At 60.1% G+C, this 56122-nt stretch carries 52 protein-coding genes, 1 rRNA gene and 3 pseudogenes (1 of these 56 cut by a window edge); 24 read left to right on the top strand and 32 right to left on the bottom strand.

The genetic code is table 11. From position 1 onward, the window contains the following. The 6 genes from ACP7A2_RS09930 to ACP7A2_RS09905 all read left to right on the top strand — a co-directional run. Positions 1–386 carry the 3' portion of an SURF1 family protein gene (locus ACP7A2_RS09930; protein WP_426134058.1) on the top strand. Its footprint begins 379 nt before the window's first position, so the window shows 386 of its 765 coding nt (coding positions 380–765); its start codon lies off the left edge, out of view; the stop codon is at positions 384–386. Then, positions 352–936 (top strand): hypothetical protein, encoded by a 585-nt coding sequence (locus tag ACP7A2_RS09925; RefSeq protein ID WP_426134057.1) that lies wholly within the window; start codon positions 352–354, stop codon positions 934–936. Before ACP7A2_RS09930 ends, ACP7A2_RS09925 begins: the two co-directional genes overlap by 35 nt. A gap of 10 nt (positions 937–946) precedes the next feature. Next, on the top strand, positions 947–2026 hold the full coding sequence (locus tag ACP7A2_RS09920; protein ID WP_426134056.1) for a COX15/CtaA family protein: 1080 nt from the start codon (positions 947–949) through the stop codon (positions 2024–2026). After that, entirely contained in the window at positions 2014–2913 is a 900-nt protein-coding gene (gene cyoE / locus ACP7A2_RS09915) for a heme o synthase (protein WP_426134055.1), read from the top strand. Before ACP7A2_RS09920 ends, cyoE begins: the two co-directional genes overlap by 13 nt. Further along, positions 2910–3545, top strand: a complete 636-nt coding sequence (locus ACP7A2_RS09910) for an SCO family protein (RefSeq protein ID WP_348054691.1) — start codon at positions 2910–2912, stop codon at positions 3543–3545. The genes cyoE and ACP7A2_RS09910 overlap by 4 nt, the downstream gene beginning before the upstream one ends. A 452-nt stretch (positions 3546–3997) precedes the next feature. Next, entirely contained in the window at positions 3998–4354 is a 357-nt protein-coding gene (locus tag ACP7A2_RS09905) for a BRO-N domain-containing protein (protein ID WP_426134054.1), read from the top strand. Positions 4355–4502: 148 nt separating this feature from the next. Here ACP7A2_RS09905 and ACP7A2_RS09900 read toward each other — a convergent pair whose 3' ends face one another. The 3 genes from ACP7A2_RS09900 to ACP7A2_RS09890 are packed head-to-tail and all read right to left on the bottom strand — an operon-like array spanning position 4503 to position 7004. Beyond that, positions 4503–5273, bottom strand: a complete 771-nt coding sequence (locus ACP7A2_RS09900) for a MetQ/NlpA family ABC transporter substrate-binding protein (protein ID WP_426134053.1) — start codon at positions 5271–5273, stop codon at positions 4503–4505. Between the two features lie 49 nt (positions 5274–5322). Continuing rightward, entirely contained in the window at positions 5323–5997 is a 675-nt protein-coding gene (locus tag ACP7A2_RS09895) for a methionine ABC transporter permease (protein ID WP_375065944.1), read from the bottom strand. Next, on the bottom strand, positions 5997–7004 hold the full coding sequence (locus ACP7A2_RS09890) for a methionine ABC transporter ATP-binding protein (protein WP_426134052.1): 1008 nt from the start codon (positions 7002–7004) through the stop codon (positions 5997–5999). The genes ACP7A2_RS09895 and ACP7A2_RS09890 overlap by 1 nt, the downstream gene beginning before the upstream one ends. Before the next feature lie 262 nt (positions 7005–7266). On the opposite strand from ACP7A2_RS09890, the gene katE reads away from it, so the two are divergent. Beyond that, positions 7267–9411 (top strand): catalase HPII, encoded by a 2145-nt coding sequence (gene katE / locus ACP7A2_RS09885; protein ID WP_426134106.1) that lies wholly within the window; start codon positions 7267–7269, stop codon positions 9409–9411. Positions 9412–9523: 112 nt separating this feature from the next. Here the strand turns inward: katE and ACP7A2_RS09880 are convergent, their stop codons facing one another. The 4 genes from ACP7A2_RS09880 to zur are packed head-to-tail and all read right to left on the bottom strand — an operon-like array spanning position 9524 to position 12329. Next, positions 9524–10243, bottom strand: coding sequence for a PA5502 family lipoprotein (locus tag ACP7A2_RS09880; protein WP_426134051.1), 720 nt, complete (start codon positions 10241–10243; stop codon positions 9524–9526). 37 nt (positions 10244–10280) lie between these two features. Then, positions 10281–11069 carry a zinc ABC transporter permease subunit ZnuB gene (gene znuB / locus ACP7A2_RS09875; RefSeq protein ID WP_017139100.1) on the bottom strand — a complete coding sequence of 263 codons (789 nt, stop codon included), beginning with the start codon at positions 11067–11069 and terminating at the stop codon, positions 10281–10283. Continuing rightward, positions 11062–11847, bottom strand: coding sequence for a zinc ABC transporter ATP-binding protein ZnuC (znuC, locus tag ACP7A2_RS09870; RefSeq protein ID WP_426134050.1), 786 nt, complete (start codon positions 11845–11847; stop codon positions 11062–11064). The genes znuB and znuC overlap by 8 nt, the downstream gene beginning before the upstream one ends. Continuing rightward, positions 11847–12329 carry a zinc uptake transcriptional repressor Zur gene (zur, locus tag ACP7A2_RS09865; protein WP_375065954.1) on the bottom strand — a complete coding sequence of 161 codons (483 nt, stop codon included), beginning with the start codon at positions 12327–12329 and terminating at the stop codon, positions 11847–11849. The genes znuC and zur overlap by 1 nt, the downstream gene beginning before the upstream one ends. A gap of 58 nt (positions 12330–12387) precedes the next feature. Between zur and ACP7A2_RS09860 the strand changes: the two genes are divergently transcribed. Further along, the gene (locus ACP7A2_RS09860) at positions 12388–13317 is read left to right on the top strand and encodes a zinc ABC transporter substrate-binding protein (protein ID WP_375065956.1); all 930 of its coding nucleotides are present in this window, start codon (positions 12388–12390) and stop codon (positions 13315–13317) included. A 97-nt stretch (positions 13318–13414) separates the two neighbouring features. Here ACP7A2_RS09860 and ACP7A2_RS09855 read toward each other — a convergent pair whose 3' ends face one another. Further along, the gene (locus ACP7A2_RS09855; RefSeq protein ID WP_426134049.1) at positions 13415–14368 is read right to left on the bottom strand and encodes a homoserine kinase; all 954 of its coding nucleotides are present in this window, start codon (positions 14366–14368) and stop codon (positions 13415–13417) included. A 56-nt stretch (positions 14369–14424) separates the two neighbouring features. Further along, entirely contained in the window at positions 14425–14715 is a 291-nt protein-coding gene (locus tag ACP7A2_RS09850; RefSeq protein ID WP_426134048.1) for a DUF2782 domain-containing protein, read from the bottom strand. Positions 14716–14789: 74 nt separating this feature from the next. Here ACP7A2_RS09850 and polA point away from each other — a divergent pair, with 74 nt between their 5' ends. Beyond that, a complete protein-coding gene (gene polA / locus ACP7A2_RS09845) occupies positions 14790–17573 on the top strand; it encodes a DNA polymerase I (RefSeq protein WP_426134047.1) in 2784 nt (927 codons plus the stop codon). Positions 17574–17840: 267 nt separating this feature from the next. Here polA and yihA read toward each other — a convergent pair whose 3' ends face one another. Then, positions 17841–18482 carry a ribosome biogenesis GTP-binding protein YihA/YsxC gene (gene yihA / locus ACP7A2_RS09840; RefSeq protein WP_348054680.1) on the bottom strand — a complete coding sequence of 214 codons (642 nt, stop codon included), beginning with the start codon at positions 18480–18482 and terminating at the stop codon, positions 17841–17843. Between the two features lie 204 nt (positions 18483–18686). Between yihA and ACP7A2_RS09835 the strand changes: the two are divergent. From ACP7A2_RS09835 to ACP7A2_RS09805, 7 genes and pseudogenes are all read left to right on the top strand, one after another. Beyond that, positions 18687–18767, top strand: a pseudogene (locus tag ACP7A2_RS09835) (cytochrome); the annotation flags it as partial. A 3-nt stretch (positions 18768–18770) separates the two neighbouring features. Then, a pseudogene (locus ACP7A2_RS09830) lies at positions 18771–18896 on the top strand (cytochrome); the annotation flags it as partial. Between the two features lie 34 nt (positions 18897–18930). Then, the gene (locus ACP7A2_RS09825) at positions 18931–19536 is read left to right on the top strand and encodes a c-type cytochrome (protein ID WP_348054678.1); all 606 of its coding nucleotides are present in this window, start codon (positions 18931–18933) and stop codon (positions 19534–19536) included. 168 nt (positions 19537–19704) lie between these two features. Continuing rightward, positions 19705–20340, top strand: coding sequence for a thiol:disulfide interchange protein DsbA (gene dsbA, locus ACP7A2_RS09820; RefSeq protein ID WP_426134046.1), 636 nt, complete (start codon positions 19705–19707; stop codon positions 20338–20340). 10 nt (positions 20341–20350) lie between these two features. After that, positions 20351–21229, top strand: coding sequence for an endonuclease/exonuclease/phosphatase family protein (locus tag ACP7A2_RS09815; RefSeq protein ID WP_426134045.1), 879 nt, complete (start codon positions 20351–20353; stop codon positions 21227–21229). Continuing rightward, positions 21226–23268, top strand: a complete 2043-nt coding sequence (locus tag ACP7A2_RS09810; protein ID WP_426134044.1) for a diguanylate cyclase — start codon at positions 21226–21228, stop codon at positions 23266–23268. The genes ACP7A2_RS09815 and ACP7A2_RS09810 overlap by 4 nt, the downstream gene beginning before the upstream one ends. Before the next feature lie 88 nt (positions 23269–23356). After that, entirely contained in the window at positions 23357–24133 is a 777-nt protein-coding gene (locus ACP7A2_RS09805) for an N-acetylmuramoyl-L-alanine amidase (RefSeq protein ID WP_426134043.1), read from the top strand. Positions 24134–24256: 123 nt separating this feature from the next. Here ACP7A2_RS09805 and ACP7A2_RS09800 read toward each other — a convergent pair whose 3' ends face one another. After that, positions 24257–26044: a KinB sensor domain-containing domain gene (locus ACP7A2_RS09800; protein ID WP_426134042.1), complete on the bottom strand. Its 1788-nt coding sequence runs from the start codon at positions 26042–26044 to the stop codon at positions 24257–24259. A gap of 10 nt (positions 26045–26054) precedes the next feature. Then, complete coding sequence (algB, locus tag ACP7A2_RS09795; RefSeq protein ID WP_094949662.1) at positions 26055–27401, bottom strand: sigma-54-dependent response regulator transcription factor AlgB; 1347 nt, start codon at positions 27399–27401, stop codon at positions 26055–26057. A gap of 384 nt (positions 27402–27785) precedes the next feature. Here algB and ACP7A2_RS09790 point away from each other — a divergent pair, with 384 nt between their 5' ends. From ACP7A2_RS09790 to ACP7A2_RS09770, 5 genes are all read left to right on the top strand, one after another. After that, entirely contained in the window at positions 27786–28070 is a 285-nt protein-coding gene (locus ACP7A2_RS09790) for a hypothetical protein (protein ID WP_426134041.1), read from the top strand. Positions 28071–28147: 77 nt separating this feature from the next. Further along, a complete protein-coding gene (locus tag ACP7A2_RS09785) occupies positions 28148–28312 on the top strand; it encodes a DUF1328 domain-containing protein (protein WP_003170804.1) in 165 nt (54 codons plus the stop codon). 2 nt (positions 28313–28314) lie between these two features. Next, the gene (locus ACP7A2_RS09780; protein ID WP_426134040.1) at positions 28315–28782 is read left to right on the top strand and encodes an inhibitor of vertebrate lysozyme family protein; all 468 of its coding nucleotides are present in this window, start codon (positions 28315–28317) and stop codon (positions 28780–28782) included. Between the two features lie 729 nt (positions 28783–29511). Continuing rightward, positions 29512–30843, top strand: a complete 1332-nt coding sequence (gene gltP, locus ACP7A2_RS09775; protein WP_426134039.1) for a glutamate/aspartate:proton symporter GltP — start codon at positions 29512–29514, stop codon at positions 30841–30843. A gap of 97 nt (positions 30844–30940) precedes the next feature. Continuing rightward, positions 30941–32170, top strand: a complete 1230-nt coding sequence (locus ACP7A2_RS09770) for a nucleoside recognition domain-containing protein (RefSeq protein ID WP_426134038.1) — start codon at positions 30941–30943, stop codon at positions 32168–32170. A gap of 91 nt (positions 32171–32261) precedes the next feature. On the opposite strand, the gene ACP7A2_RS09765 is transcribed toward ACP7A2_RS09770, so the two are convergent. The 20 genes and pseudogenes from ACP7A2_RS09765 to ACP7A2_RS09670 form a co-directional block, all read right to left on the bottom strand. Next, positions 32262–32873 (bottom strand): ABC-type transport auxiliary lipoprotein family protein, encoded by a 612-nt coding sequence (locus ACP7A2_RS09765; protein ID WP_426134037.1) that lies wholly within the window; start codon positions 32871–32873, stop codon positions 32262–32264. Then, on the bottom strand, positions 32870–33808 hold the full coding sequence (locus tag ACP7A2_RS09760) for an MlaD family protein (protein ID WP_426134036.1): 939 nt from the start codon (positions 33806–33808) through the stop codon (positions 32870–32872). Before ACP7A2_RS09760 ends, ACP7A2_RS09765 begins: the two co-directional genes overlap by 4 nt. Position 33809: 1 nt before the next feature. Continuing rightward, positions 33810–34613 (bottom strand): ABC transporter ATP-binding protein, encoded by an 804-nt coding sequence (locus tag ACP7A2_RS09755; RefSeq protein WP_426134035.1) that lies wholly within the window; start codon positions 34611–34613, stop codon positions 33810–33812. After that, positions 34610–35758: an MlaE family lipid ABC transporter permease subunit gene (locus ACP7A2_RS09750; protein ID WP_426134034.1), complete on the bottom strand. Its 1149-nt coding sequence runs from the start codon at positions 35756–35758 to the stop codon at positions 34610–34612. The genes ACP7A2_RS09755 and ACP7A2_RS09750 overlap by 4 nt, the downstream gene beginning before the upstream one ends. A gap of 54 nt (positions 35759–35812) precedes the next feature. Beyond that, positions 35813–36844, bottom strand: a complete 1032-nt coding sequence (locus ACP7A2_RS09745; RefSeq protein ID WP_426134033.1) for a DUF5924 family protein — start codon at positions 36842–36844, stop codon at positions 35813–35815. Positions 36845–36914: 70 nt separating this feature from the next. Then, complete coding sequence (locus ACP7A2_RS09740) at positions 36915–38297, bottom strand: M16 family metallopeptidase (protein WP_426134032.1); 1383 nt, start codon at positions 38295–38297, stop codon at positions 36915–36917. A gap of 58 nt (positions 38298–38355) precedes the next feature. After that, positions 38356–40014, bottom strand: a complete 1659-nt coding sequence (locus ACP7A2_RS09735) for a Na/Pi cotransporter family protein (protein ID WP_426134031.1) — start codon at positions 40012–40014, stop codon at positions 38356–38358. A gap of 212 nt (positions 40015–40226) precedes the next feature. Beyond that, positions 40227–40994, bottom strand: coding sequence for a TerC family protein (locus ACP7A2_RS09730; RefSeq protein WP_426134030.1), 768 nt, complete (start codon positions 40992–40994; stop codon positions 40227–40229). Positions 40995–41059: 65 nt separating this feature from the next. Continuing rightward, positions 41060–42367, bottom strand: a complete 1308-nt coding sequence (locus ACP7A2_RS09725) for a CitMHS family transporter (RefSeq protein WP_375070594.1) — start codon at positions 42365–42367, stop codon at positions 41060–41062. A 256-nt stretch (positions 42368–42623) separates the two neighbouring features. Continuing rightward, positions 42624–44585, bottom strand: a complete 1962-nt coding sequence (locus ACP7A2_RS09720) for a DUF4105 domain-containing protein (RefSeq protein ID WP_426134029.1) — start codon at positions 44583–44585, stop codon at positions 42624–42626. Next, positions 44582–44902, bottom strand: coding sequence for a DUF2388 domain-containing protein (locus ACP7A2_RS09715; RefSeq protein ID WP_375070598.1), 321 nt, complete (start codon positions 44900–44902; stop codon positions 44582–44584). The genes ACP7A2_RS09720 and ACP7A2_RS09715 overlap by 4 nt, the downstream gene beginning before the upstream one ends. A gap of 39 nt (positions 44903–44941) precedes the next feature. Next, complete coding sequence (locus tag ACP7A2_RS09710) at positions 44942–45250, bottom strand: DUF2388 domain-containing protein (RefSeq protein ID WP_375070600.1); 309 nt, start codon at positions 45248–45250, stop codon at positions 44942–44944. 105 nt (positions 45251–45355) lie between these two features. Further along, positions 45356–45676, bottom strand: coding sequence for a DUF2388 domain-containing protein (locus ACP7A2_RS09705; RefSeq protein ID WP_426134028.1), 321 nt, complete (start codon positions 45674–45676; stop codon positions 45356–45358). A gap of 159 nt (positions 45677–45835) precedes the next feature. Next, positions 45836–45931, bottom strand: a pseudogene (locus ACP7A2_RS09700) (DUF1127 domain-containing protein); the annotation flags it as partial. A gap of 273 nt (positions 45932–46204) precedes the next feature. Next, positions 46205–46417, bottom strand: coding sequence for a DUF1127 domain-containing protein (locus ACP7A2_RS09695; RefSeq protein WP_049710714.1), 213 nt, complete (start codon positions 46415–46417; stop codon positions 46205–46207). 318 nt (positions 46418–46735) lie between these two features. Continuing rightward, on the bottom strand, positions 46736–48229 hold the full coding sequence (locus tag ACP7A2_RS09690; RefSeq protein WP_426134027.1) for an acetyl-CoA hydrolase/transferase family protein: 1494 nt from the start codon (positions 48227–48229) through the stop codon (positions 46736–46738). A gap of 177 nt (positions 48230–48406) precedes the next feature. Beyond that, positions 48407–49843 (bottom strand): NAD(P)(+) transhydrogenase (Re/Si-specific) subunit beta, encoded by a 1437-nt coding sequence (locus ACP7A2_RS09685; protein ID WP_375070608.1) that lies wholly within the window; start codon positions 49841–49843, stop codon positions 48407–48409. Next, the gene (locus ACP7A2_RS09680) at positions 49840–50163 is read right to left on the bottom strand and encodes an NAD(P) transhydrogenase subunit alpha (protein ID WP_003170836.1); all 324 of its coding nucleotides are present in this window, start codon (positions 50161–50163) and stop codon (positions 49840–49842) included. Before ACP7A2_RS09680 ends, ACP7A2_RS09685 begins: the two co-directional genes overlap by 4 nt. Before the next feature lie 15 nt (positions 50164–50178). Beyond that, a complete protein-coding gene (locus ACP7A2_RS09675; RefSeq protein WP_426134026.1) occupies positions 50179–51300 on the bottom strand; it encodes a Re/Si-specific NAD(P)(+) transhydrogenase subunit alpha in 1122 nt (373 codons plus the stop codon). 452 nt (positions 51301–51752) lie between these two features. Further along, positions 51753–52652, bottom strand: a complete 900-nt coding sequence (locus tag ACP7A2_RS09670) for a LysR family transcriptional regulator (protein WP_426134025.1) — start codon at positions 52650–52652, stop codon at positions 51753–51755. Positions 52653–52808: 156 nt separating this feature from the next. Here ACP7A2_RS09670 and ACP7A2_RS09665 point away from each other — a divergent pair, with 156 nt between their 5' ends. From ACP7A2_RS09665 to ACP7A2_RS09655, 3 genes are all read left to right on the top strand, one after another. Beyond that, positions 52809–53990, top strand: coding sequence for an acyl-CoA dehydrogenase (locus ACP7A2_RS09665; protein ID WP_426134024.1), 1182 nt, complete (start codon positions 52809–52811; stop codon positions 53988–53990). 12 nt (positions 53991–54002) lie between these two features. After that, a complete protein-coding gene (locus tag ACP7A2_RS09660) occupies positions 54003–55223 on the top strand; it encodes a CaiB/BaiF CoA transferase family protein (protein ID WP_426134023.1) in 1221 nt (406 codons plus the stop codon). Positions 55224–55851: 628 nt separating this feature from the next. Then, positions 55852–56122 (top strand): 16S ribosomal RNA (locus ACP7A2_RS09655); the annotation flags it as partial.

The raw sequence follows: 56122 nt of genomic DNA, 5'->3' as shown, positions 1-56122 counted from the left end.
GGCGCACGCCACCCGCCTTCACTACCCCGGATCAACCGGTGAACCTCGACGCGTGGGTCTACGTTGCGCCCGGCGAAACTTTCCAGTTGCACGCCGACCCTGCCAGCGCGCCATGGCCGCGTCTGCTCACCGCCCTGCACCCCGCCGCGCTGTGGGCAGAATTAGGCCGCAGCGGGTTCGCCTACGAGCTGCGCGCCGAAGCCGGCCCCGGCACGTACGACACCACTTGGGCGGTGGTCGCCATGGGCCCGGAAAAGCACATGGGGTATGCCGTGCAGTGGTTCGCCATGTCGCTGGCGCTGCTTGCGCTGTACCTCTACCTCGGATGGCATAACAACAAGGAGACGCACCATGGGCGTGGCCACAAATCCACTCAACATGTCTGACGCGCCTGATCGGCGTAAGGGCCGCTGGCAGCTGATTCTGATCCTGATGATGGTGATCGGCCCGATGGCGCTGGCCACCTTTATGTACAAGCTGCAGTTCTGGGTTCCCGACAGCCGCAGCTACCACGGCGTGATGATCGGCAATGGCCAGACCCGCGCCGACATTGGCGTGCAGGCCGATGAACAGCGCTGGCAGTTGCTGGTGACCGCGCCCGCCGCCTGCGCCGCCGAGTGCCAGCAGTTGGTGTATCTGGCCCGTCAGCTGCAAATCAGCCTGGGCCGCGACGCTTCCCGCGCCAGCCACGCCTTGGCCAGCGCCACGCCTGTGAGCACGGCTTACGAGGCCAGGCTCAAGGCTGAATACCCGCAACTGCAACGCTACCCGCTGGACCTGTCGACCTTTACCAAAGGCGCCGCCGCGCCGGGCGCTGCTCAGCTGTGGATCGTCGACCCCCACGGCAACCTGGTGCTGCGCTACGACGCCAGGGTCAAGGGCAAGGACTTGCTCAACGACCTGCGCATGCTGCTGAAACTGTCGAACATCGGATAAGGGCATCGTCATGGCCAAACCTGGATTTCGCCTCGCGTTGTTTGCCACCTTGCTGGCGCTGATCGTCGTGTTGCTCGGCGCCTACACGCGCCTCACCCACGCCGGCCTCGGCTGCCCGGACTGGCCCGGCTGCTATGGCTTTATCAGCGTGCCGCAAAGCGAAGCCCAGTTGGCCCATGCCGAGCTGCATTTTCCAGACACGCCCGTGGAGGCCGGCAAAGGCTGGGCCGAGATGACGCATCGCTATTTCGCCGGCGCCTTGGGGTTGCTGATTTTGCTGCTGGCGGCGCGCTCCTGGAGCCATCGGCGCGACCCTGGTCAGCCGGTGAAGCTGCCGCTGTTCGTGTTGGCAGTAGTGTTTGCCCAGGCGGCGTTCGGCATGTGGACGGTAACGCTGAAGCTGTGGCCGCAGGTGGTCACGGGCCATCTGCTGGGGGGCTTTGCGACCTTGAGTTTGTTGTTTCTGCTGACCCTGAGGTTGTCTGGTGTGCTGCCCGCGCTGATCGTGCCCAAGCGCCTGCAATATTGGGCGACGGCGGGTTTGGTGTTGGTGATCGGCCAGATTGCGTTGGGCGGCTGGGTCAGTTCCAACTATGCGGCAGTGGCCTGTATCGATTTGCCAACCTGTCATGGGGAATGGTGGCCGGCGGCGGATTTTGCCAACGGCTTTCACCTCACTCAGCACATCGGCCCGAATTACCTCGGCGGGCAACTCGACAGCGATGCGCGCACGGCGATTCACCTCACCCACCGCGTTGGCGCGGTGATTGTCACGTTGGTGCTGTTGGGCCTGGCTTGGCAGCTCAAGCTGGTCGGCATGACGCGCCTGGCAGGCCTGCTGCTGATCGCCCTCGCCGCGCAGCTCTGCCTGGGCCTGAGCAATGTGTATTTCCATCTGCCACTGCCCGTCGCCGTGGCGCATAACGCAGGCGGCGCCGCGTTGCTGCTGAGCCTGGTGCTGGTCAACTACCACGCGCGCACCAGCCTGGTTCGGGTGCGCAATCAGTCGCGCTTCGGCTGGCGCTTTATCCCGCGCAAGCACGTATCGGGCCTCATCACCCTTAAAGGAGAGATGCCATGGCGACCTTGATCGGCGCGCATCACCGCCAGGCAATCTGGCGTGACTATGTGGAGCTGACCAAGCCGAAAGTGGTGGTGCTGATGCTCATCACCTCGCTGGTGGGCATGTTCCTCGCCACCCGCGCCGGGGTGCCGTGGCCGGTGTTGATTTTCGGCAATTTGGGGATTGCGCTGTGTGCCGGCGGCGCGGCGGCGGTCAACCATGTGGTGGACCGGCGCATCGATGCGGTAATGGCGCGCACGCACAAGCGGCCGATGGCGCAGGGGCGCGTGTCGCCGCTGGCTGCACTGGCCTTTGCTTTGTTTCTGGCTGTTTCAGGTTTGGCCCTGTTACTGGCGTTTACCAACCCGTTGGCGGCCTGGCTGACGCTGGCCTCGCTGCTCGGTTACGCCGTGATCTACACCGGCTTTCTCAAGCGCGCGACGCCGCAAAACATCGTTATCGGCGGCCTCGCCGGTGCCGCGCCGCCGTTGCTGGGCTGGGTCGCCGTCACCGGCCATGTCAGCGCCGAGCCGCTGCTGCTGGTGCTGATCATCTTCGCCTGGACCCCGCCGCACTTCTGGGCGCTGGCCATTCACCGCAAAGAGGAATACGCCAAGGCCGACATCCCGATGCTGCCGGTTACCCACGGCGAGCACTACACCAAGGTGCATATCCTGCTCTACACCTTCGCCCTGCTGGCGGTGAGCCTGATGCCTTACGTCATCCACATGAGCGGCCTGCTCTACCTGGCGTGCGCGCTGGTGTTGGGCGCACGCTTTCTGCAATGGGCCTGCGTGCTGTACCGTGGCACCCAGCCGCACGCGGCGATCAACACCTTCAAGTACTCTATCTGGTACCTGTTTTTGCTGTTTATCGCGCTGCTCGTAGACCACTACTTACTGTTGAACCTATGACCCGAACTCAAAAAACCGTGTTTATCCTGGTGGCCATCGTCGCGTTGATCATGGGCCTGACCGTCAACAAAGTGCTCTCGGGCAAAGGCCAGGGCGACCCCACCGCGCTGATCGACGCCGGCATTATCCTGCTGCCGCAAAGCCGCCAGCTGCCGCCGGTGACCATGACAAACCAGAACGGCCAGCCGGTGCTGGTCAACGAGTTGAAAGGCAAGTGGAGCCTGCTGTTCTTCGGCTACACCTTCTGCCCGGACATCTGCCCCACCACCCTCGCCCAATTGCGCCAGATCAAGAGCGAACTGCCGAAAGACGTGGTGGATAAACTGCAAGTGATCCTGGTCAGCGTCGACCCGAACCGCGACACGCCGGCGCAGCTCAAGCAATACCTGGGCTACTTCGACCCGCAATTCGAAGGCCTGACCGGCGCGAATGTGGCCGATGTGCAGAAGGTCTCGAATGCGGTGAGCATCCCGTTCATTCCGGCCGACACCAGCAAGCCGAACTACACCGTGGACCACAGCGGCAACCTGGCGTTGATCGGCCCGGACGGCACGCAGCGCGGGTTCATTCGGGCACCGCTAAACAACCAGAAGCTGGTGGTGCAGTTGCCGGTGCTGCTACAGCGTAAATAAAGACCAACACAAAACAAATGTGGGAGCTGGCTTGCCTGCGATGGCGGTGCATCAGTGGCTAACAGGCTGACTGACCCACCGCCATCGCAGGCAAGCCAGCTCCCACAGTAATTTGGGGCAAGGTTTGAGGAGGGTGTCGTCGGACATTTCCTGCACGTTGTGGCGCCGTGCGTGAACTTGTTGTGCGGCCTTGGGGTGGCTAGTCTTTGCCCTGTCACTGCAAATTCAGTGACAGGGCGTAGGAACCCTTATATGTACCCTCGGCGTCATAACGCCACCGTCTGATTGCGGCGTTTTTTTTGTGCCCGTACTATCAGTCGCGGCGGCTATGCGCGGGCACGTTTCGACGTGGCTGAGATCCCTGGGTACTCGGTTCCTACCCCGCGTATGGCTGCCACCCAAGCCCGTAGGAAGGCTGTTGGCAGCTCCATTTCATACCCGGAGTTGTCCCATTGAACACACTTACCCCAGACCCACCCATCACCCCCGAAGTCTTCACCCGCCACCATCACCAACTGCACGCCGTGCTGATCGACGCCCAACCCTGGTTCAGCGCCAGTGACATCGGCCGCCTGATGGGCTTGCACCTCAACCCCGCGTTACTGCGCAAGCTCGATCCTGACCAACAGCACATCCTGCCCCTGATCACCCACGGCCATGCCGCACTGACCTTGATGGTCAGCGAGTCTGGCGTTTATGCGCTGCTTATCTATCACTACTACCCGGAAAACCGCTGCTTGCGGCAGTGGCTCACCCACGAGGTAGTGCCGGCTTTGCGTGCTGAAAAACTGGCACGTGTGCTGGCCTGATTCCACCAGCACCACAAAACAAATGTGGGAGGGGGCGTGCTCCCGATAGCGGTAGATCAGTCAACTTAGGCATCGACTGACACTCTGCTATCGGGAGCAAGCCCCCTCCCACATTTTTGATCTCCGGTGTTTGGGAGGTCGAGTTACATCAGAACGCTGGCTTGATCGCGCCTTTGTACTTTTCTTCGATGAATGTCTTCACTTCAGGCGTGTGCAGGGCTGCAACCAGCTTTTTCACAGCGTCCGAATCCTTGTTGTCTTCGCGGGTGACGAGGATGTTCACGTAAGGCGAGTCGCTGCCTTCGATCACCAGGGCGTCTTTGGACGGGTCCAGTTTGGCTTCCAGCGCGTAGTTGGTGTTGATCAGCGCCAGGTCAACCTGGGTCAGCACGCGTGGCAGCGTGGCGGCTTCCAGTTCGCGGAACTTCAGGTTTTTCGGGTTGCCGGTGATGTCCTTGATGGTCGACAGGATGTCGGTCGGGTCCTTCAGGGTGATCAGGCCATTTTTGGCCAGCAGCAACAGCGCGCGGCCGCCGTTGGTGGCGTCGTTGGGGATCACCACGTTGGCGCCGTCAGGCAGATCATCCAGTTTTTTGTACTTGCTGGAGTAGGCGCCCAGGGGTTCCAGGTGCACGGCGCCGACGCTCACCAGGTGAGTGCCCTTGGCCTTGTTGAACTCATCCAGGTACGGCTGGTGCTGGAAGAAGTTAGCGTCCAGGCGCTTTTCAGCAACTTGTACGTTTGGCTGCACGTAGTCGGTGAAGACTTTGACTTGCAGGTCTACGCCTTCTTTGGCCAGCGCAGGTTTCACGAATTCGAGGATTTCTGCGTGGGGCACAGGCGACGCAGCGACGGTGATGGTCTCGGCGTGGGCGGAGAACGCGGCAACGGCGGCGAAAGCAACCAGTAGTTTTTTCATCCAACAAGCTCCTTGTTCGGGCAGGGCCGGCGGGGGCCGGCCATGGCCGTTATTTTCGAGAAAAGTGCACCACCAGCTTGTCGCCGACGGTTTGCAGAATTTGCACCAGGATCAACAGCATCACGACGGTGACCACCATCACATCGGTCTGGAAGCGCTGGTAACCGAAACGGATCGCCAGGTCTCCCAAGCCACCGGCGCCGACGACACCGGCCATGGCGGTGTAGGAAACCAGTGTAATCGCCGTCACCGTAATTGCTGCGAAGATGCCGGGGCGGGCTTCGGGCAGCAAGGCGTTGGTGATGATCTGGCGCGTCGTGGCGCCCATCGACTGGGTGGCTTCGATGATGCCGCGGTCCACTTCGCGCAAGGCGGTTTCCACCAGGCGCGCGAAGAATGGCGTAGCGCCCACGACCAGCGGCGGAATCGCGCCCGCCACACCCAGCGAAGTGCCGGTGATCAGTACGGTGAACGGGATCATCACGATCAACAAAATGATGAACGGCAGCGAGCGCAGGATGTTCACGATCAGCGACAGCAAGGCGTACAGGCCTTTTTGTTCGAACAGTTGGCGGGGGCTGCACAGGAACAACAACACGCCCAGCGGCAGGCCGAGTAGCACAGTGAACAGCAACGAGCCGAACAGCATGGTCATGGTGTCGCCGGTGGCGAGCCAGATTTCCGACCAGTCGATATTGGCGAAGAAACTCAAAAAAACGTCCATTAGCGCAGTACCTCCATGTGGACGTCTGCCGCGGTAAAGCGGGCGAAAGCGGCATCCATGTCCCCACCGGTCACGGCGAGGGTCAGTTGCCCATAAGGGGTGTCTTTGATGTGGTCGATGCGACCGGCGAGGATGCTGTAGTCCACCCCCGTTTCACGGGCGACGGTACCCAGCAGTGGCGCGTAGGTCGCTTCGCCCTGGAACGTCAGGCGCACGATACGGCCCGGCACATGGGCGAACACATCATGCTGTTCACCTTCATCGACCTGCTCGGCTTCTTGCACAAAGCGTTTAGTGGTCGGGTGCTTGGGGTGCAGGAACACATCAGCCACCGAGCCTTGCTCGACGATCACGCCAGCGTCCATCACCGCCACCTGGTCGCAGACGCGGCGGATCACGTCCATTTCATGGGTGATCAGCACGATGGTCAGCTTCAACTCGCGGTTGATCTCGGCCAGCAATTTGAGCACCGAGGCTGTGGTCTGCGGGTCGAGGGCGCTGGTGGCTTCGTCACACAGCAGAATCTTGGGCTTGGTTGCCAGGGCGCGGGCGATGCCGACGCGCTGTTTCTGGCCGCCGGACAACTGCGCCGGGTACTTTTTGGCGTGGTCCGACAGGCCGACGCGGGCGAGCAATTCAGCCACGCGTTGGTCGATTTCCTTGCGCGACAATTCGCCTGCGAGGGTCAGCGGCAGCGCCACGTTGTCGGCAACGGTTTTGGACGCCAGCAGGTTGAAGTGCTGGAAGATCATCCCGACTTGCTGGCGGAAACGGCGCAGGCCGTTGGCGTCGAGCGCGGTGACTTCCTCGCCGTCGACAGTGATCTGGCCGCCGCTCGGTTCTTCGAGGCGGTTGATCAGGCGCAGCAGGGTACTTTTACCCGCACCCGAGTGGCCGATCAGGCCAAACACCTGGCCGTTTTCAACGCGCAGGCTTGTAGGGTGCAGGGCGGGGATATCCTTACCGGCGACGCGGTAGGTTTTATGGACGTTATGAAACTCGATCACGTAGCGAACCTTGTGGGGCGCATGGAAAAGGGATCAGCGGTTAGCCGGGCGCGCATTTTAGCCTGTCCGTATAGCGTTATTTAGCATTTATTTCGCATTCCACCTGCGATTTGGCAATAACGCGATCAAAGGTCATAAAAAAGGAACGGCCCAAAACCTCATCAGTCACTACATATGCAACTCAATTTCCCGGGTGCCGTGCCTGGGTGTTTGCTCAAACGAGCCGGGCTCCGCTCTGGCCAATTTGAAAAAGGAGTTTTGTCTGATGAGTACCAAGAAGCCAGCTACCCCGCCGAAAAGTGAACTTGCGGGCACCGACACCCTGGACCGTGGCAATACCAACGCCAAGCTGCAGGCCCTGGAGGAGTTTCGTTCAGACGCGACCGGCCAGGCGCTGCGCACCAACCAGGGTGTGAAAATTTCTGACAATCAGAACACCTTGAAGGTCGGCGCCCGTGGCCCGTCGCTACTCGAAGATTTCATCATGCGTGAAAAAATCACGCACTTTGACCATGAGCGCATTCCAGAACGCATCGTGCATGCACGGGGCACCGGTGCCCATGGCTATTTCCAGACCTATGAAAACCATTCCGCGCTGACCAAAGCCGGCTTCCTGCGCGACCCGGGCCACAAAACCCCGGTGTTTACGCGTTTTTCTACCGTGCAGGGCCCACGTGGCTCCGGCGATACGGTGCGTGACGTGCGCGGCTTTGCCGTGAAGTTCTTCACCGAAGAAGGCAACTTCGACCTGGTCGGCAATAACATGCCGGTATTTTTCATTCAGGACGCGATCAAGTTTCCTGACTTCGTGCACGCAGTAAAACCTGAGCCGCACAACGAAATTCCTACGGGCGGTTCGGCTCACGACACGTTCTGGGATTTTGTCTCGCTGCAGCCGGAATCGGCGCATATGGTCATTTGGGCCATGTCTGACCGCGCGATTCCAAAAAGCTTGCGCAGCATGCAGGGCTTCGGTGTGCACACCTTCCGCCTGATCAATGCCGAAGGTCAGTCCAACTTCGTCAAATTCCACTGGCGCCCTACCGCTGGCACCTGCTCGCTGGTGTGGGACGAAGCGCAAAAGCTTGCCGGTAAAGATACCGACTACCACCGTCGTGATCTGTGGGAAGCCATCGAGATGGGCGACTACCCGGAGTGGGAGTTGGGTGTGCAGGTCATTCCTGAGGACAAGGAGCACGCATTCGACTTCGACATCCTCGACCCCACCAAGCTGATCCCCGAAGAACTGGTACCGATCACGCCGCTGGGCAAGATGGTGCTTAACCGCAACCCGGATAACTTCTTTGCCGAAGTGGAGCAGGTGGCGTTCTGCCCTGGCCATATCGTGCCGGGTATCGACTTCTCCAATGACCCGCTGCTGCAAGGTCGGCTGTTTTCCTACACCGATACGCAGATCAGCCGACTGGGCGGCCCGAACTTTCACCAGTTGCCGATCAACCAGCCGGTTGTGCCGTTCCATAACAACCAGCGCGATGCCATGCACCGCACCAGCATCGATAAGGGCCGCGCAGCTTACGAGCCGAACTCGATCGATGGTGGCTGGCCGAAAGAAACCCCGCCTGCGGCGCAGGACGGTGGTTTTGAGTCGTATCACGAGCGTATCGACGCTCAAAAGGTGCGTGAGCGCAGTGAGTCGTTCGGCGACCACTTCTCCCAGGCGCGTTTGTTCTTCCGCAGCATGAGCAAGCACGAGCAAGAGCACATCATTGCCGCGTACAGCTTTGAGCTGGGCAAGGTTGAGCGTGAGTATATTCGCGCGCGTCAGGTCAACGAGATTTTGGCCAACATCGACCTGGAGCTGGCCAAGCGCGTCGCGCAGAACCTCGGGCTGCCAGCGCCAACCAAGGGCACAGTGCCAGAACTCAAGACTCAACCTGAGCGTTCGCCTGCGCTGAGCCAGGCCAATTTGCTGCCGGGTGATATCAAGACTCGCAAGGTTGCGATCCTGGCGGCCAATGGCGTGGATGGCGCGGCAATTGATGCGTTGAAGAAGGCGCTTCAGGCCGAAGGTGCCCACGCCAAGCTGCTGGGCCCAACGTCGGCGCCAGTGACGACTGCCGATGGCAAGACCCTGCCCGTGGATGCGTCGATGGAAGGTATGCCGTCCATTGCGTTCGACGCGGTGTTTATCCCGGGCGGTGCCAAGTCGGTGCAGGCCTTGAGCGGTGATGGGGTGGCGCTGCATTACGTGCTGGAGGCTTACAAGCACCTGAAGGCGATTGCGGTTGCCCCGGATGTGAAGCCATTGCTGGACCTGCTGAAGCTTGAGGCGGATGCGGGGTTGATCGTGGGGGCGGATGCCAAGGCGTTCAAGGCATTCTTTGCTGCGATTGGCCAGCATCGGGTTTGGGATCGCGAGGCTAAGGCCAAGGCGATTCCGGCTTAAGTCAGTGGTTGTTTGTTAGATCGCTATCGCAGGCAAGCCAGCTCCCACATTTGATTGTATTCACAATTCAAAATGTGGGAGCTGGCTTGCCTGCGATGCTTTTGCTTTTGCTTCAGTCCGCCTTGCGCGGTATCAGCACGACTTGCGCCGGGATGTGTTTCAAAATCTGCCGGTGAATCTTCAGGTCATATCCCGAATCAATTCTTTTCACCCGTTTGGTCAGCAACGTGGCCAACCACGGGTAATCCTCGGTGCGCGGCGCCTGGATACTCACATCGCATTTGTAATTGACCACATCGGTGGCGATCGCATCCAGTTGATGGCGAAGTTTTTCAATATCGGTGAGGTTCAGCGCGACGGTAGTGCTTTCAGCCGCCGGGTCGATGACCCTGGCCGCAGGCCTGGCTTCGGCAGCCTTCAAGGCCGCTTCGGCTTGGTCCAGCTCGGCTTTACGGGCGTGGCTGATGGCGCTGTTTACGCCGCCGGTCAGCGCAGGCGCTTTGGGCATGAGTGCGCGGGCGCGGCTCAAGGCGGTGGCGGCGGCGTTGACGTCACCTTTTTGCAGCACGATCTGGCTGCGCTGCAGGTAGGCTTCGGCCAATTGGCGCTGGTAAGTCTCCAGCGCCGGGTCGTTTGGCGTCTGCGCTTGCAGGGTGGCCAATTCGTCTTCGGCGGTGGCCAGCTCACTGCTGGCCAGGTTTTGCTCCAGCTGCGCGATGGCCGCAGCACGAGCGTCCTGCACCACAGGAGTGGCGGGCGGTGTGCTTTGACAGGCGCCCAGCAGCAGGGAAAATGCGGCAAGGAGCAGATAACGGGAGGTGAACAGCTTCATTCCTGCGACTCTCTATTTGCGCAAAAAGCGAGCAAGTCTACACCCCTCGACGGGGCAGAACAAAACTCAGCAGAAACAGGGCGGCCGCCGTAACCACAATCGATGGCCCCGCTGGCGTGTCCTTGAACCAGGACAACGCCAGGCCCCCGCACACTGCAAGCATCCCCAACAGGCTGGCGCCGATGGCCATTTGCTCCGGTGAACGGGCGTGGCGCTGGGCGGCGGCGGCGGGAATGATCAGCAGCGACGTGATCAACAATACGCCGACAATCTTCATCGCGACAGCAATCACCACGGCGATCAACAGCATCAGGGTCATGCGCAGTGCCGGTACGGGCAAACCTTCCACGGTGGCCAGCTCTTCGTGCACGGTGATCGCCAGCAGCGGGCGCCACAGGGCCACGAGCAGCACCAGCACGGCGGCGCTGCCACCGAGGATCCACGCAAGGTCCGTCGGGCTGATCGCCAGCAGGTCGCCGAACAGATAGGCCATCAGGTCGATGCGCACTTCGTGCATGAAACTCAGCACCACCAGGCCCAACGATAAAGTGCTGGGCGCGAGAATGCCCAGCAAGGTGTCGGAGGCCAGCGGCTGGCGCTGTTGCAGGGTCACCAGTAGCACCGCCAGTAACAGGCAGCCCACGGTCACGGCGATGGTCGGGCTCACGTCGAGCAAAAAGCCCATGGCCACGCCCAATAGCGCGGCGTGCGACAACGTGTCGCCGAAGTAAGCCATGCGTCGCCACACCACAAACGAGCCCAACGGGCCCGCCACCAACGCCAAAGCCAAGCCTGCCAGCAGGGCGTAGAGCAGAAAATCAGCCATGCTTGCAGGTGTCTCCGTGGACGTGGGAATGGGGTGCTGCCGGATCGTCAACGACGGCGCCATGCAGGTCATGGGCGTGGTCGTGATGGTGGTGGTAAATCGCCAGGCTTTGGGCGTTCTTGCCGAACAGCTCGACGAACGCCGGGTCGCCACTGACCTGTTCCGGGTGGCCGGAGCAGCACACGTGACGGTTCAGGCACACCACCTGGTCGGTGGTGCTCATCACCAGGTGCAGGTCGTGGGAGACCATCAGCACGCCGCAGCCATGGCGGTCGCGCAGGCGCGTGATCAGGCTGTACAGCTCGGCCTGGCCGGCGACGTCGACGCCTTGCACGGGTTCATCGAGCACCAGCAGTTCCGGCTCGCGCAACAGGGCGCGGGCCAGCAGCACGCGCTGCATTTCGCCGCCGGAGATGCTTTGCACCGGGCTGTCGATCACCTGTTCGGCGCCGACTTCCTTGAGCGCCGACTGGGCGCGGGCGCGGTCTACGCCGGGCACCAGGCGCAAAAAGCGCAAAACTGACAGCGGCAGCGTCGGGTCCACGTGCAGTTTTTGCGGCATGTAACCGACACGCAGCCTGGGTTTGCGCCACACGCTGCCCGTGTCCGGTTTGAGCAAGCCGAGTACGGCACGCACCAGCGTCGTTTTGCCAGCGCCGTTCGGGCCGATCAGCGTGACAATCTGCCCCGGCTCCACGCTCAGCGCAATGTTGTCCAGCACGTTTTGCCCGGCGAACGTGACCCCAACCTGTTCCAGGCGGATTAACGCATCTTTCATCAAGCCCCCTGGCAACCCGAGCACAGGCCGACCACTTCGACCGTTTGCCCTTCGACCTTGAAGCCGACTTCGGTCGAGCTTTTGATGATGGCGTCGCTGATGCTTTTTTGTTCAAGCTCGATGGCGGCGTGGCATTCGCGGCATATCAGGAACTGGCCCTGGTGCGCGTGTTCCGGGTGGTTGCAGCCGACGAAGGCGTTGAGCGAGGCGATGCGATGTACAAAGCCGTTTTCCAGCAGGAAGTCCAGCGCGCGGTACACGGTCGGCGGCGCGGCGCGGCGGCCGTCTTGCTCGCTGAGTACGCCGAGAATGTCGTAGGCACCCAGCGGCTTGTGGCTCTGCCACACCAATTCCAGCACGCGCCGACGCAAGGCGGTCAGGCGCAGGCCTTGGCGCAGGCACAGCGCATCGGCCTCCGACAGCGCGGTGTGCACGCAGTGAGAGTGGTCGTGGGGACGGCTGGCAAGCGGTGTTTTAGGCATGAGCGGCGACAGATATTTGATAGAGACGTTATTATGTTACCCGTTCCTACGCCATTGAGTGGTCATCGTGTCCCGACTTTTTCCCGTTTTTGTCATATTTGTCACCAGTTTGTTCATCGCGGGCGCCGCTCAGGCCGAGGTCAAAGTGCTGACCAGCATCAAGCCATTGCAGCTCATCGCCGCCGCTGTGCAGGACGGCGTGGCGGTTCCGGAGGTGCTGTTGCCACCGGGCGCGTCGCCGCATAACTATGCCTTGCGGCCATCCGACGTACGGCGCGTGCAGTCGGTAGACCTGCTGTATTGGATCGGCCCGGACATGGAAACCTTTTTGCCGCGTGTACTGAAGGGCCGCAGCCTGCCGACGGTCGCCGTGCAGGACCTGCCGGGAATGAAACTGCGCCGTTTCGCTGAAGACAGCCACTCGCACGCCGATGAGGCCGACGAACATGACCACGATCACCGCCCGGGCAGCCTGGATGCGCATTTGTGGCTCTCGACCGTGAACGCGCGGGTGATCGCGGCGCGTATGGCGGCTGACCTGAGTGCGGCAGACCCCACCAACGCTGCGCGTTATCAGAGCAACGTCAAGGCGTTCGATGAGCGGCTGGATGCGTTGGATGCACGTTTAAAGGCGCGTCTGGCGGTGGTGGGCGACAAGCCTTACTTCGTGTTCCACGAAGCCTTTGATTATTTCGAAGACGCTTACGGGCTGAAACACACCGGCGTGTTCAGTGTTGCCGCCGAAGTGCAGCCCGGCGCCCAGCACGTGGCAGCGATGCGCACCCGACTGCAGGAAGTGGGCAAGACCTGTGTGTTCAGCGAGCCGCCGTTGCGTCCACGCTTGGCCGAGACCCTTGTGGCCGGTCTGCCGGTGAAACTGGCGGAGCTGGATGCGCTGGGCGGTTACACCCCGGCGACGGCGCAGGGTTATGAGCAAGTGCTGGAGAAGTTGGGGAATGACTTGGCCGGTTGCCTGGAATCACTGTAATCCCTGTGGGAGCTGGCTTGCCTGCGATAGCGGTGTGTCAGGCGACATCGCTATCGCAGGCAAGCCAGCTCCCACATTGACCGAGTAGGTCTGTGGATTAGAGGGCAAACGGCAGGTGAACCGTAACCTGCTGACGTTGCGCCAACCTATGCTCAAACTCCGCCGGGTCATGGATAAGCACGTCCTGCCCGGCAAACGACTCAGCCGCGATCAAACGTGACAGCCAGAACCGCACGCACGCCACGCGCAGCAGGGTTGGCCACAGCTCGGCTTCCTTCGCGGTAAACGGTCGCAGCCCTGCGTACGCACCCAGTAACGCACGAGCGCGCTGGCCGTCGATCACGCCATCCTCGTCCGAGCACCAGTCGTTCAACGCAATTGCCACGTCGTACAGCATCGGGCCGGAGCAGGCGTTGTAGAAGTCGATCAGGCCTGTGAGGTGCGTGCCTTCGAACATCGCATTGTCGCGAAACAGGTCAGCGTGCACGTTGGCGCGGGGCAGCGCGAGGATCTGGGCCTTGTGCGCCTGGATCTCGGTCAACGCATCTTGCAGCAGGCGTTGTTGCGCGTTGTTGAGGTGCGAAATCAGCTGCGCACCTTCACTGAGCATCCACTCCAGCCCGCGATCGGTCTTGCGCTCCAGTACCTTCTCGCCCTGTGTGGCCAGGTGCAGATGGCCAAGCAGGTCGCCGACCTGGGCGCAATGTTGCGCGTTGGCGTCCTTAATGTGCTTGCCGGCCAGGCGCGGTTGCAGCAGCGCCGGTTTGCCCTTCAATTCGCGCAACGCCACGCCGTCAGTGGTGCGCAGCGCATAAGGCACGGGCAGGTCGGCGTCGTGGAGCACGTCGAGCAATTCGATGAAGAATGGCATTTCCGCGACCGGGCCGCGTTCAACCAGGGTGAGGACGAACTCGCCTTTTTCCAGGCTGACAAAAAAATTGGTGTTTTCGCTGCCAGCGGCAATCCCCTGGAAATCAAGCAGGCGGCCGAGCCCGTAAGGGGCGAGAAAGGTTTCCAGCTCGGGCCGAGCCAGGGGGGTGAACACAGACATGGTTAAAACTGCCAGTACGGGCGCCGCATTCGGCGGCGCCGGTTTAAGTTAAGAAATCATTTCCATTCGAAGATCTTCCATGACGGTATCAGCATATCCGGCTGGTCAGAGCGGATGAAATTCGCGTCGGTTCCGTCCGCGCGCACCAGGAAATACGGCGGCGCGCCCTTGACCGTGACCTTGATTGCGTACAGGAAACCGTTTTGGCGGTATTCCTGGATGGTTCTGTCGCCTTCCGTGCGAATGGTCACTTCCGGATCGCCCGAAGGGGCGCTGTCTGCCGCCATGGCAGCCATCGGAGCGAGTGCAATCACGCCAGCGAAGAGCAGGCGATTGAATGTACGCATGATAACCTTGTCCCTTTGTCGTCAATGGTCCGGCTATTCTAGCGCCTGACCCGCCGAAAAGGTTGATCCCTCTCATGAGCCAAGCCCCCCTCGTCCTGGTGGACGGTTCTTCATATCTGTACCGCGCCTTCCACGCGTTGCCACCGCTGACCACCTCCAAAGGCCTGCCTACCGGCGCGGTCAAGGGCGTGTTGAACATGCTCAAGAGCCTGCGCAAGCAGTATCCCGACAGCCCGTTCGCCGTCGTATTCGACGCCAAGGGCGGGACCTTTCGCGATGACATGTACGCCGACTACAAGGCCAACCGCCCGAGCATGCCCGATGACATGCGCGTGCAAATCGAGCCGCTGCACCAGAGCGTGAAAGCCATGGGCTTCCCCGTGCTGTGCGTCGAAGGCGTTGAAGCCGATGACGTGATTGGCACCCTGGCTCGCAGCAGCGCCGCCGCCAACCGCCCGGTGGTCATTTCCACCGGCGATAAAGACATGGCGCAGTTGGTCGACGGGCACATTACCTTGGTCAACACCATGACCGGTAGCGCGATGGACATCGAGGGCGTGAAGGAGAAATTCGGCGTCGCTCCCGAGCAGATCATCGACTATTTGGCGTTGATGGGCGATTCGTCCGACAACATTCCGGGCGTTCCGGGCATTGGTCCGAAGACGGCTTCCGGTTTGCTGGTGGGCGTGAATGGCGGGATCAAAGAACTTTACGAGCAAATGGACATCGTGCCGTCCTTGCCAATTCGGGGCGCCAAGACGCTGCCGGCCAAGCTGGAAGAGCATAAGGCGTCGGCGTTCCTGTCTTACCAGTTGGCGACGATCAAGTGTGACGTGCCGCTGGACGTAGGCCTGGACGATTTGCACCTGGTTGAACCGGATCGTGAGAAGTTGCTGGAGCTATACACGCTGCTGGAGTTCAAGAGCTGGATTGATGAGGTTCAGCGCGATGCCAAGCGTGTGGAGCTCAAAGCGGCGCCTGTCGCAGACAATGTGATTGAGGCCGTTGCGGCCGACCCGGTAGAAGCGACATACACCACGATTCTCGACCAGGCGACGTTCGACACCTGGCTGAAGAAGCTCAATGACGCCAAACTGTTTGCGTTCGATACCGAAACCACCGGGATCGACGCCCAAAAAGCGCAGCTGGTGGGCGTTTCTTTCTCTGTGCAGCCTTTTGAAGCGGCTTACATTCCGCTGACCCATTCCTACATCGGCGCGCCCGAGCAACTGGACCGCGACACGGTGCTGCTGGCGTTGAAACCGCTGCTGGAAGACCCGACCAAGCTCAAGGTGGGCCAGCACGCCAAGTTCGACATGAACATCCTGGCCAACTGCGCCATTGGTGGCGACCCTGCGCAGGGCATCACCGTGCGCGGCATCGCGTTCGACACCATGCTTGAATCCTACGTGTTGAATTCCACCGCGACGCGCCACGACATGGACAGCCTGGCGAAGAAGTACCTGGATTACGACACCGTCAGCTTCCAGGACATCGCCGGCAAAGGCGCCAAGCAGCTGACCTTCGACCAGATCGCCCTTGAGCAGGCCGGGCCTTACGCGGCTGAAGATGCCGACGTGACGCTGCGCTTGCATCAGGCGCTGCACGCCCAACTCGCCGCCATACCCACGCTGGCCAGTGTGCTGACCGACATCGAGATCCCGCTGGTACCCGTGCTGGCGCGTATTGAACGCCAGGGCGCGCTGGTGGATTCCAAGCTGCTGGGTATCCAGAGCATCGAGTTGGGCGACAAGATGGTGGAGCTGGAGCGCCAGGCGTTCGAGATCGCCGGCGAGGAGTTCAACCTGGGCTCGCCCAAGCAGCTCGGCGCGATCCTCTACGAAAAACTGGGTTTGCCGGTGCTGAAGAAGACGGGCAAGGGCCAGGCCTCCACGGCCGAGGAAGTGCTGGCCAAGTTGGCCGAAGATGACTTCCTGCTGCCTAAAGTGCTGATGCAGTACCGCAGCATGAGCAAGTTGAAAAGTACCTACACCGATCGTCTGCCGGAGCAGATCAACCCGCGCACCGGGCGCATTCACACGTCTTATCATCAGGCGGTGGCGGCGACCGGGCGCTTGTCTTCCAGCGACCCGAACCTGCAGAACATCCCGGTGCGCACGGCCGAAGGTCGGCGGATTCGCCAGGCGTTTGTTGCGCCCAAGGGTTACAAACTGCTGGCTGCGGACTATTCGCAGATTGAGCTGCGGATCATGGCGCACTTGTCCAAGGACGAGGGTTTGATGAACGCCTTCCGTAATGACCTGGACGTGCACACGGCCACGGCGGCAGAAGTGTTCAAGGTGGAGCTCACCGAGGTCACCTCGAATCAGCGTCGCAGTGCCAAGGCGATCAACTTCGGCCTGATCTACGGCATGGGCGCGCAAAAGCTGGGTAAGGACATTGGCGTCGATACCAAGACCGCCAAGGCGTATATCGATGTGTATTTCGCCCGCTACCCGGGGGTTCGTGAATACATGGAGCGCACCCGTGCGCAGGCTGCCGATCAGGGGTTTGTCGAAACCATCTTCGGGCGTCGGCTGTACGTGCCGGACATCAACTCCAACAAGCCGCAGGACCGCGCAGCCGCAGAGCGCACGGCGATCAACGCGCCGATGCAAGGCACGGCGGCAGATATCATCAAGAAAGCCATGGTGCGGGTCGACAACTGGCTCACCGATTCCGGCCTGGATGCCAAGGTGATCCTGCAGGTGCACGATGAATTGGTGGTTGAGGTGCGTGAGGACCTGGTTGCGCAGGTCAGCGAGAAGATTCGCGAGCACATGAGTGCTGCGGCCCAGCTGGACGTGCCGTTGGTGGTTGACGTGGGCGTGGGTGATAACTGGGACGAAGCGCACTGATCAAGCGGCGCTGCCATCACCTTGCGTGATGGCAGAATGCTTTAGCTCAGAGGTCAGTGTGAATTATTTCAGATTGTTTTTTTGGTGCCGGAACTTAACCTGTGAATTGCTACTCAGAGTTACTGAATGGGTGGTGAAGCCCTTCAATGCTCCTATGTTGTGTTAAGTGTTGGCAGATATCTGGGCCCCGCCCTAACGGTCCAGAACTTGAACCCCGAACTTCCCCTCCCCATGCGAAGTCCGGGGTTTTTTTTGCCCGCAGAAACGTTATTCCGCGATTTCTGCGCCCTTGTCCGCCAATTCCATCCAGCCGGCCAGCACGGTGTAAGCGTCTTCCAGGCCCATGCGCTTGGGCGCCGAGAACAGCTGGATGGTGATCGCATCACCCCAACCTCTGCGAATGTCGGCCTGCACTTTGAGCAGCGTGTTCTTCGCTGCGCCGTAGGTCAGCTTGTCTGCCTTGGTCAGCAGGATGTGCATTGGCATGCCGCTGGCGACCGCCCAGTCGAGCATCAACAGGTCGAAGTCAGTCATTGGATGACGGATGTCCATCATCAAGATCAAACCCTTCAAACTCTCGCGGCCACCCAGGTAAGCCTCAAGGTGACGCTGCCAGTGCAGCTTCAACGGGATAGGTACTTTTGCGTAACCGTAGCCCGGAAGGTCGACCAGACGCCGATCATCGTCTAGCTTGAAGAAGTTGAGTAGTTGCGTGCGGCCCGGAGTTTTGGAGGTGCGCGCCAGGCTGGCGTGAGTCAGGGTGTTCAGCGCGCTGGATTTACCGGCGTTGGAACGGCCGGCAAAGGCGACTTCAAAGCCCTCGTCATCGGGGCATTGGTCAACTTTGGCGGCGCTGAGCATAAACGTGGACTGTTGGCACAGGCCGAGGATGGGATTCTTGAGTTGCATGAGATTTCCGATGTGGGCGGTGCCGAAAAAGGGTGCGGCAAGCGGTGTCGTTTCCGTTTGAGTAGCGCCAGTATATAATGCCGCAGATTTTGTGTGTGCTTTGTCCCAGCGAAGGATGAGGTTCACGGGAGCGAAAGACCTTCATTGCGCATTAGAACGCAAAACGCTCTCAAACCCTGAAAAGGTCGATGTATGACCTGATGGTTGCCCGCTTTTGGTGTGCTGATTCCGCTTTACGGCGCTCAGGCTACACAGGATCCGGAAGCGCTGTACAACCGAGTTTGCGTGGTCACGCTGGTGTAACACGTGACCCAGGGTTTCAAGGCAATGCCGCCGCGTGGTTTGTGCATGGACTGCAGTACTGAGGATTACCAGGCCATCATTCAGATGATGGTGAGTAAACCCGGTAGATAACTCTTAAACCTCTTAGCCGTAGTTGGATTAGCTGATGAACAAATTGATCGTGAGTCTGCTGTTGACCCTGGGCATCACCGGTGTTGCCCATGCCTCAGGCGACGCTACAGCCGGCCAGGCGAAAGCCGCCGTGTGTGGTGCCTGCCACGGACCGGACGGCAACAGCCCGGCGCCGAACTTCCCCAAGCTGGCTGGCCAGGGTGAACGTTACCTGACCAAGCAGATGCACGACATCAAGGACGGCAAGCGCACGGTGCTGGAAATGACCGGCTTGCTGACCAACCTCAGCGATCAGGACCTGGCAGACATCGCGGCGTATTTTGCCAGCCAGCAAGGCAGTGTGGGAGCTGCCGACCCTAAAACGGTGGCTCACGGTGAAGAACTGTTCCGTGGCGGTAACCTGGAAAAGGGCATGCCTTCCTGCCTCGGTTGCCACTCGCCTAACGGCGCAGGCCTTGCCGCCGCAGGCTTCCCGCACTTGAGCGGCCAGCATGCGCAGTACATTGCCAAGCAACTGACGGACTTCCGTGAAGGTAATCGCACCAACGATGGCGATACCAAAATCATGCAAACCATCGCTAACAAACTGAGCAACAAGGACATCGAAGCGGTTTCCCAGTATATCCAGGGCCTGCATTGATCCCCAGGCGACGTTAACGCTCGATTAATCCATCGATGCAAGCATAAAAAGGGCGGCTTAGGCCGCCCTTTTTTGTGCCCTGTGCCGTTACACTAACGAACTCATGCCCGCGTAGACCTGTCACAACAAAGGTCGCGTGAGGCGACTTTATTTGTCCTGGAGTAAAGCATGCGTAATCTGATCCTCAGCGCCGCTCTCGTCACTGTCAGCCTCTTCGGCATGACCGCACAAGCTGCCGACGTGCCGCTTGAAGCCGGTAAAACCTACGTTGAATTGGCTAACCCGGTCCCGGTTTCCGAGCCAGGCAAGATCGAAGTGGTGGAGCTGTTCTGGTATGGCTGCCCGCATTGCTACGCCTTCGAACCGACCATCAACCCATGGGTTGAGAAACTGCCTTCCGACGTAAACTTCCGACGCATTCCGGCCATGTTCGGCGGCCCATGGGACGCCCACGGCCAACTGTTCCTGACCCTGGAAGCCATGGGTGTTGAGCACAAGGTCCACAACGCCGTATTCGATGCCATCCAGAAACAAGGCAAGCGCCTGACCAAGCCGGACGAAATGGCTGACTTCGTCGCCACCCAAGGCGTCGACAAAGACAAGTTCCTGGCCACCTTCAATTCCTTCGCTATCCAGGGCCAGATCAAGCAGGCCAAGGAACTCGCGCAGAAATACGGCGTGCAGGGCGTACCGACCATGATCGTCAACGGCAAATATCGCTTTGACCTGGGCACCACCGGTGGCCCTGAGCAAACCCTCAACGTTGCCGACCAGCTGATCGCCAAAGAGCGGGCAGCCAAGTAAGGGAGACACCATGCGCCGCTGGGGTACCGAACGTGTGGTTGGCCTGCATGATCCGCAGGTCAACGAACATCACCTGGAATCTACAGGCCTGCCGGTAGACAGCCGCCTGCGCCTGCTGAGCTTTAATATTCAGGTGGGCATCAGTACCGAGAAGTATCGGCACTACCTGACCCGTGGCTGGCAGCACTTGCTGCCCCACAACGGGCGGGCGCTGAACCTGCAAAAGATCGGCAACCTGCTGAACGACTTCGATCTGGTCGCCCTGCAGGAGGCCGACGGCGGCAGCATACGCTCCGGTTACATCAACCAGGTGGAACACTTGGCCCAGTTGGGTGCCTTCCCGTATTGGTATCAGCAACTCAACCGCAACCTTGGGCGTCTGGGCCAGCACAGTAATGGCGTGCTCAGCCGCTTGAAGCCATGGGCTATCGAAGATCACCCGTTGCCTGGCCCCAAGGGCCGGGGCGCGATCCTTGTGCGCTTTGGCGAAGGCCCGGAAGCACTGGTGGTGGTCATGATGCACCTGTCGCTCGGCTCACGAACCCGCATGATGCAGTTGGCTTACATCCGCGAGCTGATCGGCAATTACAAACATCAGGTGCTGATGGGTGACATGAACACCCATGCCAGCGACCTGTTGCAAAATTCCCCGCTGCGGGACCTCGGGCTGCTGGCGCCGCAAGTCGAAGCCACGTTTCCCAGCTGGCGCCCGCAGCGCTGTCTTGACCATATCCTGCTCAGCCCGACCCTCACGCTCGAGAGCGTGCAGGTTCTTGCGCAGCCCATCTCTGATCACCTGCCCGTCGCGGTAGAGATTCGTCTGCCGGGTTCGCTCACGGCTGATGCATACCCCGCGTTGAGCCCTGGCCCTCGCGGACCCCTTGCATGAGTGACGACGCCCAGCGCTGGAAAGAGAAATACCTTATAAGCGTTGAGCAACAAGACAAGCTCGAACGGCGATGGGCTGCCCGCCTCGACCTGCTGCGTCGAGGTCTGGTCCGCAGCACGCTGGCGGCTGAGGGGACTGACCGCGCGGTCGATCAATGCATGAAGGAAATGCGCGACGTAGTGCGCACCGACGACATGGACGCCGCCCTCGCCGCCTTGCTGCCGCGCCTGGAAAAGGCCGTGCTGGATTCGGAACAGCGCCGCGAAACCCGGGTCGACCAGATCAGCACCGCGCTCACCGCGTTAGTCACGCAGCTACAGAAATTGCCGTTGCCGCGTGAGGTGGCGCGCCCGCTGAAAACCTTCGCCAAGCAGTTGGATGGCCGCGTCGGGCAGGCACGGGAGATACCGCTGCTGCTCAGTGAGCTGAGCAGCCTGCAAGGTCAGGCGCTGAATAACCTGGAGCCTGAGGGCGACGCTACGCGCGCCGGGCCGGGGCTGTTGCAGCGTCTGTTTGGCGCGAAAGAGGTGTCGAATGAAGCGCCGGTGGTCGACAATCCACCGCCGGCGAAGCCTGAACCCGTTGCGCCAAAGTCCGAGTCCGAGCCTCAACCACACGCGCAGTCCGATGAGCTGGCACAGGCCCTGCGCGCCTTCGCGCCGTTGCCGCCGACACCTGTCGCCGCCCCGCCTGAACCTGTTGCGCCTGCCAGCGAGGCAGACGTCGCCAGCGAGACATTTGTCTTCGAAGCGCCCGCCACCGTGCAGCCTGTCGGGGCGCTTGAGCCCGAAGGTGTTGAGCCGCTTGTGGAACAATTGGCGCCCGAAAGCGCGCTCGCGGCTTTTATCGAAACGCCCGAGGTTGAGCTCGACACGCCGGATGAAACCACCATCGGCAGCCTGTCTCTGCCACCTGTGCCGAACGTTGACGAGCCAGAGCCCGATGCGCTGCAGCCGGACGGCATCTACGCCTTGCCCGATTCCCCCGAGCCGTCCTACAGCTCGGTGGCCAAACATATTGAAGACACCCTGCTTGGCCTGCTGGAAGACCTTTCGCTGCCCGAGCGCCACCGTCCCCAGGCCGAAGCCATGCGTGAGCGTCTGGCCCACGGTTTGAACTGGTACGAGCTGCTGCCGATCCTGGATGACCTGACGGTGCTGATGCTGGCCGTCACCGACAGCGGCCAGCATGAATTCGAGGCTTACCTCAAGCAGCTCAACGAACGTCTTGAAGCCTTCCAGGGCCATCTTCAAGTGGCCAGCGACGGTCACGCCGACAGCCGCTCGGCCGCACGTGAGTTGGATACGCAGATTCGTGAGCAAGTCGACGGCTTGCAAAGCAGCGTGCAGGACGCGGCCGACCTGGACAGCCTCAAGCACGTCCTGGAAAGCCACCTCGAAGCCCTGCTCGGCACGATGGACGAACACCGCCAGCAGCGCGACCAGCGCGAGCAGGAAGTGTCGGCGCGCCTCAAAGGCTTGGCCGAACGGGTTGCCAACATGGAACAGGAGGCTCAGGGCTATCGCGAGCATCTGGAGGTACAGCGCCAGAAGGCCTTGATCGACCCGCTTACCGGCCTGCCCAACCGTGCGGCGTGGAGCGAACGCCTGGACCATGAGGTCAACACGTGGCACCAGCAAGGCAACAGCCTGGCGCTGGCCATGCTGGACCTCGACCACTTCAAGCGCATCAACGACAGCTACGGCCACCTGGCGGGCGACAAGGTGCTGAAGATCATTGCCAGCGTGTTGCGCAAGCGCCTGCGCCCGACTGACTTCATCGCGCGTTTTGGCGGTGAAGAGTTTGTGTTGCTGATGCCCGATTCATCCCTGGCAGACGCTTTGGCCGTGGGCGAAGTGCTGCGTGAGGCTATCCAAGCGTGCCCGTTCCACTTCAAGGGCGAGCCGGTGACCATCACCGTGTCCATGGGCGTGGCGCAGTTCCAGCCGGGCGAGCGCAGTGACTCGGCACTCAAGCGCGCCGACGAAGCGCTTTACCGAGCCAAGGCGGCGGGACGCAATCAGGTGCAGCCGGCGTAAAAAATGTTCCATTTTGTAATTTGACCGTCGGGCGGCACACCATACGTTACACTGTTGCATTATCGTCTTCAGCGTAACGTCTTCCGCCATGAAATCACTGTACTTCGCCTTTGCGTTTCTCCTCCTCGCCGGCTGCGCCAGTGGCCCGCGACTGAACACCAGCCACCCTTCGGTGAACCACGACAACCGCGTGCAGTTTGTCGTTGTCCATTACACCTCAACCAACCTTGAACGCTCCCTGGCGCTATTAACCCACGGCCAGGTCAGCAGCCATTACCTGATCGGCGACGACGCCTCGGGCACCATCTACAAACTGGTGGACGAGAGCCAGCGCGCCTGGCATGCCGGGGAAAGCCAGTGGTTGGGCCGCACCTGGCTCAACTCCAGCTCCATCGGCATCGAGATCGTGAACCCTGGTTATCAGGACACGCCGAAAGGCCGGGTATGGTTCCCCTACTCCGAACCGCAGGTGCAGTCGCTGATTGTGTTGCTCAAGGACATCAGTAAGCGCAACGGCATAGACCCCAAGAACATCATCGGCCACAGCGACATCGCGCCGCTGCGCAAACTCGACCCGGGCCCGTTGTTCCCATGGAAACGTCTGGCGGCTGAAGGCTTAGGGGTTTGGCCGGATGCGCAAGCGGTCGCTCGATTCCAGGTGCAATACGCGGCAGAGCTGCCGAGCATTACGTGGTTCCAGGAAGAACTGGCGCGCTTGGGGTATCAGACGCCACAGACCGGTGAGCTGGATGTCGCCACGCGCCACGTGATCGCCGCGTTCCAGATGCATTTCCGTCCATCACTGTTTGATGGCACGCCCGATGCTGAAAGTGCCGCGATCCTGCGCGCGTTGAACCGCACGTAAAAGATGAACCCAACCTAATGTGGGAGCGGGCTTGCTCGCGAATGCGGAGTGTCAGTCACCAGATTCATAGACTGATCCACCGCATTCGCGAGCAAGCCCGCTCCCACATTGTTTTCAACCAGATTACAGCGGCAGCGCCATATAGAACTGCGTGCCCTGCCCCGGCCGCGAATACACACCCATGCGGCCGCCGTGCAGTTGCACGATTTCCTTGCACAGCGCCAGACCCAGACCGGCACCGCCTTTCTTGCGGCCCACCTGCACGAAGGGTTCGAAGATGCGCCCTTGCTGGCCGTAGGCAATACCTTCGCCGTTATCTTCGACGCTGATAATCACCCGCTCGCCATGACGGCGCGACTGCAGGCGAATCTGCCCGCCATCGGCGGTGTGCCGCAGGGCGTTGGCCAATAGATTGTCGAGCACCCGCTCCAACTGAGCTTGGTCGGCGTACAACCGGGGCAAGTCCGATTGCGCTTCCACCAGCAGTTCGATCTGTTGCGCATTGGCCAGCTCCGCGAACCGGGCGCGCGCATGTTCCAGCAGATCGGTGACATCGCACGGCCCCAGCGTGAGTTTTTGCAGGCCGTTCTGGTAGCGGGAAAAGTTGAGCAGGTCGTTGATCAGTTGCATCAGGCGCTGCATTTCTTCATTGACCGTGTCGAGCAGGTCCGCTTCACGGGACTCCGCCGGAAACTTTGCACGCTCGCGAAACAGCCCGAACGCCATGTGCATGCCGGTCACGGGTGTGCGCAGTTCGTGGGAGGCGCGCAATACGAACTCGCTGCGTACGCGCTCGAAGGCGCGTTGTTCAGTCACGTCATGCAGCACCATCACCGCGCCCAGAATATGCCCTTGGGTGTGGCTGACCGGCGTCAGGCTGTAGGTCAGCAGGCGCAGTTCGCCGTCGACTTCCACTTCCAGGTCTTCCGGCGCCCGCTCCAAGTTACCGCCGCGCAGCACCAGTTGCAGTTGTTCATCCATTTCCGGGCGGCCGAGTGCCTCGCCCAAACCCTGACCCAGACGTGCCTCGTCCCAGCCCAGTTGTCGCTGTGCAACAGGGTTGAGGTGCTCCAGGCGGCCCTGGCGGTCGATCATCAGCAGGCCATCGTCGATGCTGTCGAGCACCGCTTGCAGGCGCTGTTGACCGGCCAGCAGCTCATCCACATTGGTCGCCTGATGCTGGCGCAGCGCTTCGGCCATGATGCCGAAGCGACGGGTCAGTTGATTCATCTCTGCCGCCGAGGAAATCGGCAGCGTCACCTCGAAGTCGCCTTGCCCGATCTTGTCGGCAGCTTTGGCCAGTGCCTCGATCGGCCCGCCAAATCGCCGTGCGATACCGTGTGCCGTGACGAAACCGATAATCAGCACCGCCAGCCCTACCAGCCCGAGCAGGCCTGCAATCAGCAGCGCGCGCTCGCGGGATTTGTGTTCACTGGTGCTGATGTTTTCCAGCGCCTTCTTGTGCTCAGCGATCAAGCCGTTGCGCAGCACATTGAAGTTTTCGGTGAGCTTTTCCTTGCTGCCGGGCGGCGGTGACGCTTGCTGGGATTCGTCAAACGCCTCCAGCAGGTTTTGGTAATTCGTGCGGGCCTGTTTGAAGCCGTGGCTGTGGCCGTCGCTCTCTTCGTGGGCGACGCCCTGATCCAGCAGGTCAAAATAATGCTGTTTCGACGCTTGCAGCGCCTCGGGGTCGGGGCGCTTTTCCAGCATCATAATCAACTGGTCGCCCAGGCTTTGGCGCAGCTTCAGCCCCAGGTCCAGGGTGATGAAATTGCTGCGTATCAGCGACTCCTGGGTCTTGGCCATTTGCATGACGCTGACCAAGCCCAGGATCAAGCCCAGCAGGGCGACGGTGATCAGCGCTGAGATACTCAGAAACAACCGAGTGCGCAATTTCATCGCAAGCTTCATAGGGTACAGCTCATAGATTGTACTGTTTACGTTTGCGGTAGAGCGTCGACGCATCGATGCCCAGCGTGCGGGCCGCCTGGTCCAGGGTGTCGCTGGTGGCGAGTACGGCGCCGATATGCGCTTTCTCCAGCTCGTCCAGGCTCAAGGCTGCGCCAATACGCGGTGCATTATTGGTCGGTTGCTCGGCCATCCCGAGGTGGCTGATTTCAACCTTCTCTTGCGGGCAAATAATGCTGGCGCGTTCCACCACGTTACGCAGCTCGCGGATATTGCCCGGCCAGCGGTAGTTGAGCAGCGCCTCACGTGCGTCATCGCTGAAACCCCGCGCAGGGCGGGCATATTCCTTGACGAAGCGCGCCAGGAAGCGGTCGGCCAGGGTCAGGATGTCTTCACTGCGTTCACGCAGTGGCGGCAGGTGCAAGGTGATGACATTGAGGCGGTACAGCAAGTCTTCACGGAAGCGACCGTCACGCACCATGTCTTCCAGGTTCAGGTTGGTGGCCGCCAGAATGCGCACGTCGGCGCGGCGCGTCACCGGGTCGCCTACGCGTTCGTATTCCTTGTCCTGGATGAATCGCAGCAACTTGGGTTGCAGGGTAAGAGGGAAGTCGCCGATCTCGTCGAGAAACAGCGTACCGCCATCCGCCTGGTTGACGCGTCCCAGAGTGCTTTCGCTGGCGCCGGTAAACGCGCCGCGGCTGTGACCGAACAGCTCGCTTTCCATCAATTCCGCCGTCAGTGACGGGCAGTTGATGGTCACGCAGGATTTTTTCGAGCGCTTGCTCCAGCCGTGGATGGCTCGGGCCAACTCACCCTTACCGGTGCCGGACTCACCGAGGATCAGAATGTTTGCGTCGGTACCTGCCACTTGGCGTGCCGTTTCCAGCACCACCATCATCGCCGGGCTGTGGGAATCGAGGCCATCTTTGGGCTGGCGCACTTCGCCTTCCAATGCTTCCAGACGCGCCGACAGCTGACGCACTTCCAACTGCTTGGCGGTGGCCAGGCGCAGTTGGTCAGGGCTGCACGGTTTAACCAGGTAATCAGCTGCACCCGCTTGAATGGCATCCACAGCGGTATCGACAGCGGAATGCGCAGTCACAATCACCACGCGCATCCAGGGCGCCTGAATGCGCATTTGCGCCAGTACATCCAGGCCATTGTCTTCGCCCAGGCGCAGGTCGAGGAAGCACAGGTCGAACACCTGGCGCTGCATCAGGGCGTCGGCTTGAGCGGCGCTGTTGGCGGTGGCGACGGTGTAGCCTTCATCTTCCAGGCAATAACGGAAGGTGCGGAGGATCGCGGATTCGTCATCCACTAAAAGAATGCGGCCTTGAAGTTCCTTGGCTGATTCCATCTGTCCCGCGCTCCTTAACTATATGAATGATGGTGATTAGTCCCGGAATAATCGGGCAAGTTGCATGGTTTATTCTGATTCATAAAAAGCATTTTCGCGCAGGTATCTACGCTCCTTCCTACAAACGCTCTGGAGGGTGGCTTTTTCATGCCTTCTTGCCAGTTCGGCAATGGCGTATTGGCTTTCGATCCGTCGACCCGACCATTGGCTATCGTGCATTTCGCACGGCCAGGATAGGGCCATCGTGCAGGATGCTGGGCCATGTATCGATGAATGATTCGTAACCTTATGATTTTATTAAGTTTTATTTTGTAAAAAAACTGGCATGTACCCTGCAATATCCCTCCCAACAGACGAATAATCAGAATGCGGGAGAAATGCAGCATGACTCGCCAAAGCCTCAGCCAACTACGTGTATCGCCACTGCGCTTGCAGCAAGGTCTGTTTGCCAGCCTGGCGTTGATGGTCACGTTGATTGCCGGCCAGCAGTTGCAGCATGTGCAGCACAGTCAGCAGCAAACCCCGCAATTTGAACGTCCAGTGATGACTCAAACCCATTTCCGTTCCGTTGGCAGCGCTTCCGCCGACGTAACCGCCCCGCAACTGAGAGTGGCGGACCAGGATTCGACCATTGGCGACCTGCCCGTTCAAGAGCGTTGGGTGTTCTAGGCAATAAACCGCCGCTCATGTTGAGGGGCTGTACGGCTTCACCGTTGTTACTTCTATAAGAGCTAAGGAGAATCATCATGTTGAGTTGGGCAATCACATTTCTGATCATCGCCATTGTGGCTGCAGTTCTGGGCTTCGGTGGTATCGCGGGCACCGCCACGGGTATCGCCAAGATCCTGTTCGTGGTCTTCCTGGTGATGTTCATCGCTTCGTTCTTCTTCGGTCGTCGCGGCCGAGGCTGAATATGACCACTCTGACCCTCAAAGCCATTGCTGCCGCCCTGCTCCTGGGCGGCAGCGGTCTGGTCATGGCCGCCAATGACGGCCAGACCCGGGCCAACGAATTGCTCACGTCGGACCCGCAGTTTCGCGAGACGTGGCAAGGCGTGGTGAAGAAAGAAGAGCGCCTGCCGGAATGGGTGATGAACCTGTCGGGTACGGCTGAGCAGATGAATGCTGTGCAAGAAGACGGCGACAAGTATTTGGTCGGCCCGCTCTGCGAAACCGCAGACACGTGCCTGAACAATCGCCTTATTGTTGCCTTCAGTTACGACAAGAAACATGCCTACGCCATGTTGGTACAAGTCCCGGCCGGTTTGCCGGCGGACAAGTCGCCAACCCGGCACGCCGACTACCGTTTCCTGGGTAAGCCGGACGAAGGCATGCAGAAGTTGCTCATGGAGCAACTGAAGAAAGACCCGAATTGGTACTAGGTTGCGTCTGACGCGCACCGCGTCAATGAAGCCTTTGTCCAAAGAAAGAAGCCTTCCGCTTCTTTCTGCCTGTACCCCTCGCCAAGAGGGGTGCATGACCAGGGGGCCGGGTTGCTCTGATCGTTTAAGATCGGCGTGACCTACGGGTACAGGGAGTGCCTGCGCAAGGGCCGGGTCAGGTGAAGAGCTGCGACGCAAGTTCACAAGTCCTCAAGCTTGCTGAACTTGCGGCGGGCTTATGACTCGTATGCCACTCCTCTTATGCAGCACATAGCCGAAATTTTCTGTATTGCTCAGGACTAATCATTTCCTGGTGTGTCTGAGCGACCATCTATCGAGAAAATTTCACCCACGCTATCGAGCTCTTCTGACGTCAATCCCGTGAATTCCCAGGCATTTCTGCCAACTGTCACAGGTCGTCCAACTTCTCTGCGCGAGCCGGTGGTGGCACGTCAACGGCATATTCGCCCGCTGTAATGGCGGAATCGAACTGACCAATCGGACAGTTAATTTCAATAAAAGTCATGCCGATTCGGCATAGGGTAGGCGTTTACGGCATTAGACGTCGCACGCTTGCATGGGAATAGTTGCGCCTTTTTTCGCCTGCCAGTAAGCCATTTCGGCCACGCTGCGGTGACCTTCTACGGAGGCGGATGCACACACTTTTTCGCTCTCGAGCGTTGCAGCTGGCGCATTTGCCTTAAGTCCACTTGAAGTAAGGGTAATGACATGAAGAAGGCAAAGCTAAGCCTCGCCTGGCAGATCCTCATCGGTTTGGTGCTGGGGATCGCAATCGGTGCAGTGCTCAACCATTTCAGTGCTGAAAAGGCCTGGTGGATCAGCAATGTGTTGCAGCCAGCGGGCGATATCTTTATCCGCCTGATCAAGATGATCGTGATCCCGATTGTGATTTCCTCGCTGATCGTCGGCATTGCCGGTGTGGGCGACGCGAAAAAGCTCGGGCGTATCGGCGTCAAAACCATCCTTTACTTCGAAATCGTCACCACCATCGCCATCGTGGTCGGCCTGCTGTTGGCCAACCTGTTCCACCCGGGCGCCGGCATCGACATGAGTACCCTGGGTACCGTCGACATCTCCAAATACACCGCCACTGCTGCCGAAGTGCAGCATGAGCATGCGTTCATCGAGACGATCCTCAACCTGATCCCGTCGAACATCTTTGCCGCCGTGGCCCGTGGCGACATGCTGCCGATCATTTTCTTCTCGGTGTTGTTCGGCCTGGGCTTGTCGAGCCTCAAGCCCGAGCTGCGCGAGCCGCTGGTGACCATGTTCCAGGGCGTTTCCGAGAGCATGTTCAAAGTCACCCACATGATCATGAAGTACGCGCCGGTTGGCGTGTTCGCATTGATCGCGGTGACCGTCGCCAACTTCGGCTTCGCTTCGCTGCTGCCGCTGGCCAAGCTGGTGATCCTGGTTTACGTCGCCATTTTGTTCTTCGCCTTCGTGGTACTGGGCCTGATCGCTCGCCTGTTTGGCTTCTCGGTGATCAAGCTGATGCGCATCTTCAAGGATGAGCTGGTACTCGCCTACTCCACCGCCAGCTCCGAAACCGTGCTGCCGCGCGTGATCGAGAAGATGGAAGCCTACGGCGCGCCGAAAGCCATTTGCAGCTTCGTGGTGCCGACCGGCTACTCGTTCAACCTCGACGGTTCGACCCTGTACCAGAGCATCGCGGCGATCTTTATTGCCCAGCTTTACGGCATCGACCTGTCGATCGGTCAGCAACTGATGCTGGTACTCACGCTGATGGTCACCTCCAAAGGCATCGCCGGCGTGCCGGGCGTGTCCTTCGTGGTGCTGCTGGCCACCCTGGGCAGCGTGGGCATCCCGCTGGAAGGCCTGGCGTTCATTGCCGGTGTCGACCGTGTGATGGACATGGCGCGTACCGCACTCAACGTGATCGGCAATGCCTTGGCCGTGTTGGTCATCTCTCGTTGGGAAGGCATGTACGACGACGCCAAGGGCGAGCGCTACTGGAACTCCCTGCCGCACTGGCGCAGCAAAGAAGCCTCGCCGACCGCCCAAGCCACTCGCGGCTGACAGCTCACGGCTTGACAGCAAACCCCGGAAAATTCCGGGGTTTGTCGTTTCTGTCAGCCCCGCTATCATTCGCCCCATCTTTCGGGGGATTTAACTGATGCTCAATGGCCTGTGGCTTGGCTTCTTTGTCGTGGCAATGGTGTCAGCACTGGCGCAATGGCTGATCGGCGGTAATGCCGGGATTTTCGCGGCGATGGTCGAAAGCATTTTCGCCATGGCCAAATTGTCGGTGGAAGTGATGGTGCTGCTGTTCGGCACCCTGACCTTGTGGCTGGGCTTTTTGCGCATCGCCGAAAAAGCCGGGATCGTCGACTGGCTGGCCAAGGCCCTCGGGCCGCTGTTCCGCCGCCTGATGCCGGAAGTGCCGGCGGGCCATCCGGCCATCGGTTTGATTACCCTCAACTTCGCTGCCAATGGCTTGGGCCTGGACAACGCTGCCACGCCCATCGGCCTCAAGGCCATGAAGGCGTTGCAGGAACTCAACCCGATCCCCAATACCGCGAGCAACGCGCAGATTTTGTTCCTGGTACTCAATGCGTCTTCGCTGACGTTGCTGCCGGTGACCATCTTTATGTACCGCGCCCAGCAAGGCGCTGCTGACCCGACACTGGTATTTCTGCCGATCCTGTTGGCCACCAGCGCCTCGACCCTGGTCGGCCTGCTGTCGGTGGCCGTGATGCAACGCCTGCGCCTGTGGGACCCGGTGGTGTTGGCCTACCTGATTCCCGGTGCGCTGATCCTCGGCGGCTTCATGGCATTGCTGGCGACGTTGTCGGCCACGGCGCTGGCGGGCTTGTCTTCGATCCTCGGCAACCTGACGCTGTTTGGCCTGATCATGCTGTTTTTGGTGATCGGCGCGCTGCGCAAAGTGAAGGTGTACGAGGCATTTGTCGAAGGTGCCAAAGAGGGATTCGACGTTGCCAAGAACCTGCTGCCGTATCTGGTGGCGATGCTCTGCGCGGTTGGGGTATTGCGCGCCTCCGGCGCACTGGATTTTGGCCTGGAAGGGATTCGCCATCTGGTGGCCTGGACGGGCATGGACACGCGTTTCGTTGACGCCTTGCCGACCGCGATGGTCAAGCCGTTCTCCGGCAGTGCCGCGCGTGCGCTGTTGATCGAGACCATGCAGACCAAGGGTGTGGACAGTTTCCCGGCACTGGTGGCGGCGACGATTCAGGGCAGTACGGAAACCACCTTTTATGTGCTGGCGGTGTACTTTGGGTCGGTGGGAATTCAGCGGGCGCGGCATGCGGTTGGCTGTGCGTTGCTGGCTGAGTTTGCCGGTGTGGTGGCGGCGATTGCGGTGTGCTACTGGTTCTTTGGTTAAAACTTAAATTGCTATCGCAGGCAAGCCAGCTCCCACACTTGAACTGTGAATACATTCAAATGTGGGAGCTGGCTTGCCTGCGATGAGGCCCTCAGCGTTTCGCAGCACCATTGCCCTGCTGCACCACCCAATCAACCACCTGCCTGTTCAACTGATCCCCCGCCACCCCAAACCCGGCCACCACCGCTGGCACCTTGGTATCGCTGACAGGCTGGCGCACTTCAAACCGCCGGCTGGCAATAATCCGCTGGTCACGCCCGCGCACCAGCCGCGCATCCAGCCGAATCACTACCTCCACCGCACTGCCCCGGTACTCACTCTGAAACGCCTGTAACTGCCCGCCCAACTCATAGTCGGCCTGCAGGTTGGTCTCGTCGGTACTCAGCAGCGTCACCCGCCCATCGCGCTGGAAGCCGTCCATAAACCGATTGCGCAGCAGCACCGGCGTCGGGTCGCTCCAGCGCGAGTTGGCGTAGCTGCTGATCAGGTCGCCATTGGGCACCACGGCGATGCGCGGGCTGTCGAGAAACTCGCTGGTCTGCGGCTTGCTGATGCGCAGCGACCAACTCACTGGAGCGGCTGGAGTGGTGGTCTGCGCCGAAGCCAGGCGGTACACGTCGGACGGGTCCGGCTTGGGCAGGATCGAGCAGGCGCTGATCAGGGCCAAGGCTACGGGAGCGATGATGTGGTAAGCACGCTTCATGGCGTGAACTCCTTGTTCTTGTCGCTGCCCAGCAAGTAACCGCTTGGGTTGGCTTCGAGGCGGCGGGAGATGGCGCGCAGCGAACCGAGGGTTTCGCGCAGTTCGCGCACGGCCGGCGCCAGTTCGTTGAGGCCTTGCAGGCCGCTGTTGACCGAGTCCTTGTTGTCGGTCAGCAAGGTGTTGATGGTTGCGGTGCTTTTTTCGAGGGACTTCATGGCCTGTTCGGCGCTGCCGAAAGCTTGCTTGCCTTGATCGTTGAGCAAGCCGTTGGCGCTGCGCATCAGCGTGGTGGTCTGTTCCAGCGCGGCGCTGGCCTGTTTGCTCACTTGCATCAGTTGCTGCATCACCACCTTGATGTCGCCGCGCTGGTCGGCGATGGCGCCGGTGGTTTGTTGCAGGTTGTCGAGGGTGTTGCTCAGGCGCTCGACGTTCTCGCGGGAGAACATGTGGTTAGCGTTGTGCAGCAGCAGGTTGATGCTGGTCATCAGGTCGTTGCTGTTATTGAGCAGGCGCGCGATGGGCGACGGCGAGGCGATGATTTCCGGCAGGTTGCCGTCTTTGCCCTGCAGCTCCGGGCTTTGCGGTCTACCGCCGCTGAGCTGGATGATCGAGGTGCCGGTAATGCCGGTCAGCGCCAGCTTGGCCTGGGTGTCTTCCTTGATCGGCGTTTGCCCGGCCAGGCGGATGCGTGCCAATACGCGGCGCGGGTCTTTGGGGTCCAGGCGCAAGCTGGTGACGTCGCCCACCTTGATCCCGCTGTACTGCACCGCGCTGCCCTGGGACAGGCCGCTGACCGCTTCGTTGAACACCACTTCATAGTCCTGGAAGGCGCTGTCGACGCTGGACTTGGCCAGCCACAGGCCGAACAGCATCGCGCCGACCACCACGATCACGCTGAACAGACCGATCATCACATGATGGGCTCGGGTTTCCATGTCATACCTCGTCTAGCGATTGAGCGGCATCCAATGCCGCGCGGCCACGGGGGCCGTGGAAATATTCGTGAATCCACGCGTCGTCGGTTTCCGAGACGACATCGATGGCATCGGCCACCAGCACTTTCTTTTGTGCCAGCACCGCCACGCGGTCGGTGATGGTGTAGAGCGTGTCGAGGTCGTGGGTGACCAGAAACACACTCAGGCCCAGCGCGTCGCGCAAGGTCAGAATCAGTTGATCAAATTGCGCCGCGCCAATCGGGTCGAGGCCGGCGGTGGGTTCGTCGAGAAACAGGATGTCCGGGTCCAGCGCCAGGGCCCGCGCCAATGCGGCCCGCTTGATCATGCCGCCGGACAGCGACGCCGGGTATTTATCCGCCGCCGACAGCGGCAGCCCGGCCAGCGCCAGTTTCACCGCGGCCAAGTGCTCGGCATCACGACGGCTGAGGCCGGCATGTTCAATCAATGGCAGCGCGACATTCTCGGTGACGGTCAGCGAGGAAAACAGCGCGCCCTTCTGGAACAGCACGCCAAAGCGCCGTTCCACCAGCGAGCGTTCATGCTCGGAAAGGTTGGGCAGGTTTTTGCCAAATACGCGCACCTCGCCTTCGCTGGGTCGGCGCAGGCCGACGATGCTGCGCAACAGCACCGACTTGCCGCTTCCGGAGCCGCCCACCACCGCGAGAATCTCGCCTTTGTACAACTCAAGATCGAGGTTTTCGTGCACGCTCTGGCTGCCAAAGCGGTTGCACAGGCCGCGCACTTCGATCACCGCCTCTGTCGGCGCACGGTGTGGACGACTCACCAGCCCATCTCCATAAAGAACATTGCAGCCACCGCATCCAGCACGATCACCACGAAAATCGATTGCACCACGCTGGAGGTGGTGTGGGCGCCGACCGACTCCGCACTGCCACTGACCTTGAAGCCTTCAAGACAGCCAATCGCCGCGATCAGGAAGGCGAAGATCGGCGCTTTCACCATGCCGACGAGGAAGTGCTGCACGCCGATGTCTGATTGCAGCAGCGAGAGAAACATCGCCGGTGAAATATCCAGTGCCACGGCGCAGACCACGCCGCCGCCGACGATGCCCGAGAGCATCGCCAGAAACGTCAGCATCGGCAGCGACACCAACAGGGCCATCACGCGGGGCAACACCAGCAGCTCCATCGGGTCCAGACCCAGTGTGCGGATTGCGTCGATTTCTTCGTTGGCTTTCATCGAGCCGATTTGCGCGGTGAAGGCACTGGCGGTGCGACCGGCGATGAGGATCGCGGTGAGCAACACGCCGAATTCGCGCAGGAACGAAAAGGCCACCAGGTCGACAGTGAACACCGTCGCGCCGAAGCTTTTAAGCACGGTGGCGCCGAGAAACGCTACAACCGCGCCCACCAGAAAAGTCAGCAAGGCCACGATGGGCGCCGCGTCGAGCCCGGTTTGCTCGATGTGCGCGACCATCGGCGTGATGCGCCAACGCTTGGGCCGGAAAATGCCCCGGGCGAACGTTTCGAGGATCAGGCCGATAAACCCGAGCAGTTGCTTGCTGTCTTGCCAGACCGTGTCCACCGCCCGGCCGATGCGCGCCAACACCTGAATGCCGGCGGCTTCTTCCGGTGCTTTGTCGGGTACGCAAAAATCATTGAGGGAGCGGTAGACGGTCTTGAGCAACGCGCGGTCGGCGGTGGACAGGCTGCAATCGGATTGCTCGGTGGACTGTTCGATTCGGGTTGGGCCAAGCAGCTCAACCAGTAACGACGCGCCGGCCGTGTCCAGGGCGCCGAGGCCGTTAAGGTCGATGCGGGCGCCGGCGTCGTATTGACCGTCGAGCTTGTCCGACAGCTTCTTCAGGTTGGCGTAGTGGGCAAGCGTCCAGTCCCCCGTAATCCGGAGTAACGGCGGAGTGGTCGAGGTATCGAGAAGGGCTGCGCCGGCCGTCGTGCTGGTGGTCATAAGCTCCGAGCTTGTTTGGCTATCCACAATGGCTACGTAATAGCACGATACCGCCTACTTGGGGTTGTCCGTTTGTGCTGTGTCAGTGACTTTGAAGCGCAGCACGCCAATCACCTGGCCGTCTTCGGTCAGCACTTGCACCTGCCAGCGACCCACGGCCTCGGGCGGGAAGTTCTGCTTGTGGGTCCAGGCGCGGTAGCCTTCCTTGCGCCCGCCGTGGATATCCAGGGCGATGCGGTCGACTTCCTTGCCGTTGAATTTCCACACATGGTAGATGCGCTCGTCCAGCCCGCGCGGTGCGTTGATCGCGGTGTAGGCGTACAGCCCGCTGCTGCGCAGTTGAGCGGCGTTGACTTCGCGCAGGTCATCGCCCGGCGTGCGGTCTTGCAGCTGCGTGCTGATCGCCACTTCTGTCATCCACAGCGTGGCCGGCGGTACCCAACTGCGCAGGAACCAGCCGGCGCAGCCAATGACGGCCGTGACACCCAGCAGCATCGCCCAGCCTTTGAGGCTGCGCAGTGGCAGGCTCACGGCCAGGCTTGGAATCGACAGCACGATAGCTACGCCGAGCGCGAGTTTGTAACTTTCGGCGGTGGTCAGGTGCAGGATGATTGGCAGCGCGGTGAGCAGCGCGGCAAACAAGGTCAGGGTGTGCAGCGCCAGGAACAGCGAGCGTTTCGGCGCCAGCCACTTGTAGTACAGCGGGTCGATGATCGACACCAGCGCCGCCGCGCCGAGCAGGCCGGTAAACACCGACTGGCCGCTGTTCCAGGCGGTGGTGACGAAAAAGAACGGCAGCACGAAGAACAGACTTTCCTGGTGGATCATCTGGGTGGCGTAACGCAGGAGCGGCTCGGGGATTTCGCGCTTGAATACCTTGGCGAACAGTTGGGTAAAGCTGTTTTCCAGCATCAGCCACAGCCAGCTCACCAGCATGATGACCGCGATCCAGCTGGCCATGCCTTGCTGGCGGTCTACCAGAATGAAGCTGCACACACCCGAGATAAAACCGCCGAGTGCGATCACCCCTGGGTAGCGCTTGATCAGTTCGATGACGCGCTGGACGAGGGGCGGCAGGTTTGGCATTGGCGGTTCACATTTGGTGTAGGAAAAATCCCGGACAGAATAACGTCTTGGCCCTGTGTTCGGTGCCTCATTACGTGACCCGTTTGCGATAAAGCCGCATACCGCCCAACGCAATGGCGATCAGTGCAACGACGCCGGCGCCGATCCAACTGAGGCTGTCGTAGCTCAGCAACGGTTTCTCAATACGCCAGTAACCCGGCTGGTTAAACACTTGACGCATGGCCCGGTCGGTTTGTTCCAGGCTAACGGCTTTGATGCGTTTGACCGGGTCGCTGAAGCGGCCGTTGCTGTAGTCGCCGGCAGCGCTCCAATAATAGTCGGCCATCGCGCTGTTACCTTGAACCGCCCACGCTTGGCGCGCTATGGCGGCTTGTTGCAGGCGGGCGAAGGTTGCCGGGTCGAGGCCGTCTTTAAGCAATTGTGCCTTGAGGTCTTGCAGCACCTGTTCGGCCTCGGGGAGGTTTTCCCGCTCAACGTCGGCATTCAAACTGAGAAAACCGACGCCGCCGAGCACTTCACGTTCGCTCCAGGGGCCGTAGGACAAGCCATGCTTGAGACGCAGCTGGCGGTACAGCGCCCAGTCGAGGTAGTCCTTGAGCAAGTCGTAGGTTTCATCATGCCCATCGTCCAGCACCGGTTCGGGAAGCAGCAGGTGCAGCTTGGCGCTGTCACCGACCCAGCCGTGGATCAGGTTGCGGTGGCTGGCAGCGGCGTGCTGGATTTGCGGCAGTGGCAGATGCTCGCTCGGCTCGACCGGGTCGAGTTGCCCGTAGGTGCGTTCCAGGTAGGCGGGCAGCAGTTTGTCGAGGTCGCCGACGATGATCAGGGTCATGTTGTTCGGCGCGTACCAATTCTTGCGCAGCTTCTCGAGCTGGTCGCGGGTCAGGTGATCGACCTCGGCACGCTCGGCGCATTTGAGGCCCAGCTCCACGGCCAGTTGATTGCTGGCGGTGTGGCCCAGGTCCTGACGGTCGAGCAGGCGTTGCAGGTGCGAGTAGTGGCCGCCGTCCTCGCGCTCGACCACCTGCTTGGCAGCGTTGATATTCGCGTCGGTCAGTTCGGTGCGGGTGAGGATCGCCAGCAACAGGTCGAGCACCTTGCGCTGGTTTTGCGCCGGGGCTTCGATCACGAAAGTGGTGTCGGCGTTGCTGGTGTAAGCGTTCCACTCGCCGCCAAGGGCTTGCATGCGGTCTTCGAGGTCGCCTTCACCGCCGCCGTCGATGCCGCTGAACAGCACATGTTCGAGCAAGTGCGGCAGCTCTTTCTCCTCGCACTTGAAGTCGTCCAGGCCGACACCCACCACCAGGCGAATGGCCACGTGCCCGCGCTCGGTGCCCGGCTTGAGCAGCAATTGCAGGCCGTTGGGCAAGGTGTAGCCCTCGACTTGCAGGCGGTCAAAGGCAAAGGCGTGTGCAGAGCCCATGAGCAGGCAGGCGAATAACAGGCGACGCATAACAAGCTTCCTGGCGAGTGGAGTCCATTGGTAACTGACTTCACTCGCCGTCTTACGTTCAGGGCGAATGGGTGATGTCGGCAATATCTTCGGCCGAGAGTGCGCCAGTGTCACAGGTTTCCAACACCACATAAGCGCTGCTGCAAAAGAGTGAGTTGAGGCGCTTCATGTCGGCAATCAGCTCCAGGTGCAGGGAGCTGGTCTCCAGGCTCTGGACGATCTTGCGCTGCAAGCGGCTGACGTGGGCGTGGGCCAGGCGGCGTTCCTGAGCGCGGAAGCGGCGTTTCTCGCGCAGCAATTGGCGAGCGCTTTCCGGGTCGGCACTGAGGAACACCGTCAGGCCCAGGCGCAGGTTGGCAATCAACTGGGTATGCAGGCCGGCGAGCTCTTCCAGGCCGACTTCGGAAAACTGGCGGCGCTGTGAGGTTTTTTGCTGCTGGACCTTGCGCAGCATGCGTTCGATCAGGTCGCCGGCCAGCTTCAGGTTGATCGACAGCTCGATGATTTCGGCCCAACGGCGACTGTCGTGTTCGCTGAGGTCTTCGCGGGGCATCTGCGCCAGATACAGCTTGATGGCGCTGTACAGCGCTTCGACGTCATCGCTGAGGCCGCGCATTTCCTGGGTGATCGCAGTTTGCTTGCCTTTCAGCACTTCGAGCATCGCCATGAGCATGTTGTCGATCAGGTCGCCCAGGCGCAGGGTTTCCCGCGCGGCATTGGCCAGGGCCAGGCTTGGGGTGGCAAGTGAGGCCAGGTCGAGGTGGCGCGGCTTGGCTTTGCCGTTCAGCTCCGGCTGTTCCGGCAGCAGCCAGGCACACAGGCGGGCCATCGGGCCGATGGTCGGCAGCAGGATCAGGCAGCGACTGAGGTTGTATAGAACGTGGAAGGTAATGACCATGCCTTGGGCGCTGTAGTCCAGACCGTCCATCCAGCGTACGAGAGGGTCGAGTACCGGGATAATCAGCAGCAAGCCGATGAGTTTGTACAGCAGGCTGCCCAGCGCCACTTGGCGACCGGCGGCGTTTTGCATGTTGGTGCTGAGAAACGCCAACACGCCGCTGCCAATGTTGGCGCCGATTACCAGGCCGATGGCCACGTGCAAGCCGATTACACCCGCGCCGGCCAGGGTGGCGGTGAGCAATACGGCGGCCAGGCTGGAGTAGGAGATCATCGCGAACAGTGCGCCGACCAGGGCGTCGAGCAAGATGTCGCCGGTCAGCGAGGCGAAGATGACTTTGACGCCTTGGGCGTGGGTAATCGGCCCGGCGGCCTCGACGATCAATTGCAGCGCCAGAATGATCAGGCCCAGGCCGATCCCGACACGGCCCATCTGCCCTGCCCGCGTCTGTTTGCGCGACAGGAAGAAAATCACCCCGAGAAAAATCAGCAGCGGCGACAGCCAGGACAGGTCGAATGTCAGCACCCGCGCCATCAATGCGGTACCGACGTCGGCGCCGAGCATGGTCGCCAGAGCCGGCATCAAGCCCATCAGACCTTGGCCGACGAAGGACGTGACCAGCATGGCCGTGGCGTTACTGCTCTGCACCATGGCCGTCACCAGAATACCGGCGACAAATGCCAGCCAGCGCTTGGACATGTTCTGCCCGATGACTTGGCGCAAGTTGGAACCGTAGACCCGCAAGATGCCGGTACGGACGATGTGCGTGCCCCAGATAAGCAGGGTCACGGCGGAAAGCAGATTGAGCAAGGTCAGCATGCTCGGCCCCCCGTGTGGGTGTGCCCCAAGTGGAGCGAAGTGAATTGACCGCGTGCCGTTCTACGTCTTGTGCTTAAGCTGTAGTTGGCGAATGGACTCGGCGCCAGCATCGCATAGCTAAAGTAGTGTTTGAAACAAAACTGTCATGAAATCAGCTTTTTGCAGATGAAAAAAAGGGGCTCGAAAGCCCCTTTTTCAGCAGCGGGTGCGTTTTATTGACCCGGAATATCCTTGCGCAGTTTCACTGGATCCTGCTGTTTGCGCTTTTTCGCGATCGCGGTGCGCATCTTGATGTTGACCGCTTCCACCGCCAGCGAGAACGCCATGGCGAAGTAGACGTAGCCTTTTGGTACATGCACACCGAAGGATTCGGCGATCAGCACGGTACCTACGACCAGCAGGAACGACAGCGCGAGCATTTTCAGCGACGGGTGCTTGTCGATGAATTCGCTGATGGTGCCGGCGGCCAGCATCATCACCAGCACCGCCACGACGATGGCTGCAACCATGACCGGCACGTGGGAGACCATACCGACGGCGGTGATCACCGAGTCCAGGGAGAACACGATGTCGATAATCGCGATCTGGATGATGGTGTAGATGAACTTGCCACCCTTGCCACCCGGCTCTTCGTGGGTTTCGTCTTCGCCTTCCAGTGCGTGGTACATCTCCTGCGAGCTTTTCCACAGCAGGAACAGGCCACCGAAGAACAGGATCAGGTCGCGGCCGGAAATGCCTTGGCCGAACACCACGAACAAGTCGGCGGTGAGTTGCATGACCCAGGTGATCGACAGCAACAACAGGATCCGCGTGACCATGGCCAGCGCCAGGCCGAAGATCCGGGTGCGCGCCTGCATATGCTTGGGCATGCGGCTGACCAGGATCGAAATCATGATGATGTTATCGATGCCCAGGACGATCTCGAGGGCCGTCAGGGTGAAGAAGGCAATCCAGATTTCCGGATTGGTCAGCCATTCCATGTGTATTCCTTTGAGCAAGTGTTAAACCGCGCAAGCTGCAGCGCCGCGCGGTTGGGTGTGTAGGATTATAGAGTGCTGAACAGCGGAAAAATCCCCATCAGCAAAGCAGCGAACATTATGCACAGGCACACCAGCACTGCCCACTTGAGGGTGAAGCGCTGGTGATCGCCAAATTCGATACCGGCCAGAGCCACCAGCAGGTAGGTCGAGGGTACCAGCGGGCTGAGCAAATGCACGGGTTGGCCAACGATGGAGGCACGGGCCATTTCCACGGCGGTGATGCCGTAGTGGCTGGCGGCTTCGGCGAGTACCGGCAGTACGCCGTAGTAGAACGCGTCGTTGGACATGAAGAAGGTGAACGGCATGCTCACCAGCGCGGTGATCACGGCCAGGTATGGGCCCATCGCTTCCGGGATGACCGCCAGCAGGCTTTTGGACATGGCGTCGACCATGCCGGTGCCCGACAGGATGCCAGTGAATATACCGGCGGCGAAGATCAACCCGACGACCGCCAGTACGCTGCCGGCGTGGGCGGCGACGCGGTCTTTCTGCTGTTGCAGGCACGGGTAGTTGACGATCATCGCGATACTGAACGCCACCATGAACAACACGGGCAATGGCAGCAGGCCAGCGATCAGTGTGCACATCAGGGCAAGGGTGAGCGCGCCGTTGAACCAGATCAGTTTCGGACGGCGGGCATCCGGGTATTGCGACACGCTGATTTCGCTGTGGTCGATATCGTCACCTTGCAGGTGCAACTCACCCAGTCGGGCACGTTCGCGCTTGCCGTACAGGTAGGCAATCACCAGGATCGCCACGACGCCTGCGGCCATGGCCGGGATCATCGGGACGAAAATATCCGATGGGTCCACATGCAGCGCACTGGCTGCACGGGCGGTCGGGCCACCCCAGGGGGTCATGTTCATCACGCCACCGGCGAGGATGATCAGGCCGGCCATGATCCGCGGGCTCATGCCGATGCGCTGGTACAGCGGCAGCATGGCGGCCACGCAGATCATGTAGGTCGTGGCGCCGTCACCGTCGAGGGAAACAACCAGGGCCAGCACGGCAGTGCCGACCGAGACTTTCAGCGGGTCGCCCTTGACCATCTTGAGGATCTTGCGCACGGCCGGGTCAAACAGGCCGGAGTCGATCATCAGGGCAAAGTAGAGGATGGCGAACATCAGCATCACGCCGGTCGGCGCGAGCTTGGTGATGCCTTCGAGCATCATCGGGCCGATCTTCGGTGCGAAACCGCCGAACAGCGCGAACAGGATTGGCACGATGATCAGAGCGATCAGCGCAGACAGGCGCTTGGTCATGATCAGGAACATGAACGTGATGACCATGGCAAAGCCAAGGAAAGTCAGCATAGGAATACTCCAGGCGTAGCGTGGCTAGGGAATGGCGAACCGGGTGGCGGTCAGCGCAGTACGAAAGGCACGAGGCGTACGGGCGGAGTTGGGGCACACAGGCGGGTAGGAGCGGACATCAGGAATCACCATTGTTGTTGTTAACAGCCGGTCTGTTGCCGGCAGTGGAGGCGATCCTAGACGGGGAAGCTTTCAGCCAGCTTTCGCTGGGCAATCAGATGATGGGAGGTTCTGTAGGAATTCTCTTTAAGAAGAATCAGGGCAGCTCCAGGCCGCCGGATGCTTTGTGCAGTGCGCGCAGGTGTTCGCCCATCTGCTTGAGGTTGGCTTCGCAGGCGGCGATTTCGTCGGCGCGGGAAGGATCAAGCAGCGCCCTCACCTCTTTATCCAGGTCGCCGGTCAACGATTGCAGCTGCTTCTGACGCTGGGCGCTTTCGGATTCGAGGCGTTTGGATTCCGACGGTTGCGGCAAGCCGTAGCCACCGCTGCCGAGCAGTTCCGCCGGGCGGCTGAGGAAGCCGCTGTTGGCGAGGATTTGTTGCAGCGTGTTGTTAGCTTTCTCCATGCCGCCGTTTTTCAACTCACGGGCATTGAGGTAGCGCTGTTTGACTTCGTCCTGGGCCAGCATCAGTTGCTTGCGATAGCTGGCCTGTTCCAGCAACAACAGCGCGGCGCTGGTGCGCAGGTCGGCCTGGCTGAACCATTGGCGGCGTTCTTCTGCGCTGAGGGACAGCCAGTCTTCAACCCTTGTCTGCTTGATCGGCAAGTGCTTGCGCAGCACGTCGAACATCGCCTGGTAGCGCTCGCGGAACGAGTCAAAGTGATAACCCAGGCGCAGCGCCTCGCGTTTGTCGTTCAACACGCTGGTGTCGGCCAGGCCCCGTGCGGCGAGGACTTCCAGCAAGCCGTTGGGGGTAATGTTGTCCAGGCCAGTCAACTGCGGGTTGGCGCTGCCACTGCGCAACAGTTTCAGGCTCTCTACCGCGCAGTTGTTGGAAATAAAGAAGTAATTGCCGTCGTAACTCCAGTGCATCTCGGCGGCGTGTTCGACGGTGTCGTTGATTTCCTGGCGTGAGAGCTTGAGCGGTACAGAGGCCAAGCCGCGCAGTTCGGTCTTGGTGTATTCATCGATGACTTGGGACAGCGGTAATACAAACAGGCGCGAGGGGTATTTGCCGACCAGACCGTCCCAGCTCGACAGCTGTACGTCACCGACGAAGGCGCGGTAGGACAACACCAGATGCTGGTCCAGATCCAGCCGGCAATCCGGGCCGCGCGGGCGGCCGGGCGCGCAAATTACCAGGCGCAACATGCTGTGGCCCCAGCGGCTCACCAGATTTTCATTGGCTTCGGCCAGCAGGTAGTCGATTTCGTAGACGCGCTCCGGGTCGATCTGGCCCAGCGGAGTCTTGGCGAAATCGTTGCCCGCGTTCAGGAACGCGTAAGTCTTGGCGCAGGTGTCCTGTTCAGGCGGCGCCCAGCCGAAGTGTTCCTTGTAATAGCGGAACAGCGAGGGACGGCGGCAGGCGTAACTTGGGTCGAGCAGGAAATACTCCATGTTGACCGCCACGAACTCCAGCGGGCTGGTGGTTTCGTAGATATCCGGGCTGCGCGCAACCTGATGGTTGTTTTGTTCGCGCTCTCCGCGACGGCCCACGTATTGCGGCCAGCCGGCAAGGTCCAGCAGGCGCGGATCGTCACTGAGGGTAAAGCGGCGGTCGTTTTGACCCCGGCATTGATCGGGCAAACCAATCAGGCCGGTGATGTTGTTCTGGCGGCTGCAGCGATTGATCAGCGCGCGCTCCTCTTTGGTCCACAGGCGCGCGCGGTCATAAATGTGGGTCAGTTCGTGCAGCACGGTGGCGAGCATTTCGCGGCGCACGGTGCCGTGGGGGCGATTGGTCTTTTGGGTGGCGGCGCTGCCGTCGGTCAGGCTGGCGAGCAGGTTGCTGTTGAGGTCCAGTTCGGACACCAAAGAGGCCTGGCCGTAAGCGTTTTCCGGCATCTTGTCGGTCCAGCCGACATCAATGCGCCGGTCCAACTGCTCGATAAAGCGCGGTGGCAAAGAGCGCATGGCTTCATCAAGCAATGCCTGGCTTGCCTGCTGTTCGGCCGGGCTCAGGCCGTCGGTCTTGAGCCGCAGTTGCAGGCTGGCCTGGGCTGCGCCTGCACAGAGCAGCACAGTCCCGGCCAGGAGCCAGGCGACGAATCGCCTCACAGAGCGAGGATAGCTTCGGCGAGGGTCTGATCGGTGGCGTCGCGGGCTTCCGGTACGCGGGTGCGCAGGGTGTCGAACGCGGCTTCCAGTTGCGCGCCACGGATTTCGCCGTCGCTGGCGACGAAGCTGGCGGCGTCATCGTGGGCTTCGCGCACGACTTTGGAGTCGCGGATGGAGGTGGTGGTGTCCGAGGTGAAATCAATGGTGCGCGCGGAGGCTCGCACGATGATGTTACTGGTGGCCTTCAAGGTTTGCGCGTGGGCAACATCGGCCAACAACAGCAGGCCGAGAGCGGCGGCGATCAGCGGGCTACGCATGGAATAACTCCAGAATACAAAGATGGAAATAAAAGATGGTTATTGGACGAGAATTGCCTGCGCCAGTTCAAGGTCGCTTGCATGAAGTTTTGGCCGGGTGCGGCGCAGGTAATCCAGTGCGGATTCCAGTCGTGCGCCCCGCCATTGGCCGTCAGTGGCAATAAACGCGGCTGCATCATCCTGGGCGGCCAATACCAACTTTCTGTCAAAAGGTGCAGACGTCACCTTGCTGGTGGCGTACGCACTGATGACGGTGCTCTGGGCGGTCGTTTCAAAGGCCGAAGCCAAAGGCGACCAGCACGCGGAAAACAACACGGGAACAATCAATAGGCGGTATGAAAAAGCCATGGGACTCGACAACTGAAAGCGAGCGCCAAGGCTAGCGCAATGCCCATGCGAGAGCCAGCGCTGACACATTTGGAAGCGCCTGGCGCTTCCAAATTTCATCTACCGTCAGATGGCCAGAATGGCCTGGGCCAACTGTGCGTCGGTGGCGGTATTCAGTTGCGGCGCTTGTTGGCGGATCTGAGCCAGGGCGCTTTCCAGTTTCACACCACGGATGGCGCCTTCACTGGCGACAAAGCTGGCAGCGTCGTCACGGGCGGCCTGCACCACTTTGTTGTCGCGCAGGGACGAAGTGGCATCGGAGGTGGCGTCGGAAGTGGCTTTCAGTGCGCCGACGATGGAGTCGGTGGTCACAAGGAAGCTGCTCGCGTTGGCGTTGGCAGCTACGGCCAACAGGGCGGCAGCACTCAGCAGACGAAGACGGGACATGGAATGACTCCTGTAGATGAACGAATAAAGCGGCGCAAAGCGGCCACTGTGAAACGGGCATTGTTGCTGTTGAGCATCAGACGCCTGTTCTACAAGGTTCGCCACGTAGTGAGTGGATCTTAAGCTGCCGTTTATCCGTTGGGGAAGCCTCTTGGCGGGTTAACCGCGCCAAAAGGGCTTGGACAACTCCGCTGTTCGGTCGCCCGAGGTGATACCGGCGTCGGACAGTTCACGGGAATCGAGCTGGGCCAGTTGGGGGTTGTCATGGTGAGCGCCTTTAGTGAGGTCCTGGAACACCATGTTGAGCGGCCTGGCATAACCAATACAGATACACCCATGCAGAATTGTACCTATAAATTGTTATGTTTTTTAAACTGTACCTGTCCGCACGCAATGGTTCTGTTCGGCCTCTGAAATCCAGATGCCGGAAACAACAAAGCCCGCCTCCGGTTTCCCGGGGCGGGCTTTGTTTTGACAAATCAGAGTGCTGGCAGTGGACCCGTCAGGTCAGGGCCAGCGAGCGCTGAATCAGCGCCAGAACGGCTTGCTCAGCTCTTCGTAGCGTTGAGCTTCGCTGATACCGGCGTCAGCCAGCAGACGCGAATCCAGGCGAGCCAGTTGATGGCGGCTGGAGATGCGGCGCTGCCACAACATCAGGTTGGCGAGAACGCGCAAAGGCATTGCAGCTTGGTTGTTTACAGCTTTTTCAGAGAACAGATCGGAACTGAGTGTACGTTCCATGGTGACATCCTTCCGCTTGTGGCGGGATTAGGTAGTGGTTTAACTGATGCCAATGATCCGCTTCCGGCGCAAGACTCTCCAGATACAGTTCACCTGTATTGTGAGAGGCCAGTTAACTGTTTATAGCGGCTGTACTGTACGTAAATGGGGCAACTGTACCTGTCTGCACTGAAGTGGTGCGAATTAGGTGTTTTAGGTGTGGTGCGTGGGATATTTAGGTAGGAAAAGACCGGTACAGCAGTACAGTTTTTTGCATAAGTGCCGGTTGGGAAGCCGGGCTGATGAAACTGTGTTTGCATCAGCCCGAATCTGTATCAATCAAGCCTTGAGCATATGCCCGGTTTCTTCCAGGTTAATGTGCCAACTCAGTGCTTCGCGCAGGATGTGCGGCGTGTGGCCGCCGATGGCGCAGGCCGTATTGAAGTAAGTGTTCAGCGCATCGCGGTAGGCCGGGTGCACACAGTTGTCGATGATCACCCGTGCACGCTCGCGTGGCGCCAGGCCGCGCAGGTCGGCCAGGCCTACTTCGGTCACAAGGATGTCCACGTCATGCTCGGTGTGGTCCACATGGCTGACCATCGGCACCACGCTGGAAATCGCGCCGCCTTTGGCAATCGATTTGGTCACGAAGATCGCAAGGTGTGCGTTGCGCGCGAAGTCCCCGGAGCCGCCAATGCCGTTCATCATCCGCGTGCCGCAGATGTGGGTGGAGTTGACGTTGCCATAAATGTCGAACTCCAGCGCGGTGTTGATCCCGATAATCCCAAGGCGCCGTACCACTTCAGGGTGGTTGGAGATTTCCTGTGGGCGCAGTACCAACTTGTCCTTGTAGTGCTCCAGGTTGCCGAAAACGTCGGCATTGCGCCGCTCCGACAAGGTGATCGAGCTGCCGGAGGCAAAGCTCAGTTTGCCGGCGTCGATCAGGTCGAAGGTCGAGTCCTGCAACACTTCTGAATACATGGTGAGGTCTTCGAACGGCGAGTCGATCAGGCCACACATCACTGCGTTGGCGATGTTGCCGATCCCGGCCTGCAGCGGGCCGAGTTTGTTGGTCATGCGCCCGGCGTCCACTTCCTGCTTGAGAAAGTTGATCAGGTGATTGGCGATGCCCTGGGTATCGGCGTCCGGCGGCGTGACAGTTGAGGCGGAGTCGGACTGATTGGTGATCACGATGGCGACGATCTTCTCCGGCGGGATCGGAATCGCGGTGCTGCCAATGCGGTCGTCGACTTTCACCAGCGGGATCGGCGTGCGGGTCGGCCGGTAAGTCGGGATATAGATGTCGTGCAGCCCTTCCAGATTCGGGTTGTGCGCGAGGTTGATCTCGACGATCACCTGCTTGGCGAAAATCGCAAAGCTGGCCGAGTTGCCGACGGAGGTCGTGGGCACGATATGCCCTTGCTCAGTGATGGCGACGGCTTCGATCACGGCAATGTCCGGCAACTTGAGCTGATTGTTGCGCAGTTGCTCGACGGTTTCAGACAAATGCTGGTCGATAAACATCACTTGGCCGGCGTTGATGGCCTTACGCAAGGTACTGTCGACTTGAAATGGCATACGACGGGACAGCACGCCGGCTTCGGTCAGTTGCTTGTCCAGGTCATTGCCCAGGCTGGCGCCGGTCATCAAAGTGATTTTCAGCGGGGAAGTCTTGGCGCGTTCGGCCAGGGCGTGGGGGACGGCCTTGGCTTCACCGGCGCGGGTGAAGCCGCTCATGCCGACGGTCATGCCGTCCTCGATCAGTGCTGCGGCGTCTGCCGCGCTCATAACCTTGTTCAACAACGAAGGCAAGCGGATACGTTCACGGTGCATGGATTGTTATCTCGGGCTACGGAAGCAAGGTGGGCAGTTTAGTGATTTCAAAAAAATTCGGCCCGCTACCATGGTCGAATGCCGGGGCGCGATTTAGAGCCTTTGGTCGGGTTTCATAGACATTAAAAAACCCCAGCCTACGGGAGGCCAGGGTTTTTGTATTGCGCTGGCGCAGTGTTATTCGACGGCTTTGACCATGTCTTCGATGACCTTTTTGGCATCACCGAAGACCATCATGGTCTTGTCCAGGTAGAACAACTCGTTGTCCAGGCCGGCGTAGCCGCTGGCCATCGAGCGCTTGTTGACGATGATGGTCTTGGCCTTGAACGCTTCGAGGATCGGCATGCCGGCAATCGGCGAGGTGGGATCGTTCTTGGCGGCCGGGTTGACCACGTCGTTCGCGCCGAGCACCAGCACCACGTCGGCCTGGCCGAATTCGGAGTTGATGTCTTCCATCTCGAACACCTGGTCGTAAGGCACTTCCGCCTCGGCGAGCAGCACGTTCATGTGGCCGGGCATGCGGCCGGCGACTGGGTGGATCGCGTACTTCACGGTCACGCCGCGGTGGGTCAGCTTCTCGGTCAGTTCCTTGAGCGCATGTTGCGCCCGGGCAACCGCGAGGCCATAGCCCGGCACGATGATCACGGTGTCGGCGTTGGTCAGCAGGAAGGTTGCGTCATCGGCCGAACCGGATTTCACCGGTCGCGCCTCTTTCGAACCTGCCGCTGCGCCGGCGTCCGGTGCATTGCCGAAACCGCCCAGCAGTACATTAAAGAAGGAACGGTTCATCGCCTTGCACATGATGTACGACAGGATCGCGCCGCTGGAGCCCACCAGTGAGCCGGCGATGATCAGCATCGAGTTGTTCAGCGAGAAGCCAATGCCCGCCGCCGCCCAGCCGGAGTAGCTGTTGAGCATCGAGACCACGACCGGCATGTCGGCGCCGCCGATCGGGATAATGATCAGCACGCCCAACACGAAGGCCAGGGCCAGCATCAGTGCGAAGGCTGTGAGGTTGCCGGTGAACATGAACACCAGTCCAAGACCCAACGTTGCCAGGCCCAACACCAGGTTCAGTTTGTGTTGACCGCCGAACTGTACCGGTGCGCCCTGGAACAGGCGGAACTTGTACTTGCCCGACAGCTTGCCGAACGCGATAACCGAACCGGAGAAGGTAATTGCACCAATGGCTGCGCCGAGGAACAGCTCCAAGCGGTTACCCGCCGGGATCGCGTCGCCCAAGTGTTTGACGATGCCCAACGATTGCGGCTCGACCACCGCCGCAATGGCAATAAATACCGCTGCCAGGCCGATCATGCTGTGCATAAATGCGACGAGCTCCGGCATCTTGGTCATTTCAACGCGCTTGGCCATGATCGAACCGGCGGTGCCGCCGACCAGCAGGCCCACAATCACATAGCCGATTCCCGCGGTGGCAAGCTCAGCGCCGAGCTTATAGATAAGGCCCACGGTGGTGAGCACCGCCAGTGCCATGCCGAGCATGCCGAACAGGTTGCCGCGTCGCGAAGTGGTCGGGTGCGACAGGCCTTTGAGGGCCTGGATGAAGCAGATCGACGCGATCAGGTAGAGCGTCGTGACGAGATTCATGCTCATGACGATGGCGCCTCTTCTTTTACTTTCGGGGCTTTCTTCTTGAACATCTCGAGCATGCGGCGTGTGACCAGGAAACCACCGAACACATTAACCGCCGCAAGCGCCACGGCCAGCGTGCCCATGGTTTTGCCCAGCGGAGTCACAGTGAGCGCCGCGGCCAACATGGCGCCGACGATCACGATCGCGGAAATCGCGTTGGTCACCGCCATCAGTGGCGTGTGCAGCGCGGGCGTTACGTTCCAGACCACGTGGTAACCGACATAAATCGCCAGCACAAAGATGATCAGGTTGTAGATACCGGGGGAGATAAGCTCTTCCATCGTCTGGATCCCTGCTTAGGCGTTTTTGCGGATGACTTGGCCGTCGCGGCACATCAGGCACGCGGCGACGATGTCGTCTTCGAGGTTGATTTCAAACTGCCCTTCCTTGGTGAAGACCAGCTTCAGGAAGTCCAGCAGGTTGCGTGCATATAAAGCAGAAGCATCGGCGGCGACGGCACCGGCCAGGTTGGTAGGGCCGCAAATGATCACGCCGTTCTGCACCACCACCTGGTCGGCGACGGTCAGCGGGCAGTTACCACCCTGGGCGGCAGCGAGGTCGATGACCACCGAGCCAGGCTTCATCTGCGCGACGGTGTCGGCGCTCAGCAGCGTCGGCGCTTTGCGGCCCGGAATCAGCGCAGTGGTGATGACGATGTCGGCAAGTTTGGCGCGCTCGTGCACAGCCAGGGCCTGGCGTTGCATCCAGCTGCTCGGCATTGGGCGTGCGTAACCACCGACGCCGACGGCGCATTCGCGCTCTTCATCGGTTTCGTAAGGCACGTCGACGAACTTGGCGCCGAGGGACTCGATCTGCTCCTTCACTGCCGGGCGTACGTCAGACGCTTCGATCACCGCACCCAGACGTTTCGCTGTGGCGATGGCCTGCAAGCCTGCGACGCCTGCGCCGAGAATCAGCACGCGGGCAGCCTTAACAGTGCCGGCGGCGGTCATCAGCATCGGCATGAAGCGCGGGTAGTGATGGGCGGCCAGCAATACTGCTTTATAGCCGGCGATGTTGGCCTGGGACGACAACACGTCCAGGCTCTGGGCCCGAGAGGTGCGCGGCGCAGCTTCAAGCGCAAAGGCGGTGATGCCGCGCTCGGCCAGCCTGGCGATGGTTTCGTTGCTGAACGGGTTGAGCATGCCCACCAATACGGTGCCGCTTTTGATCAGCGCCAGTTCGCTGTCGCTGGGGGCAACCACCTTGAGAATCAGCTCTGCGCCAAACGCATCGTTGGCACTGCCAATGGTCGCGCCTGCCGTTTCATAGGCGCTGTCGACGATGCTGGCGTTAGTACCGGCGCCGCTTTGTACAGTGACCTTATGGCCCTGGCCGATCAGCTTCTTGATAGTTTCCGGGGTGGCAGCCACCCGCGTTTCACCGGTCTGGGTTTCGAGAGGAACACCAATGTGCACGTCAAATCTCCTGCATGATCTTTTTGCTTTTGATCTTTTTGTAAAAAGGCCAGTGCACCGTGAGGAGCGCATCTGGGGCGACCGATCAGCACGATCCCGCCGAAATGACAGCGGGGCGCGGCATTTTGCAGGCGAACTTTACGGCCATCAAGGAATTATGACGGGTGACGAAAAATTAACTACAAGTCACCCTGTGACTGATTGTCGCAATGGTTTGGAATAACATCTTTAAATACAGGTTGTTAAAGAGGTTTTGCTGTTTTTTGAGTGGTTTTGGATGGTTGCTGTGAATGGTCGTGCATTGGCAGGTAATAGTCTCTGCAAGCCATGAAAAATAAGGTGTTAGAGGGGATTTCTGATCGATAAGTACAGTCTGCTTAAATGCGACATATACGTATATCTGTAGCGTCTTAATTTAGCTGACTACAGGGTCAGTAATATGCTGATCACCTTTAAACGCTTGGGCTGTAGCGCTGCGATTGATCTATTAACCAGTCTCTGAATGCGTGCAATGAGGCCGATTCGACCTTTCTCTCAGGAATCATCAGGTAATAAGCTTTCGAGCTGGTCAGCGCTTCGGGGTTGGCGATCACCAATTGCTGCTCGTCCAGCTCGCGCTGGATGAGGAACGGCGGTATCAGCGCTATGCCCATGTCATGCATGGCAGCCTGGGACAACATCGAGAATAGTTCGTAACGAGGGCCTGTCATGTCGCGGGGCACGTTGAGCTGCCGGGCGTTAAACCACTGGCGCCAGGCGTAAGGCCGAGTGGTTTGCTGCAGCAGTGGCAGCTCTGCGATTTCATGTGGGCTGAAACGGGTTCGCGTCCCGAGTAATCGCGGGCTGCAGACGGGCACGGGGTTTTCCCCCATCAGCCGGTGGGATTCGGTACCGGACCAGTCGGCATCGCCGAAGTAGATCGCTGCGTCGAACTCGGTATCGGCAAACAGGAAGGGTCGCGTGCGGTTGGTAAGGTTGACCGTCACCTCCGGGTGCTTGACCTGGAAATCCTTGAGGCGAGGGATCAGCCATTGGGTGCCGAAGGTAGGCACCACTGCCAGTTCGATGACGTTGGCGCCCTGCTGTCCCATTACTGACAAGGTGTCGCGTTCTACGGCATCCAGCTGCATGGCCACGCGGCGGCTGTAAGACAGCCCGGCTTCAGTCAGTTTTACGCCGCGCCGAGAGCGGCGAAACAGCTCGACACTCAAAAACTCCTCAAGACTCGCAATTTGTCGGCAGATCGCGCCTTGGGTGATGGAAAGCTCGTGCGCCGCCTTTGTAAAGCTCTCGTGGCGGGCTGCTGCCTCAAAACTGACCAAGGCGGTGGTGCTGGGAATTTTTCTGCGCATGTACCTTGTCCTCACTTGAAAATCGCTTTTATGGCATTCATCGCGGTTTCGAAGTGAGAAATTAGCACAACCCTATGCACAAACCTCGTTTGCCCTCCTCGCCTGCGCGGCCTAGTCTGCTTCCACGACTTCTGATTTCTTCGCGAGGACTTATTCATGGCTGGCAAGGCAAGCTTCAACTGGATCGATCCACTGCTGCTGGATCAACAGCTCACCGAAGAAGAGCGCATGGTGCGCGACAGTGCTGAGCAGTTCGCCCAGGGCAAGTTGGCGCCCCGTGTGCTCGAAGCCTTCCGTCATGAGAAGACCGACCCTGCGATCTTTCGCGAAATGGGCGAAATCGGCCTGCTGGGCGCAATGATTCCAGAGCAGTACGGCGGCAGTGGCTTGAACTACGTCAGCTACGGGTTGATTGCCCGTGAGGTCGAGCGTGTCGATTCCGGCTACCGCTCGATGATGAGTGTGCAGTCCTCACTGGTCATGGTGCCCATCAATGAGTTTGGCACCGAGGCGCAAAAGCAGAAGTACCTGCCAAAGCTGGCTTCCGGCGAGTGGATCGGCTGCTTCGGCCTGACTGAACCTGACCACGGCTCCGACCCGGGTGCGATGATTACTCGTGCGCGCAAGGTGGACGGCGGCTACAGCCTGACCGGCGCGAAGATGTGGATCACCAATAGCCCGATCGCCGATGTGTTCGTGGTGTGGGGCAAGGACGACGCCGGCGATATCCGCGGGTTTGTCCTGGAGAAAGGCTGGAAGGGGCTCAGCGCGCCGGCGATTCACGGCAAGGTCGGCCTGCGCGCCTCCATCACCGGTGAAATCGTGATGGACAATGTGTTTGTGCCGGACGAGAACATTTTCCCGGATGTGCGTGGCTTGAAGGGGCCGTTCACCTGCCTCAACTCGGCGCGCTATGGCATTTCCTGGGGCGCGCTGGGTGCTGCTGAGTTCTGCTGGCACACCGCCCGCCAGTACACCCTGGACCGTCAACAGTTTGGCCGCCCACTGGCAGCGACTCAGTTGATCCAGAAGAAGCTGGCGGATATGCAGACGGAGATCACCCTCGCCTTGCAGGGCTGCCTGCGCTTGGGGCGTATGAAGGATGAAGGTACGGCGGCGGTTGAGATCACATCGATCATGAAGCGCAACTCGTGCGGCAAATCCCTGGATATCGCGCGTATGGCGCGGGACATGTTGGGTGGCAACGGCATATCCGACGAATTCGGGGTGGCGCGTCACTTGGTCAACCTGGAAGTGGTGAACACCTATGAGGGGACTCATGACGTGCATGCCTTGATCCTTGGGCGCGCGCAAACCGGTCTTCAGGCTTTCTATTAATAGGAGCACGGTATGGGCGCGCTTTCACATCTGCGGGTACTGGATTTATCGCGAGTGCTGGCGGGCCCCTGGTCCGGGCAGATTCTTGCGGACCTTGGTGCGGAGGTCATCAAGGTCGAGCGGCCGGGTAATGGGGATGACACGCGTGCGTGGGGGCCGCCCTTCCTTAAGGATGCCTATGGTGAGAACACCAGCGAGGCGGCGTACTACCTGTCGGCCAACCGCAATAAGGAGTCGGTGACCATCGACTTCACGCGGCCGGAGGGGCAGAAGCTGGTGCGTGACCTGGCGGCCAAGTCCGACATCCTGATTGAGAACTTCAAGGTGGGCGGTCTGGCAGCGTATGGGCTGGATTATGAATCGCTGAAGGAGATTAATCCGGAGTTGATCTATTGCTCGATCACCGGGTTTGGTCAGACCGGGCCTTACGCGGGGCGTGCAGGCTACGACTTCATGATTCAGGGCTTGGGTGGGCTGATGAGTCTCACTGGCCGACCTGAGGGCGATGAGGGTGCCGGGCCGGTGAAGGTCGGTGTGGCGCTGACCGACATCCTGACGGGGCTCTACTCGACGGTAGCGATCCTGGCGGCGTTGGCTCATCGGGATCATGACGGTGGCGGGCAACATATCGACATGGCATTGCTGGACGTGCAGGTCGCCTGCCTGGCTAACCAGGCAATGAATTACCTGACGACGGGTGTGTCACCAAAGCGGCTGGGTAATGCGCACCCTAATATCGTGCCGTACCAGGATTTCCCCACGGCGGATGGCGACTTCATCCTGACCGTGGGTAATGACGGGCAGTTTCGCAAGTTCGCTGAAGTGGCTGGGCAGCCGCAGTGGGCAGATGATCCGCGCTTCGCCACTAATAAGCTGCGGGTGGCCAATCGCGCCGAGCTGATTCCGCTGATTCGTCAGGCGACGGTCTTCAAGACGACGGCTGAGTGGGTGGCGCAGCTGGAACGCGTGGGTGTGCCCTGCGGGCCGATCAATGATCTGGAGCAGGTGTTTGCCGATCCCCAGGTGAAAGCGCGTGGGTTGGCAATGGCATTACCTCATCCGCTGGCGGGGATGGTGCCTCAGGTTGCCAGCCCTATACGTTTGTCCAAGACGCCTGTGGAGTATCGCAGTGCGCCTCCTCTATTAGGAGAGCATACGGCCAAGGTACTGCAAGACGTTCTAGGGCTGGGGGCGGCCAACGTGGCTGCTTTAAAAGAGTCGGGTGTTATCTGAGTGCGCTCTTCTATATAGAAGCGTTAACGGGTTCTTTTTGGTGGTTTTTTGATCAATCCTAAGTAATTGATATAAAAGCGTAATAAAGGGTTGACGGCAGATTCTGGAAGTCTATAATTCGCCCCACTTCCGGCGCAGTCGAAACGAAAAACTCCTTGGTAAACAAAGAGTTATACGAGATTCGGCAGCGAGTTGCTTCAGTTCATCGAAGCCCAGAAGGAGTTGGTAGAGCGGTGTTGTTTGGCTCTATTAACGTTTCGATCTTCTCGGTCGAAAGCGGAGAAAAAGAGGTGTTGACAGCAGCGTGTAACGCTGTAGAATTCGCCTCCCGCTAACGAGAGATCGGAAGCGCAAGTGGTTGAAGTTGTTGAAGAATTCTTCAAAAACTTCTGAAAATAATCACTTGACAGCAAATGAGGCTGCTGTAGAATGCGCGCCTCGGTTGAGACGAAAGATCTTAACCAACCGCTCTTTAACAACTGAATCAAGCAATTCGTGTGGGTGCTTGTGGAGTCAGACTGATAGTCAACAAGATTATCAGCATCACAAGTTACTCCGCGAGAAATCAAAGATGTAACCAACGATTGCTGAGCCAAGTTTAGGGTTTCTTAAAAACCCAAAGATGTTTGAACTGAAGAGTTTGATCATGGCTCAGATTGAACGCTGGCGGCAGGCCTAACACATGCAATTCGAGCGGTAGAGAGATGCTTGCTTCTCTTGAGAGCGGCGGACGGGTGAGTAATGCCTAGGAATCTGCCTGGTAGTGGGGGATAACGTTCGGAAACGGACGCTAATACCGCATACGTCCTACGGGAGAAAGCAGGGGACCTTCGGGCCTTGCGCTATCAGATGAGCCTAGGTCGGATTAGCTAGTTGGTGAGGTACTGGCTCACCAAGGC

The sequence above is a fragment of the Pseudomonas sp. PWP3-1b2 genome (assembly GCF_049896045.1).
Taxonomy (GTDB): domain Bacteria; phylum Pseudomonadota; class Gammaproteobacteria; order Pseudomonadales; family Pseudomonadaceae; genus Aquipseudomonas; species Aquipseudomonas antarctica_B.
This window is presented reverse-complemented; position numbering and strand designations above follow the sequence as displayed.

Coding starts and splice junctions, on each gene's coding strand:
- ACP7A2_RS09925 (WP_426134057.1), top strand. CDS start 352: ATGGGCGTGGCCACAAATCCACTCAACATGTCTGACGCGCCTGATCGG.
- ACP7A2_RS09920 (WP_426134056.1), top strand. CDS start 947: ATGGCCAAACCTGGATTTCGCCTCGCGTTGTTTGCCACCTTGCTGGCG.
- cyoE (WP_426134055.1), top strand. CDS start 2,014: ATGGCGACCTTGATCGGCGCGCATCACCGCCAGGCAATCTGGCGTGAC.
- ACP7A2_RS09910 (WP_348054691.1), top strand. CDS start 2,910: ATGACCCGAACTCAAAAAACCGTGTTTATCCTGGTGGCCATCGTCGCG.
- ACP7A2_RS09900 (WP_426134053.1), bottom strand. CDS start 5,273: ATGAAAAAACTACTGGTTGCTTTCGCCGCCGTTGCCGCGTTCTCCGCC.
- ACP7A2_RS09895 (WP_375065944.1), bottom strand. CDS start 5,997: ATGGACGTTTTTTTGAGTTTCTTCGCCAATATCGACTGGTCGGAAATC.
- ACP7A2_RS09880 (WP_426134051.1), bottom strand. CDS start 10,243: ATGAAGCTGTTCACCTCCCGTTATCTGCTCCTTGCCGCATTTTCCCTG.
- znuB (WP_017139100.1), bottom strand. CDS start 11,069: ATGGCTGATTTTCTGCTCTACGCCCTGCTGGCAGGCTTGGCTTTGGCG.
- znuC (WP_426134050.1), bottom strand. CDS start 11,847: ATGAAAGATGCGTTAATCCGCCTGGAACAGGTTGGGGTCACGTTCGCC.
- zur (WP_375065954.1), bottom strand. CDS start 12,329: ATGCCTAAAACACCGCTTGCCAGCCGTCCCCACGACCACTCTCACTGC.
- ACP7A2_RS09855 (WP_426134049.1), bottom strand. CDS start 14,368: ATGTCTGTGTTCACCCCCCTGGCTCGGCCCGAGCTGGAAACCTTTCTC.
- ACP7A2_RS09850 (WP_426134048.1), bottom strand. CDS start 14,715: ATGCGTACATTCAATCGCCTGCTCTTCGCTGGCGTGATTGCACTCGCT.
- polA (WP_426134047.1), top strand. CDS start 14,790: ATGAGCCAAGCCCCCCTCGTCCTGGTGGACGGTTCTTCATATCTGTAC.
- yihA (WP_348054680.1), bottom strand. CDS start 18,482: ATGCAACTCAAGAATCCCATCCTCGGCCTGTGCCAACAGTCCACGTTT.
- ACP7A2_RS09825 (WP_348054678.1), top strand. CDS start 18,931: ATGAACAAATTGATCGTGAGTCTGCTGTTGACCCTGGGCATCACCGGT.
- dsbA (WP_426134046.1), top strand. CDS start 19,705: ATGCGTAATCTGATCCTCAGCGCCGCTCTCGTCACTGTCAGCCTCTTC.
- ACP7A2_RS09815 (WP_426134045.1), top strand. CDS start 20,351: ATGCGCCGCTGGGGTACCGAACGTGTGGTTGGCCTGCATGATCCGCAG.
- ACP7A2_RS09810 (WP_426134044.1), top strand. CDS start 21,226: ATGAGTGACGACGCCCAGCGCTGGAAAGAGAAATACCTTATAAGCGTT.
- ACP7A2_RS09805 (WP_426134043.1), top strand. CDS start 23,357: ATGAAATCACTGTACTTCGCCTTTGCGTTTCTCCTCCTCGCCGGCTGC.
- ACP7A2_RS09800 (WP_426134042.1), bottom strand. CDS start 26,044: ATGAAGCTTGCGATGAAATTGCGCACTCGGTTGTTTCTGAGTATCTCA.
- algB (WP_094949662.1), bottom strand. CDS start 27,401: ATGGAATCAGCCAAGGAACTTCAAGGCCGCATTCTTTTAGTGGATGAC.
- ACP7A2_RS09790 (WP_426134041.1), top strand. CDS start 27,786: ATGACTCGCCAAAGCCTCAGCCAACTACGTGTATCGCCACTGCGCTTG.
- ACP7A2_RS09785 (WP_003170804.1), top strand. CDS start 28,148: ATGTTGAGTTGGGCAATCACATTTCTGATCATCGCCATTGTGGCTGCA.
- ACP7A2_RS09780 (WP_426134040.1), top strand. CDS start 28,315: ATGACCACTCTGACCCTCAAAGCCATTGCTGCCGCCCTGCTCCTGGGC.
- gltP (WP_426134039.1), top strand. CDS start 29,512: ATGAAGAAGGCAAAGCTAAGCCTCGCCTGGCAGATCCTCATCGGTTTG.
- ACP7A2_RS09770 (WP_426134038.1), top strand. CDS start 30,941: ATGCTCAATGGCCTGTGGCTTGGCTTCTTTGTCGTGGCAATGGTGTCA.
- ACP7A2_RS09765 (WP_426134037.1), bottom strand. CDS start 32,873: ATGAAGCGTGCTTACCACATCATCGCTCCCGTAGCCTTGGCCCTGATC.
- ACP7A2_RS09760 (WP_426134036.1), bottom strand. CDS start 33,808: ATGGAAACCCGAGCCCATCATGTGATGATCGGTCTGTTCAGCGTGATC.
- ACP7A2_RS09750 (WP_426134034.1), bottom strand. CDS start 35,758: ATGACCACCAGCACGACGGCCGGCGCAGCCCTTCTCGATACCTCGACC.
- ACP7A2_RS09745 (WP_426134033.1), bottom strand. CDS start 36,844: ATGCCAAACCTGCCGCCCCTCGTCCAGCGCGTCATCGAACTGATCAAG.
- ACP7A2_RS09740 (WP_426134032.1), bottom strand. CDS start 38,297: ATGCGTCGCCTGTTATTCGCCTGCCTGCTCATGGGCTCTGCACACGCC.
- ACP7A2_RS09735 (WP_426134031.1), bottom strand. CDS start 40,014: ATGCTGACCTTGCTCAATCTGCTTTCCGCCGTGACCCTGCTTATCTGG.
- ACP7A2_RS09730 (WP_426134030.1), bottom strand. CDS start 40,994: ATGGAATGGCTGACCAATCCGGAAATCTGGATTGCCTTCTTCACCCTG.
- ACP7A2_RS09725 (WP_375070594.1), bottom strand. CDS start 42,367: ATGCTGACTTTCCTTGGCTTTGCCATGGTCATCACGTTCATGTTCCTG.
- ACP7A2_RS09715 (WP_375070598.1), bottom strand. CDS start 44,902: ATGCGTAGCCCGCTGATCGCCGCCGCTCTCGGCCTGCTGTTGTTGGCC.
- ACP7A2_RS09710 (WP_375070600.1), bottom strand. CDS start 45,250: ATGGCTTTTTCATACCGCCTATTGATTGTTCCCGTGTTGTTTTCCGCG.
- ACP7A2_RS09705 (WP_426134028.1), bottom strand. CDS start 45,676: ATGTCCCGTCTTCGTCTGCTGAGTGCTGCCGCCCTGTTGGCCGTAGCT.
- ACP7A2_RS09695 (WP_049710714.1), bottom strand. CDS start 46,417: ATGGAACGTACACTCAGTTCCGATCTGTTCTCTGAAAAAGCTGTAAAC.
- ACP7A2_RS09690 (WP_426134027.1), bottom strand. CDS start 48,229: ATGCACCGTGAACGTATCCGCTTGCCTTCGTTGTTGAACAAGGTTATG.
- ACP7A2_RS09685 (WP_375070608.1), bottom strand. CDS start 49,843: ATGAGCATGAATCTCGTCACGACGCTCTACCTGATCGCGTCGATCTGC.
- ACP7A2_RS09680 (WP_003170836.1), bottom strand. CDS start 50,163: ATGGAAGAGCTTATCTCCCCCGGTATCTACAACCTGATCATCTTTGTG.
- ACP7A2_RS09670 (WP_426134025.1), bottom strand. CDS start 52,652: ATGCGCAGAAAAATTCCCAGCACCACCGCCTTGGTCAGTTTTGAGGCA.
- ACP7A2_RS09665 (WP_426134024.1), top strand. CDS start 52,809: ATGGCTGGCAAGGCAAGCTTCAACTGGATCGATCCACTGCTGCTGGAT.
- ACP7A2_RS09660 (WP_426134023.1), top strand. CDS start 54,003: ATGGGCGCGCTTTCACATCTGCGGGTACTGGATTTATCGCGAGTGCTG.